Genomic DNA, 56442 nt, shown 5'->3' with positions numbered 1-56442 from the left:
CTCTGGCGTTTTCCGGCAGCGCAGCGTCTTGAAGGCTTGAGTCTGGCTGTTGGCCTCGCAATCGTGCGCGGTCTCGGCAAGCTCGGTGCGACTGGCTTGGCGCTCAAGTGGCCGAATGACATCTGGTTGAACGGTCGCAAGCTGGGCGGTGTTCTGGTCGAAGTGGCGCAGGGCGCGCGCGGTGAGTGGGCCACCGTTATCGGTATCGGTCTCAACCTGCGCGCACAACCTGAGTGGGTCGAGCAGATTGCGCAACCCTTTGCAGCGCTGGACGAGTTGTCGCAGCAGGCGCCAGATCGTGAAGCAGTGCTGGCGGCCATCCTGGAAGCCCTGTTGGAGGTGCTGACGCAGTTCAGCAGCCACGGCTTTGTGGCATTTGTCGATGGCTGGATGTCGTACCACGCCTTGCTGGGAGCGGATGTCTCAGTCGAGCAGCATGGCTTGAAGCGCTATGGGCGCTGCGGCGCTGTCGACGCGCTGGGGCGCCTGACGGTGGACACACCGGAAGGCGAGATGCATGTCTTCGGAGGCGAGGTCAGCCTGCGCGCGACCTGAGTCAAGACTCATGCATCTGTTTATCGACGCTGGCAATACGCGTATCAAGTACGCTGCCCATGACGGACAGCGTTGGTTGTTCCACCGCGTTACGACTGGCGATGCATTGGCGCTGGATTTGCCGACTGGCGTGAGCTTGCGCGGCGCGCTTGCGGCCAGCGTCGCGTCACCCGCTGTGAATGCAGCACTGGATGAGCAATGCAGCCAGCACGGCGTGTCGCTGGACTGGTTTCGCTCTTCGTCAGCGGCATGCGGCGTGCGCAATGCTTATGCTGATCCTTCACAGCTGGGCGTGGATCGCTGGGCGGCGGCATTGGCGGCCTGGAGCAGGGTGCAGGGGCCTTGCCTGGTGGTGAGCGCCGGGACGGCGACGACCATCGACCTCATCGAAGCGGATGCACAAGGCGGTGGATGTTTTGCGGGTGGTTGCATCTTGCCCGGCTTCGACATGATGCGTCGCGCGCTGGCCGAGGGCACGGCGCGTCTGCCGTTGGCTGAGGGGAGCTGGCAGCCCAAGCCGGACCGCACGCAGGACGCAATCTACAGTGGCTGCCTGAATGCGCAGCTGGGCGCCATCGAACGCATGCGTAGCCAGTTGCCGGCTGGATCGGCCGTCCTGCTCGCGGGAGGCGCGGCGCCTTTGCTGCGGCCGCAGATCTCGGCGCCTGTGATCGAGACGCCGGATCTGGTGCTGGAAGGGCTGCTGCGCGCAGTGGGCTGAGTGCTTACTGCTCTTCGTCGCGGGCTACGACGCGCTCTGCAGATTCCTTGAATACCCACGCAATGCCGAAGCCGGCCGAGTAGTTGTATTTGCGGCGGACCAGAGGGCTGTCGTCAAAGGTGGCGCCGTTGACCGAGCTGCCGCGCACGTAAGCACCCACCCATAGCTTGTCGAAGCGACGTGAGATGGCCGTCGTGAGCTGCCAGCCTCCGTAGCCGCCTCTGGCTTCATAGGCAGGGCGATTGGCCGTGGCGTACTGCTGGTCGACGCCATACAGGTACTGATGATATGTCTTGGTCGCGAAGTACAGGCCGGCCTGAGCGCCGAAGTTCCAGCCTTTACGTGGCGTGTGCGAGAAGTTGAGGGCGGAGGTAAAGACCTGACCGCGACTGCGGAAGTTGCTATTCACACCACCGAATTCCATGCCGATGACCTGTCGCACAGGCAGGCGGATATCGAGGCGGTTGGTGTCGGTGGGGCGACCGAAAATACGCACGATGCCTTGCGGACCGACTTCCAGTGCCGGATCGAGGTCGGGCATGCCTCGACGGGCCTCGTTCTTGTCGCTGTTAACCGGGACATTGCCGCTGAAGCTGAGCTCGAGATCGAGGCGGTCGCTGGCGTAGAGCTCCCCACGCACCCCACCACGGTCGGCCTTGATGATGTCGCCACGGTAATAGAAGTAGGGGAAGGGCAGGATGCCGCTGCTCTGGTGATCGGCGCCGCGATAATCGGGCAGGGTATAGAAGAAGCCACCGAGACCGAGCTCCCACTTGGGTACCGTACGCACGCCGTTCGTTTCTCCTTGAGGCGCTGTCTGGGCCTGCACGGCTCCGGCAGCGACGACAGGAAGGTAGGCGAGGGCAAGGCGCTTCAGCATGGGCGGCTTTCGTGAAAAGGAGCGGAGGTCGCATTCTCGCAGCAAAAGCCCTTCATGGCAGAGCCTCCGCTCGGCGGAACGCCCTTTCCGGAGCCGCTGCGGGCTTGGAACTCTGCGCGCCGCAAAGGATAATCCCGCCCCATGATCGGATTTCGCTTACTGCTTGGCGTCCTGCTGGCGTTCAACCTGGCCTGTCTGGCCATTGCGGCCCTGCCTTTGCTGGGCCGTGACCCGCTGTTCATGGGAACGACCGAGCCAGAGCGCATGCTCAACCAACTCGCACCGGAGCGTCTCAAGGTGTTGCACGCACAGTCCGACCCGCTGCCTGATGCGCCGCCCCCTGTTGCCGTTGCCTCTGCCGAAGCCAGTAGCGCGAGTCAGCCGGAAGCCTCCACACCCGCCGTCGAAGTTTCGGCGCCTGCTGCGTCGGTGGCTGCATCGGCACCGCAGCCTGCTGCAGCTCCCTTGGCAGCCAGTGCGCCCGGCGGTGTCGCTTGTGTGGCGTTCGGGCACATGACGGTGGCGCAGGCGCAGACGTTCGCCCAGCGTGTACGCAAGGTCGGTAGCGGGCTGAGCGTCCGCGAGGAGGCGCCCAAGCCTTCTTCGTTCTGGGTGAATATTCCGCCGCAGGGGGGCAAGGATGGCGCTGAGCGCCGCGCGGCCGAGCTCAAGGAAATCGGGCTTGAAGACTTTTTCATCGTCCAGGAAGTGGGTGAGAACCGCTTCGCCATTTCGCTGGGGCTGTTCAAGGCCGAGTCGCTGGCCGAGCGCCAGCTGGAGACCCTGCAGAAGCGTGGCGTGAAGGGCGCCAAGGTGTCCGCACGCATTAATCCCAACGGTGCGCGGGTCGAAATCTCGGGCAGCGGCGAGCTGGTCGAGCGCGCAACGGGCGAGGCGGCTGCCGAGGTCAAGGCGGCACAGCGCGAGGCCTGCGCGGGCTGAGTTGTGGGCGCTGATACATCGGCACACCCAGGGCCCAGGGTCATCGGCCTGACTGGCGGCATCGGCAGTGGCAAGAGTGCTGCAGCGGATTGCTTCGCCGAGCTGGGGGCAACGCTGGTGGATGCAGATGTCATCGCTCGTGCGCTGACTGCGCCGGGCGGTGCTGCAATCGAGCCCCTGCGGGCGGCTTTTGGAGACTGGGCGATCACGTCGGAAGGTGCGCTGGACCGCGCCGCCATGCGTGAGCGTGCGTTCGCCGATGCGACAGTCCGGCAGCAGCTTGAAGGCATTCTCCACCCCCTCATCCGCCAGCAATGCGAGCGCGAAATCGCTGCGGCAACAGGCCCTTATGTCTTGCTGGTCGTGCCTTTGCTGGTCGAAACGGGCGGCTGGATCGGGCGCTGTGAGCGCATCGTGGTCGTGGATTGCCCGGAGGATCTGCAGCGCGCACGTGTCATGCAGCGCAGCGGTCTAAGTGAGGCGCAAGTGCGCGCCATCATGGATAGTCAGGCAAGCCGTGCTCAGCGCCGCGCCGCAGCACACGAAATCATTGACAACGCTGGGGATTTTGATAGTTTGCGGGCACAGGTAGATGCGCTGCACCAGCGTTTCCTGCCAGACAGGGTCTGAACGAACCGGCCCTGACACTAAAACACGCTTCCACGCCGGCATGCAGTGATTACTTACGAATATCCGCTGAACGAGCGTATCCGGACTTTGCTGCGTCTGGAAGCTCTGTTCGACAAGGCGCTGCACTTCGCCACGGCGGATACAGGCTACGAGCATCACGCTGCCTTGATGGCGCTGTTCGAGATACTCGAAGTGGCCGGGCGTGCCGACCTGAAGGTCGACCTCGTGCAGGAACTCGAGCGCCAGCGCCAGACCCTGCATGCGTTCCGCGACAACCCCCAGATCTCCGAAGAGGCGCTGTCGGGCGCACTCTACGAGATCGAACAAGCCAGCATGTCCTTGCTTGCGATGACCGGCAAGATCGGGCACTACGTGCGCGAGAGCGAATGGTTGATGGCGGTGCGCTCGCGTGCGGCGATTCCCGGGGGGGTCTGCGAGTTCGACCTGCCGTCCTATCACCACTGGCTGAACCGCGATTCGGATCGTCGCCGCACTGATATCCGCAACTGGCTTTCGCCGATGTTCCCCATCCGCGATGGACTGAGCATCGTGCTGCGTCTGTTGCGTGAGAGCGGGCGCCCCGAGATGCAAGTCGCGCGCCGAGGCGGCTATCAGCTGATGATGGGAAATCGCGTCGCACAGATGGTCCGCGTCCGGCTGCCACGGGACAAATCCTGCGTGCCGGAAATCAGCGCCAACAAATACGCGTTCAATATCCGCTTCGTTCTCCCGGAGTTCACTGCGCGTCCGCAGGTCGTGGATTCCGACATCGAGTTCGAACTGACGTTCTGCAACCTCTGACGTATCGGCCCGTCCGGTTGCGGCCGGCCTCCCTGCACAAGCTATCGGCAAGCCTCGCCTCGATTGACGCCAACAGTGGATATTGTTGATGTGCGTCAATTTTTTTGCCGCATTTTTCGCTGCTGTGCGAAAATCCGCCCTCGTCAAAACCACGCTGGCGATAGTGCCAAGCGTGGCGAGAGAAATTACAGGACTGTTCATCTCGCAGCTCCGACGGGGGCGCGACCAGGGTGTTCAAGACATGAAAAAAGCAGCAGTGCGCGCAGTTCCCGCCGTATTGGCAGGGCTTCTGGCGGTGGCCCCAGCCCTCGCCCTCGACAGCCAGTACAACTTCCAGACCCCTGTCACGAAGGTGGCGGATGACATCCTGGGTCTCCACATGTCCATGTTCTGGATCTGTGTGGCGATCTTTGTCGCGGTGTTCGGCGTGATGTTCTATTCCATCTGGGCTCACCGCAAATCCAAGGGGGCCGTGGCCGCGACTTTCCATGAAAGCACCGCTGTCGAAATTGCCTGGACGATCATTCCGGTCATTATCCTGGTGGTCATGGCCTGGCCGGCCACCAAGCTGGTGCTGGCCCAGAAGGATACTTCGGCGCCTGATATCACGATCAAGGCCACCGGCTATCAGTGGAAGTGGAGCTACGACTACGTGCAGGGCGAAGGTCAGGGCATCAGCTTCTATTCGACGCTGTCCACGCCGCGTGCCCAGATCGACCGTGGCGAATGGAAGGGTGACAACTACCTGCTGGAAGTTGATAACCCGGTCTATGTCCCGGTTGGCAAGAAGGTGCGCGTTCTCCTGACCGCGCAGGACGTGATTCACGCCTGGTGGGTCCCGGCCTTTGGCGTCAAGCAGGATGCCATCCCTGGCGTCGTGCGCGACACCTGGTTCCGTGCCGAAAAGGAAGGCGTCTATCGTGGCAACTGCGTCGAGCTTTGCGGCAAGGATCACGGCTTCATGCCCATCGTTGTGCACGTCGTCTCGCCGGAAGCCTACGCCGCCTGGGTGGCCGGAAAGATGAAGCCCGCCGCAGCGCCAGCCGTTGCGGCCGCGAGCTGATTCCGGACATCACGAACAGACATCAACACACAGGATTCACAGGAGCCGTACATGAGTGCAGTCACTTCTGACGCCCACGGACACGATCACCACGATCACGACCACGATCACCACATGCCCACGGGCTGGCGCCGCTGGATGACAGCGACCAACCATAAGGACATCGGGACGCTGTACCTCATTTTCAGCTTCATCATGTTCCTGTCGGGGGGTGTGATGGCGCTGACGATCCGCGCCGAGCTCTTCCAGCCCGGTCTGCAGATCGTTCACCCCGAGTTCTTCAACCAACTCACCACCATGCACGGCCTCGTGATGGTGTTCGGCGCGATCATGCCGGCCTTCGTGGGTTTCGCGAACTGGATGTTGCCGCTGATGATCGGTGCGCCGGACATGGCCTTCGCCCGCATGAACAACTGGTCTTTCTGGTTGTTGCCGCCGGCAGCCATCCTGCTGGTGGGCTCGTTCTTCGTCCCCGGTGGCGCTTCGGCTGCAGGCTGGACGCTGTACGCGCCCCTGTCGCTGCAGATGGGCATGGGCATGGACATGGCGATCTTCGCGGTGCACATCATGGGCGCCTCATCGATCATGGGTGCGATCAACATCGTTGTGACCATCCTCAACATGCGCGCCCCCGGCATGACGTTGATGAAAATGCCGATGTTCGCCTGGACCTGGCTGATCACAGCCTACCTGCTGATCGCCGTGATGCCCGTGCTGGCCGGCGCCGTGACGATGCTTCTGACCGACCGTCACTTCGGCACGACTTTCTTCAACGCCGCCGGTGGTGGTGATCCCGTGCTGTACCAGCACGTGTTCTGGTTCTTCGGTCACCCTGAGGTCTACATCATGATCCTGCCGGCATTCGGTATCGTGTCGCAGATCATCCCGGCCTTCGCGCGCAAGCCGCTGTTCGGCTATGCATCGATGGTGTACGCCACGGCGTCGATCGCCATCCTGTCCTTCGTCGTGTGGGCGCACCACATGTTCACGACCGGCATGCCGGCGGTGGCGCAGCTGAGCTTCATGTACATGACCATGCTGATCGCCGTGCCGACAGGTGTGAAGGTGTTCAACTGGATCGCCACGATGTGGAAGGGCTCGATGACCTTCGAAACCCCGATGCTGTTCGCGGTGGGCTTCGTCTTCGTGTTCACCATGGGCGGCTTCACGGGCCTGATGCTTGCCATCGCGCCAGTGGATATCCAGTACCAGGACACCTACTTCGTGGTGGCGCACTTCCACTACGTGCTGGTGGCGGGCTCCTTGTTCGCACTGTTCGCCGGCACCTACTACTGGCTGCCGAAGTGGACGGGTCACATGTACGACGAGAAGCTTGGCAAGCGTCACTTCTGGTTCTCGATGATCTCGTTCAACATCACTTTCTTCCCGATGCACTTCCTGGGCCTGGCCGGCATGCCGCGTCGTATCCCGGACTACAACCAGTTCTTCACTGACTTCAACCAGATCGCCACGATCGGTGCATTCGGCTTTGGTCTGTCGCAAGTCTTCTTCCTGTACATCGTGCTGAAGACCTACCGTGGCGGCCCGAAGGCCGCAGACAAGCCTTGGGATGGCGCAGAAGGCCTGGAGTGGACCGTGCCGTCGCCAGCACCCTTCCACACCTTTGAAGTGCCGCCCAAGTTCGAGGCCCCGGCAGGTCACGGTCACTGATCAGTGGTTGAACGCAGCACATGAGTAATTCACAAAAGGGCCGCAACCTGCGGATGCTGTTGATCCTGGCGTCCATCGCTGCGGCCTTTTTTGCTGGTTTCATCGTCAAGACCTGGTTGTTCGGACGATGATCAGCGATAACCGCAGGCTGGCAATCAAGCTGGCGATTGCCGCGTGCGTGATGTTCGGGTTTGGTTTTGCGCTGGTGCCGTTCTATGAACAGATCTGTGAAGTCACGGGGCTGAACAATCTGCTCAAGCCGGATCGTGATGTCGTCAATACGCAGGTGGATACCTCGCGCTCGGTGATGTTGCAGTTCGATTCGAACGTTCAGGCGCTGGCGTGGCGATTCAAACCCTTGCAGACAAGTATTACGGTGCATCCGGGCCAGATGGTGCGGGTGGACTACGAAGTGGAAAACACGCTGGATCGTGCCGTGACCGGGCAGGCTGTACCGAGCTATACACCGGCATTGGCAGGGACTTTCGTGAAGAAGCTGGAGTGCTTCTGTTTTTCGAAGCAGACGCTGGGGCCGCGTGAGAAGCGGGTAATGCCGGTCGTGTTCACGCTGGATGCGGGACTCCCGGCCGATGTCACCGTTGTGACGCTGTCCTACACCTTCTTCGAGGTGCCCGGGACGCAGGGCTGAGGTGTGGCATGGTGGATGAGCAGCGGAGTCCGGGTTTTCTGGCGACTGTGAGTGCGGTGTTCGGTGCCTTCATCGGCATCCGCAAGCGGCGTGATTACGAACGGGATGCGGCGCAGTTCAAGCCGGCCCACCTGATTGTTGCGGGCATCATTGGCGGCGTGATTTTCGTCGTGTCGATGGTGATGTTCGCCAGATTTGTGGTGTCCCAGGCGGGTTGAGTCGCCCGGGGACTGAAGAGACAGGCAATAAATTGGAGAAGGCCAGCATGAGCAGCCATACCCTGGAGAAGTACTTCGTTCCGGAACCCTCCCTTTACCCGCTGATCGGTTCGCTGGCGCTGTTGCTGCTGGGATCGGGCGCGGCGTTCTGGGTGAACCATCTCGAATCGGGGCCGTACCTTGTGGCCGCCGGCTTTGCCGTGCTGATCTACATGCTGTTCGGCTGGTTCGGCGCGGTTGCCCGGGAGTCCGAGACGGGCAAGTACGGCGCGCAGGTCGACAAGGCCTTCCGCTGGAGCATGGGCTGGTTCATCTTCTCCGAGGTGATGTTCTTCGCGGCTTTCTTCGGCGCGCTGTTCTTCGTGCGTGGCGTCATCGTTCCGGATCTGGGCAGCGAAATGGGTCAGGTGTTCTGGCCGAACTTCAAGCCGGCGTGGCCGACGGCTGGCCCGCTGATCGAACTGCCTTTCCACATGACCTGGACCGGCAAGGCCGCACTGGGCCTCGCGCTGATGATCGCCGCAGGTGCGGCAGTAACCTATGCCCACAGGCCGCTGGAGCATGGCAAGCGCGGGCAGCTGCAACTGGTGCTCGTGCTGACCGTGGCACTTGTTGGCTTGTTCCTCGGTGCGATGAGCATCGACTGGTTGCCTGCCATCAACACGGCGCTGCTGCTGGCGTCGGCCGCTACCCTTACCTGGGCACACTGGGCGATCCGCAATGGTGATCGCAAGCAGTTCAACCTGTTCCTGTTCCTCACCATTGCGCTGGGCGTGGTCTTTCTGGGATGCCAGGTGCAGGAGTACATGCATGCTTACCACGAGGGCCTGAAGCTCTCGACCGGTATCTACGGCTCGACCTTCTTCATGATGACCGGCTTCCACGGCCTGCATGTCACGATCGGCGCGATCATGCTGACTGTGGTGCTGTTCCGCTCGCTGGCTGGCCACTTCAGCACTGAGCGCCACTTCGCCTTCGAGGCTGCGGCATGGTACTGGCACTTTGTCGACTATGTCTGGCTGCTGCTGTTCATCGTCGTCTACGTGCTGTAACAGATGGATCAGTGAAACAGGTGTCCTGATACCCAACCCATCCTGTAGATCAACAGGATCAGGCAAAAGAGCAACAGGGACAGCCCGATGCGCCAGGTCAAGGCGCGCACGGTGCGGTCACTGTTGCTCTTGTCTTTCACAAGGGCGACCATGCCGGTGCCCAGCGTGACGGCGATGGCGATCAGCATGGCGATGACTACCCAGCGCATTGACGACTCCCGATGGTGAAATGCAGCGCATTCTACGCTGAGGCGACATGGGCTCCGCTGTGAACGTGCGGCGCTGGATGCCTTTGGTGGCCGGTGTATTGCTGGCATTGGTCTGTGTGCGGTTGGGCATGTGGCAGCTTGATCGCGCGGCCTTCAAGCGCGAACTGCATGCGCGCATAACGGCCAACGAGGCAGTCCGTGCGGCCGAGAATGCTGCTTCCCTGGCGACCTGGCAGCGAGTGCAATTGCGTGGCAGCTGGGTCAGTGGCCAGACCGTGTTCCTCGACAACCGCAGCTACCAGCATCAGCCCGGTTACGAGGTGCTTTCCTTGCTGCAGCTCGACAATGCCGGTGGGTTGGTGATGGTCAATCGTGGTTGGGTCAAGGCGGGCGCGCAGCGCACGCAGCTACCCGATGTGGCGCAACCGGATGGTCTTGTAACCCTGATCGGGCGGGTACGCGAACCGGACCTGACGAGCTTTCGCCTCGATGACGGGCGCGATCCCGGCAAGATCTGGCAGCGCGCCGATCCGGGTCTGTTTGCCGGGCGACTGGGCAAGCCTGTGGCGCCCTACGTGATCCAGCAAGAAAGCGATGCGGCCGACGGTCTTGTGCGTGACTGGCCGCGCCACGAAAACGAAGCCTACAAGCACCAGGCCTATGCCTTGCAGTGGTTCGCCTTTGCCTGCCTGTCTGCAGGTCTGTCAGGCTGGTTTGCCTGGCGACGTCCGAGATCAAACCGATGAATCAGCCTTCCCGGCAGTCTTCCGATGCGGCCACTGCCGCCGCCAGCACGATCGATCTTGCTCAGCGCGCGAAGGGACGCCGAACCTTGCTGCTTTTGCTGGCCGTCAGCGCCGCGCCCGTGGTTGCTGCCCTCGTGATGTTCTATTTCGTGCGCTCCGACAAAGTGGCGGTCAGTGGTGAACTGATCAATCCGCCACAGGCTCTTGCGCTGGACACGGTAAAATTGCCCGGATCGGGCGTGCTGGCAGACAAGCTGCGCGGTAAATGGGTGATGGCTCTGCGTGCCGAGGCGCGCTGTGCCGAACCTTGCCGGCAGATGCTCTACTACATGCGCCAGGTGCGTACGTTGCAAGCCAAGGAAATGGACCGCGTGCAGAGGTTGTGGGTGGCAGAGGGTGATGCCACGCCTGAGGCCGCGTTGCTGGCCGACCACCCGGATCTGCTGGTGGTACGGGATGCCACACTCGCCGCTGCCCTCGGGCCGGCGGATCGCATCGTGCTGGTCGATCCGCGTGGTTTCCTGATGATGCGTTACGCCGCAGCGCCGGAAGCCAAGGGCATCGTGAAGGACCTGCAGAAACTGCTGAAATACACGCGCTGAGCCGCTCCCCGGCTGGGCCGTCTGACCGGGTTGAACCCAACACATGATTCGCAAACTCGCATTCTTCTCTCTATTGCTGGCCTTGTTTGTCGTCGTCCTTGGCGCTTACGTCCGCCTCAGCGACGCCGGGCTCGGCTGTCCCGACTGGCCCGGTTGCTATGGTCACCTGTCGCCGCATCACGCCAAGGAGAAGATCCTGGCTGCGCACGCGGCAGATACGGATGGCCCGGTGTCCATGCCCAAGGCCTGGAAGGAGATGGTCCATCGCTATCTGGCGAGTTTCCTCGGTCTGCTGATCCTCATCGTGGCCTGGTTGTCGCTGCGTCGCTGGCGTCGCGAAGGTGTGACGGCGGCGGCCCCGCTGCTGCTGGTTGGCATTGTGATCTTTCAGGGCATGCTGGGCATGTGGACCGTGACTTTGCTGCTCAAGCCTGCCATCGTGACCCTGCACTTGCTGGGGGGGCTCGCTGTGCTGGGCACGCTGACCTGGATCTGGATGCGTGAGTCGGGCGTGGCACGCCACGCGGCCGGTTTCAGCCTGTCACTCCTTGCGCGTGGTGCCTTGTTGCTGCTGGTGTTGCAGATCGCGCTGGGTGGCTGGGTCTCGACGAACTATGCTGCGCTGGCGTGCCCGGACTTCCCGACCTGTCAGAACAGCTGGCTACCTGGCATGGATTTCGAGAATGCGTTCCACGTGTTCCGCGAGCTGGGCCGCACGGCCGAGGGAGAAATCCTGCCGGCGGCGGCGATGACCGCCATCCACTGGGCGCATCGTGTGGGCGCCATCATCGTTGGTGCCTATCTGCTGATGTTCGCATGGCGGCTGATGCGCTATGAAGAGCTGCGTGGTCTGGCGCTCGGGCTGGCATTCGCGGTGCTCCTGCAGATTTCGCTGGGTATCTCCAATGTGGTGTTCAGCCTGCCGCTGGCGATAGCGGTGGCCCACAACGCGGTTGCCGCACTGCTGGTCATGCTGCTGGTGGGGATCAATTTCCGCTTGCGCGGGGTGCGTGCCGGAGCGCACATGGAAAGGATCTGGAATGAACGGCTCGCTGCTTGAGCAACCTGTGCAGCGTCTGCGCGCCTATCTCGCGCTGACCAAGCTGCGCGTCAATACGCTGATCGTTTTCTGCGCGATCATCGGCATGTTCCTCGCTGTGCCGACGGGGCTGCCGCCTGCGGGTCTTGTGCTGGCGGCTACGTTGGGTATCGCTTTCGTCGCTGGCGCTGCGGCCGCGATCAACTGTCTCATTGAACAGCAGATCGACGCCAAAATGGCGCGCACGCGCGCACGCCCCCTGCCGCGCGGCGAGCTGTCGACAGCCGAGACCCTGCTGTTCTCTGCCGTGCTGGGCGGGGCGGGGTTGTCGGTGCTGTACCACGCAGTCAACCCGCTCACCATGTGGCTGACCCTGGCGACCTTTGTCGGTTACGCCGTCATCTATACCCTGCTGCTCAAGCCCTACACGCCACAGAACATTGTCATTGGTGGCGCATCGGGCGCCATGCCGCCCGTGCTGGGTTGGGCGGCCATCACTGGCGATGTGTCGGCGGATGCCTGTTTGCTGTTCCTGATCATCTTCGCCTGGACCCCGCCGCATTTCTGGGCGCTGGCGCTTTATCGCACCAAGGAATATGCCGCCGCTGGCCTGCCCATGCTGCCCGTTACGCACGGTGCCGAGTTCACGCGCCTCCAGGTGCTGCTCTATACCTTCATCCTCACTGCGGTCACGTTGTTGCCTTTCGTAACGCAGATGTCGGGCTGGATCTACCTCGCCAGCGCCATCCTGCTGAACGCCGTGTTCATCGCCTATGCCTGGCGCCTGCTGCGCGAATACAGCGACGAACTGGCGAAGCGCACGTTCCGTTTCTCCATCCTGTATCTCTCGCTGATTTTCGCGGCCCTGCTGGTCGATCACTACCTGAAATGAGAGCCAGCCTTGCCGCCTTGCTCGTCGGTGTGACGCTTGTGCTAAGTGCGTGCGACAACAAGCCGCTGCAGTTCAACAGTACCGACATAACCGGGCAGGACTACGGCAAGGCGCTCAATCTGCCCGACGCCAGTGGCAAGCCGCGCAGCATGGCCGATTTCGCGGGCAAGGTCGTTGTCGTGTTCTTCGGTTACACGCAATGCCCGGACGCCTGCCCGACCAGTATGGCGTTGATGGCTGACGTGACCCAGCGCCTCGGCGAGGACGGCAAGCGTGTGCAGACCGTGTTCGTCACCGTGGATCCGGAGCGTGATACGTCCGAGCTGGTGGGCAAGTACGCGGCGGCATTCAATCCCGCTTTTGTGGCGCTGCGCGGTGATGAAGCGCAGACGCGCGCCGTGACCAAGGCTTTCAATGTTTTCTTCGAGAAGCGCGGCGACATTGCCAGTGGGCGTTACACCGTCGATCACACCGCAGCACTCTACGTCTTCGACACCAAGGGTCGCGCGCGTTTGTTCGTACGCTACGGAGAGACACCTGAACGCCTGACAGCAGACCTCTCCCTGTTGCTCCAAGGGCGCTGAGCGCTCGGAAAAATAGGCCAACCGCGCGGTTGGCCTATTTTCTTGCGGCGGCACTAACTCAGTTCTGATACGAGCACTTGTTCGGATTGCCGGCCGGATCCGAGCCGAATGCGGCAACGGTGCAGGCGATACTCTTGCCGACACCGACATACTGGGTCACCCACTTGCCCTTGCGGCCAAATGCGACCCAGCCTGTGCCGCTCGCGGGCTTGCAGCTTGCACCTTCATCGGAGCACTTCTTGAACCCTGTCGGGTAATCACCCGTGCCGGACAGGACGGGGGCGCTACCTGCGGATGCGCTGCTACTTGATGAGCTTGCAACACTCGATGATGCTGCGCTGCTGGCCTGCGACGATGTTGCGCTGGATGATGCCTTGCTGCTCGATTGCGACGACGCTACAGACGAGGCGGTGCTCGATGAAGAAGCACTACCCGCGCATGCCGCTGCTGTCAGTTGAGCGCCACCTTTGCCAACGCCTGCATACAGCGGCAGCTTGTCCTTGACGCACTGTGCGCTGACGGGCTCATACGTGTAGGTCAGCGTTTTCGGGAATGTAGCGGTGGTTGTCCACGCGTCAGCATTCTTTTCGCCGCTGCCGACCGAGCCCCAGGTGATGTTGTAGGTCTTGAAGTCAGCCGGTGACAGGATGTTGTTGTTGCGCAGATCCCACCAGCCGCAATTGCTCGTGTCGCTGCGGCAGGTTACGGGGTTCTTTGTGTTCTGGAGTTTGCCCTCCGAACTATTTCGCCACCAAGAACGATTGGCTTGGCGTCGCTTGTCTGGTTTTTCGAGTGGTCGTCAGGCGTCAATCGGCGTTTTTATTGTTTTTGCCAGAGACAAACGGCCTGGTTGGGGCGATAAAAAAGGCCGACAGGGTGTCGGCCTTGTGTGGTTCATTTCTGAATCGGGCTCAGTTGGCCGATAGCAAACCACGCATCTTCTGCATCGCCTTCACTTCGATCTGGCGGATGCGCTCGGCCGACACGCCATACTCGGCGGCCAGTTCGTGCAGGGTGGCCGCAAGCTCGCCATCTTCAATCAGCCAGCGGCGTTGCACGATGGCGCGGCTACGCTCGTCGAGGCTGGCCAGTGCGTTGCGCAAACCTTCGTCCTGCAGGCGCTCGTGTTGAGCCGTTGCCAGTTCTTCAGAAGGTTCTGGTGCCGAGTCGGCCAGCCAGGCGAGCGGGGCGATGCGGTGTTCGTCCTCGTCGTCGCCGGAGCCTTCCAGCGACACGTCGCCACCGGCGAAACGCGATTCCATCTCGAAGACCTCTTCGGTCTTCACGCCCAGCTTCTGCGCGATGTCGCTGGCCTCATCCTGGGTCAGGTTGTGCGGTGCCTCGCCGTTCTGGCTGCGCATGCTGCGCAGGTTGAAGAACAGCTTGCGCTGTGCCTTGGTCGTGGCGATCTTTACCAGACGCCAGTTGCGCAGAATGTATTCGTGGATTTCGGCCTTGATCCAGTGCATGGCAAAGGAAACGAGACGCACGCCACGATCCGGGTCGAAGCGCTTGACGGCCTTCATGAGGCCGACGTTGCCTTCCTGGATCAGGTCAGCGTGAGGCAGGCCGTAGCCGAGATAGTTACGGGCAATCGACACCACCAGACGGAGGTGCGACAGAACCAGCGCGCGTGCGGCTTCTAGATCGTTGTTCTGCTTCAGGCGACGCGCCAGCGACAGCTCCTGCTCTTCAGTGAGCATGGGGAAGCGATTGGCGGCTGAAATGTACTGGTCGATACTGCCCAGCGCATTCGGCATCGGGAAGGACAAAGCGTTTGTGGTCATGGTGTGAAGCCCTCTGCAACCGTTGACTGCAACATCACTGTGAGACGATTTTAGCACTCGCATGTATTGAGTGCTAACAAAGGGTCTAAGTTCCCGACACGCGCGTCATGGGTCAAGTGTGCACGCAAGGCGCTGATTTCAAATGGATCTCGCAATCCATAGCGCAGGTCTATCGGCATCATCGCAGCGGGCTTGAGTACCCCGAGGCCGGGCCGGCTGCTTCAGGGGCCCAGAAAAGCACGTGCCTCTTCGCGCCCCAAGGCGATAAGGCCCTCGATGAAAACCGGGTCGCGATCGAGTTTGGAAGCGTAGTCCAGTGAATCGCCGTTGTCGCCTTTGGCGTCCAGCACGATCTCCTGCCACACCACGGGTTTGAAGCCGCTGCTGTCGAGCACGCCTTGCTCCAGCCACTTGTTGACCTGCCGGATGAAGAACATTTCCTGCTCCAGCGCCAGATTGCCAGCCATCTCGTTCTGGCGGTCCGTGATGTCGGCCAGACGCTGCGGAATGCCCGAATGCTCGCGCGGGTTGATGCGCAACAGCCAGATCGCGTCCGGCTTTTCATCGAGGTCGCAGCCCGACAGCAGGTTGCGCACCGGCGGGTTTTGCGACAAAAGACCATCCCAGTAGGGCTGTCCGTCGACATCCACGGCGTTGTAGAGGTTCGGGACGGCCGTCGAGGCCAGGACTTCGATGGCACGCGGCGCGCGCTGCGGCCCGGCACGGAAGACGTGTGCCTGACCCGTCAGAACATTGGCGGCGCCGATCAGAAGCTTCGGGGTGTGCGGGCCCAGCATTGAGGGCAGGGTCTCGAAGGGTACGTACTTCTGCAGGAGCTCCAGAATGCGTTCCTGAGCCCAGCGCGACAGCACGTTGGGAGCACTTTCGACATGTGGCAGCACCTCGCGCAGGCGTTGTGACTGCACGGTGAAGAAGTTGTTGAACATGTCGCCGACCGAGTGGGCCGACATGTCGTGCCAGAAGTCGGTCAGTGCGCGGCGACCGATCTCGGGGCCGACGGGATGCGTCAGGCCCAGCCAGGCAATCAGTGCATTGATGGCGCCGCCCGAGGTGCCGGCCAGCGAGACGATGCGGTAGCGCTGGCCGTTGTAAGGCAACAGGCCTTCAGCGTCGATGCGTGACAGCAACTCGATCAGTACGCCGGCTCCGAAGGCGCAGTGGCTACCGCCGCCCTGACAGGCAATGGCGAGTTTGAGTGGTTCCATGGAGTCTCCCGGGGCGGGTGCAATGTACGTGCTTGCGCGTTACGCCAGCCATTATGGCGCGACTCTGTTGCGCTGCAAGAAAAGCGCCCCTATGGGTTTGTGCCCAGCGCTGGCGGGCTCAGTCGACCAGGCCATCCTGCACGTGGCGGCGCACCGAGATGGCCGCACCCAGCCAGCCCAGCAAGGCCGTGAAGGCCAACAGGCAGCCGGTCTGCAGTGCGTCCGGCCCTTGCAGGCTGAGCGTGACGCTGTAGGTGCGGGCCAGCGCTTCGATGGCGGGTGCCAGCAACCGCAGCAGCAGCGTCACCAGCCCCCAGGCCAGCAGACCACCCAGCAGGCCCTGCAGCAGGCCGAAGTAGAGGAAGGGCCGGCGCACCGCCGGGCGCGTGGCGCCGAGCAGCAACTTTACCGAGATCTCGTGCCGCAACGTGAGGATCTGCAGGCGCAAAGTGTTGAAGGTGACGATTACCAGCGCCGTGCCCAGCAGCAGTGCCAGCGTCAGGCTTGCGCTGCGTCCCAGCTGTACGATGGCAGCGAGACGTTCGACCCATTCGGCATCGAGCTGAACCAGCGCGGTTTCAGGCATGGCCGAAAGCTCTGCCTGCAGGGCTTTGAAGCTGGCAGGGCTGTCATCGCGCGGTTCGAGCACGAATGCATCGGGCAGGGGGTTGTCGAGCAGGGCACCCGTTACGTCACCGAAGCCCCCGCGTGCGGCCAGCTGCTGCAAGGCTTGATCGCGCGGTACGAAGCGTACGCGAGCGATCTGCGGGTTGTTGCGCAGCTTCTGTTCGACGGCGCGCGTCGCGTCGCCCGTGATTTCGTGCTTCAGGAACAGGCTGATCTCGGGCTCACCGGTCATGCCATGTGCCAGGCCAGCGAGGTTCTCGACGAGAGCCCAGCCCAGTGCCGGCAGGGTCAGTGCAATGGCTACCACGAGCGCCGACAGCAAGGCCGTCAGCGGCTTGCTGACGAGCCGGCGGATGGCTTGCTGAAGAGCGTCCAGATGTTCGCTCATTGCATCAGCTTTCCGTGGGCGAGCTCGATGCGTCGTGCGCCATAGGGCGAGTAGAGCGTGTCGTCGTGGGTGGCAAGGATCAGCGTGACGCCTGCGGCATGGAAGCTGCGAAACAGTGCTGCGATGTCACGTGCATACGCCGGGTCGAGGTGAGCGGTCGGCTCGTCGGCAATGAGGATGCTGGGCCGGTTGACGATGGCGCGCGCGATGGCAACGCGTTGTTGCTCGCCACCGGAGAGCGTCACCGGCAGGGCCTTCTCGAAGCCCGACAGGCCCACCTTTTCGAGCGCCACGCTGGCGCGTGTGATTGCCTCGCGCTTCGAGGTACGCGCGATCTCACCCGAGACCTGCAGCGGCAGCATGACATTGTCGAGCACGCTGCGATCCATCAGCAGGCGATGTTCCTGCATCACCAGGCCCAGGCTGCGGCGCAGGTAGGGGATCTGTGATTGGCGCATGCGGCCTACGTCGAGGCCATTGACCATCACGCGGCCACTGCTCGGTGATTCGAGTGCGGCGACGAGCTTTAGCAGGGTGCTCTTGCCGGCGCCCGAGTGGCCAGCGAGCACCAGCAGCTCACCGTGGCGGATATCCAGCGTGAGCTCGTCCAGTGCCGTGTGGCCACCGGGGTAGGTCTTACTGACGTGGTCGAACTGGATCATGAAAGAAAGGCTGGCGACAAGCCGGGCTCAAGGCGAGCGCGCATTGTAATGTGCCCGCCAAGACAAAGGGCCTGCACGGCAGGCCCTTGTCGCGTGGCGGATGGCTTTCTTACTTGAACTGCTTGTCCAGCCAGTCGTAAGCAGCGCTTTGGGTGTCGGCAACGAATTCGTGGGCACCAGGCAGCATGCGTGCGTCGAACTTGTTGTCGGCCTTCCAGGCCCCCCACACCTTGCGCATCTTGTCGTACGACGCGTTGACCGCGTCGACCGGGAACAGCGCGTCCTTCTCACCCGCGAAGAACAGCATCGGCTTGGGGGCGGCGAGGCTCGCCACATCGGGGAAGTCGAGGTAACGCAGCACGCCAGGGTGCAGCATGTTCCAGGCAGACGCCCCCTTGAGCTGGTTGTTGCCCGGCACCATCAGGCCTTGCGTGGTGGCCATCCAGTTCACCACGATACCCGCGGTTACGGCGTCCGACAGGGCAGCAACCTGCCAGGCGCGGAAAGCGCCCATCGAGAAACCGATGGCCGCGACGCGCTTCTTGTCGACTTCGGTCTGCGCGGCGAGGAATTCGGCTGCGCGCGCATCTTCGAGCGCCATGATGCCGGCCAGCGAAGTGCCCAGATTAAGGCTGTTGGCGGCGACGGCTTGCTGAATGTCGAAGGTCAGTGCAGCGCGGTCGCCCCAGCCCAGCGCGTCATGCGCCAGTACGACGTAGCCGCGCTTGGCGAGCTCGTCGCCGGGGAATTTCTCGCTGAAGAAGCGCTTTGCCCAGGCCTTCGACGATTCGAGCCGGGCGTCGTTGCCCCAGGTCTCGATCAGCTTTTCCTTGCCGATGTCGAACTTCGAGCCGTGGTCGTGCAGCATCAGCGCGGCGGGGAAGGGGCCTTTGCCCTTGGGCACCAGCATCAGGGCCTGGACGCGGCTGTCGGCCGTGAGGTTGAAGACGACTTTGCGGGCGACATAGCTGCCGCGATCCTGCTCGTCGAGCACGACGGCATTGAAAGGCGTCCTGTCAGGCAACTGCAGGGTCAGTTCCCACATCTTGTCGCGACCGGCCTTGCGCCAGGCGCTCAGATCCTTGATCTTGGGGTTCCAGGCCATGCGGAAGTCGAGTCGCGACTTCAGCGATTCGTAGAAAGCCGGCATGTTGTGCTGGATGCCGGTGGTCTGGAAGTCGGTGTCGGCAGCCGGGGCCGATGGGACAAGGCTCATGGCAAGCAGGCCACCGAGCAAGGCTTGGAACAGTTTGGGCATGGACGCGTCTCCGTTATCGTTGTTACCGGTCGCATGCTTTTACCATACCTCGACATCAGTTGGCTTGTCCGAACAGCGCGTGGACGAATTCACGGGCTTCAAAAGCCTGCAGATCCTCAATGCCTTCGCCGACGCCGATATAGCGCAGGGGCTTGGGGTGGGTACGGGCAATCGCGGCGATCACGCCCCCCTTGGCCGTCCCATCGAGCTTGGTGATGACGAGGCCTGTCACGCCGATGGCCGCATCAAAAGCCTTGAGCTGCGCGAGGGCGTTCTGGCCGATGTTGGCATCCAGCACCAGCAGCACTTCGTGCGGGCCGCTGGGTTCGGCCTTCTGGATGACGCGACGCACCTTGGCAATCTCTTCCATCAGGTTGAGCTGGGTCGGCAGGCGGCCCGCGGTATCGATGAGCACGATATCGATGCTGCGCGCCTTGGCCGCCGCAATGGCGTCGAAAGCCACGGCGGCCGGATCCCCACTCTCTTGCGCAATGACGGTCACGTCATTGCGGCGGCCCCATTCCATGAGCTGTTCGCGCGCCGCCGCGCGGAACGTATCACCGGCTGCCAGCAGCACGCTCTTGCCTTGCGATTGAAAGTGCCGAGCGAGCTTGCCGATTGAGGTGGTCTTGCCAGCGCCATTGACGCCCGCCAGCATGATGATGAAAGGTTTGTGGCCGCTGACGACCAGGGGCGCCTGCAGTGGCGCGAGCAGGTTGTGCAGCGCTTCGGCCAGCGCCTCTTGCAGCTGCTCGCCGCTTTCCAGCTTGTCGGTTTTCCAGCGGCGGCGCAGCTCGGTAAGCAGGGCCGTGGTAGCCTCCACGCCGCAATCGGCCATCAGCAGAGTGGTTTCCAGCTCTTCGAGCAGTTCCTCGTCGATCTTGCGACGCGAGAACAAGCCACTGATGGGGTCGCCCAGCGCTCCGAGCTGCTGGCGGGTGCGCGACAGGCCGGCCTTGAGTCGGCCGAACCAGCTGGAGGCAGGCGCTTCGCTGGCCGGTTCGGGCGCCTGCGCGTTCTGCTGGGCATTTTTCTGAGCGGCTTCGTCGCCACCGGATTTCTTGAAAAAACTGAACATGTGGATACTGCCTGGCGCCTCGCTGTCTGACGGGAAAGTCTATCAGATGGGCCCTGGCTCCCTGAGTGGGGCTCGGGTATGAGCCGTGTACGCATTGTGGGCGGCAGTCTTCGTTCGCGACTGATTGAGGTGCCGGACGCTATGGGTTTGCGACCGACGCCGGACCGCGTCCGCGAGACCCTGTTCAACTGGCTGGGGCAGGATCTGGAGGGCTGGCGTTGCCTGGACCTGTTCGCCGGCAGCGGTGCGCTGGGCTTCGAAGCCGCTTCGCGCGGGGCTGCCGAAGTCGTGATGCTGGAGTTTGCTCCCAAGGTACACGCCCACCTTGCCAAGGCGCTGCAGGGCCTGGGCGTAAAGAACGTTCGGCTACAGCGAGGCGATGCGCTAAAATTCCTTCAGGATCAGGCGATTGGAACTGGGGGTGCAGCTTTCGACCTCGTCATGCTTGATCCGCCTTACCGGATGGATTGGCTGAAACGTATCGAGCCCCTGCTGCCACGTCTGCTGGCACCCGGTGCGAGGGTGTATGTCGAGGCCGAATTTGCTGTCGAGTCGTTTGCCGGTTTGCAAAGGATCAAGGCCGGCAAGGCAGGGCAGGTGCACTATCAATTGTTTGCCGTGGAGCAGGCGTGAAGACTCATATCGCGGTGTATCCCGGGACTTTTGACCCGCTCACGCGTGGTCATGAAGACCTTGTGCGGCGGGCCGCCAGCCTTTTCGATCGGGTGATCGTCGGGGTGGCACAAAGCTCGGGCAAGCGGCCCTTGTTCTCGCTCGACGAACGTGTCGAACTGGCTACGAGCGTGCTGGCAGATTGCAGTAACGTGACTGTGCTAGGGTTTTCAGGTTTGCTGATGGATTTCATCCGCAGCCAGGGCGCGCGCGTGATCGTGCGGGGTCTGCGCGCGGTGTCGGATTTCGAGTACGAGTTCCAGATGGCGGGGATGAACCGCAAGCTGTATCCCGATGTCGAAACATTGTTCCTGACGCCCGGCGAGGAATACATGTTCGTCTCCGCTACGATGGTGCGCGAGATCGGATTGCTGGGCGGCGACGTGAGCACCTTTGTGCATCCACAGGTCGCCGAACGGATACGCCAGAAGGTTCTGGCGAGTCGTTGAATCTTGTTTTGAAAGGTTGTTGAAGACATGGCCCTGATGATTACGGACGAATGCATCAACTGCGACGTCTGCGAGCCGGAATGCCCCAACGAAGCGATTTCGCAGGGCGCCGAAATTTACGAAATCGACCCTAACAAATGCACCGAGTGCGTGGGGCACTACGATGAGCCGCAGTGCCAGCAGGTCTGCCCGGTCGATTGCATCCCGCTCAACCCGGAGATCGTCGAGAGCAAGGATCAGCTGATGCAGAAGTACTACAAACTGGTCGAAGCCAAGGCTTGACGCAGGTGGGAGGCAACAAAAAAGGCACCGCGAGGTGCCTTTTTTGTTGCCTGGATGCCTGGCGGTCCGGATTCAGGCTGCGACCGCGTCGTCCTCGGGGATGGCGTCGAGGCTGCCGCCCAGCGCGGTCTCGATGGAATGGCGGAGTCGCTCCAACTCATGGTGCTGGCGAGCCAGCGCTTCGTCAGCTTGCTTGAGCTCACCAATACGGTCTTCCAGTGTGCCGGTGGCTTCATGCACGCGTTTGACGCTTTCGAGGCGGCGTTTGAGCTGTAACTGGTATTCACGCACCTGTGTTTCCAGCGGCGACATCACCGCGCGTAGCCATTGCTCGATGTCGCGGTTGGCGACTTCGAAGGTGCGGCGCGCTTCGATGGCGATGGTGTCGAAGAAGCGCTGGGTGACCGTGCCTTTCCACTGAGTGATCATTGCGCTCATGGTGTTGAGCTGGTCGTCGAAGGCTTTTTCGAGACGCGCAATTTCGCGCTCGTAACGAACCGTCGAAAAGCTCGAAGGCGGGGCAAGCTTGAGGCCGTGTTCGACGGCGAAGCGTTTGTACATCGCCTCAAGCATCTCGGTGATTTCGTTGATCTCGTCGGACGACTTGCGCAAGTTGCTGCGCAGGTTGCCGAAGAACTGCAGCATGGCCTCACGCAGACCCTTGGAGAAGTTGGCATCGACCATCTTGGCGCGCGTGCGGCGGGTTTCGGTGCGCACGGTGTCCACGCCGATGTGCGAGAACAGCTTGTTCGACAGGCTGGTGAACACGCTGCGCACGGCATGGTACTTCTGCAGGCCGGTTTCGAACTCGTCGCGTTCGGCGCGCACCTTGCGCATCATGTATTCGATGACGCCCTGGTTCTTGCCACGCAGGTCTGACATTTCCTTGAGCTGTTCCTGCAGGCTGCGGCCACGGGCGTTGAGCAGCTCCGAGAGGCGGCGGACGATTTCGCCGGTTTCGAGCAAGGCGTTGTCGCGCGTGATTTCCTGGCGAGTGGGCAGCATCTGGCTGCTCAGTGCGGATTCCAGCTGGTTGATGCGGGAGCGTTCCAGCAGGGCCGAGTCCTGATGCACCTTGGCGTATAGCGCTTTCTGCGCTGAGACCGGGTAGACCTGATCGGTCGTGATGCCCAGCGTGTCCGCCACTGTCTGCACCTGTTTGCGGATTTCGCTTTCGATCTGCTCTTCGCTGCGCAGGCCATCCCACAAGCCGTCGATCTTGTTGAGCACAACCATGCGACCGCCCTTTTGCTTGCGGCCGATGTTGACGTGCTTCTCCCACACCTGCAGGTCGCTCTGCGTGACGCCAGTGTCGGCGGCCAGGAGGTAGAGCACTGCGTGGGCGTTGGGGATCATTGACAGGGTCAGCTCGGGCTCCGAGCCGATGGCGTTGAGACCCGGGGTGTCCACGATGACCAGCCCCTGTTCAAGCAGCGGGTGAGGGAACTGGATGATGGCATGGCGCCAGCAGGCGACTTCGATCATGCCGTTAGCGTCGGGGCGGGTGCCCTCGCGGCCAGTGTCGTCGACCGGAAAGCCGAGGCGCTCGGCTTCGTCGCGGGTCACCAGTTTGGTTTCCGAAACGCGCTTGAAGGCAGTTTGCAGGCTTTCGGCGCTCTGCACGTCGAAGGGTTCCAGCGTCCACTCGGAGGCCACGCGGCGCAACTCGGCGACGCTTTCCTGACGCGCACGCGTCTCGATGGGCAGCAGACGGATGCCGGGAGTGGCGCCGTTGTCCCAGGCGAGTTCGGTCGGGCACATTGTGGTGCGGCCAGCGCTGGAGGGCAGCACGCGGTTGCCGTACTGGGCGAAGAAGATGGCGTTGATCAACTCTGACTTGCCGCGCGAGAACTCGGCCACGAAGGCCACGACCAGCTTGTCCTCCTTGAGTCGTTCGAGCACATGAGCGAGGCGCATGTCGGCCTGGGCGTCGGACAGGTCGTTGTTGTCCATCCAGTTGCGCAGGCCTTGCACGACACCGGCGACTTCGCTGCGCCAGCGCGAGTACTCGGAAAACTGATCGATCAAGGTCATGAAACGGGCTCCGGAAAAGTCGGAAAATCAAATAATTCACAAGCATAGCCGGATTCGGCAAGGGCGCAATATCCCCGCAGGCCCGTTCCGCGCCGCACAAAGCCGCTGGTCGTCGTCGAGCCGGCCTCAGCGCCGCTGGCAGCGAGCGCAGTGGAAAGTGCTGCGCTGACCCATCACCAGTTTGCGAATGGCATGGCCGCAGACGCGGCAAGGCTCCCCGTCCCGTGCATAGACGAAGTAGTTTTGCTGGAAGTAGCCGGAGCGGCCATTGACGGCGACAAAATCGCGCAGGGTGCTGCCACCCGCAGCGAGGGCTTCCTGCAGGGTCTGGCGCACCTCATCGGCAAGTCTGATGCAGCGTTCGCGTGACAGCTTGCCGGCCGGCGTACGCGGGTCGATGCGGGCACGGAACAGGCTTTCCGAGGCGTAGATGTTGCCGACGCCGACTACGTGACTGGCGTCCATCAGCCACAGCTTGATGGGCGTTCTGGCGTTGCGCGTAGCGGCGTGCAGCCAGCCTCCATCGAACCCGTCTTCGAGCGGCTCCCGCCCCAGCTTGGCCAGCAGTGGGTGGTCAGCGACCGGTTCGGCCACCCACAGCACGGCGCCAAAGCGGCGCGGGTCGTGCAGGCGCAGCAGGCATTCGCCGAAGACGATGTCGACGTGGTCGTGTTTATCGGGCGTGGTCGTCGTCGGCAATACACGCAGGCTGCCCGACATGCCCAAGTGGATCAGCAGGCTGCCGCCTGCGAAGTCGAGCAACAGGTACTTGGCTCGTCGTCGCACGGCCCGCAAGGGCTGGCCGGTCAGTTGCTCGCCGAGATCTGCGGGCACCGGGTATCGAAGTTGTGGCTGGCGGACGGCAACCCCACTGACCGTCTGCGCCACGATGTGTTCGGCGATGCCCCGGCGGGTGGTTTCGACTTCGGGCAGTTCAGGCATCGGGCAGTGGAGGTGCTTGAGGGAAGCAGCATCCTACCGTGCGTCAGGCGCCAGCGTCGTCTTGCGTCGCGGACATAGCTGATACCATCTGCAGACAGGGTCGGCTGGCCGACCGCATTACGCCCGGAGTCCCCATGGCAGTTCCCGTCGGTGTTCGCCTCGCCGCGCTGGTCTTCAGTTGCTCGGCCTTCAGCCACATTGTCTGCGCGCAGGAAGCGCCCGCCCCCACCCGTTCGGTGTTGCAGGCGCCGTCGGGCGTCAATGGCGAACTGGTGGCCAATATCCTGCTCGCCGAGACGGCGGCTCAGCGTGGCCAGCCCGGGCTGGGGGCGTCGATCTACTTGTCGATGGCGCAGGTGACGCGTAACGCGGCGTTGGCCAAGCGTGCTCACGAACTGGCGCTGGGTGCAGGCCAACTGGAACTGAGTGCGCAGGCCGGCAAATTGTGGCTGGAGCTGGAGCCGAATGCGCCGGGTGCGACCCAGGCCTTCGTGCGTGCCGTCTCAGGGCAGACGGCCAAGCTGGAGGATGTTGAGGTCCAGCTGCGCAAACTCCTGGAATCCGAAACCATGCCGGTCGAGGCCTACATCGACATGCTGCCCGGCCTCTTGTCGCGTTATCCGGACAAGGCCGCCGTGCTCTCCATGATCGAGCGCCTGACGCGCCCCTATGGCCGCTATGCCGAAACCCACTATGCCGTGGCCCGGGCTGCGCTCGATGCGGGGGACTCAGTCAAGGCCGAGGCGGCTGCACAGCGCGCGCTGGATGTGCGTCCCGACTTTGAGGCCGCCGCACGACTGCGCGCACTGGCCGCGCCGGCCACACGCTGGACCGCGGCCATAGAGGAGCTGGGGCGCTTCGGCAAGCGCTATCCGCAAGCAAGGCAAGCACGCGAGCAGTACGCGCGCTGGCTGGTTTCGGTCAGGCGTGACGCAGAAGCGCTGGCCATCTATCGCGCCTTGTTCAACGATTCGCCGGATGACGAGCAACTTGCCAATCGCGCACTTGGCCAGTGGATGAAGCTGGACAAGACCGGTGACCCCGAGGCGCTGGTGCGCCGTTTGAAGGCGGAGAAGGCCGGCAATGCCGACACCTTGCGCCTGTTCATGTCGAGCATCCTGGAGCGCCAGGGCAAGTTTGACGAAGCCATGGCCGAGCTTGGTGCTATCGAGTCCGGTTCGGCCTACATGAATGCCGCCGTGCGCCGTGTACAGTTGCTCGCCATGCAAGGCAAGGGCGACGAAGCGCGAACCGTTGTCAGTGAGGCCGTGCGCCGCCAGCCGCAGAAGGCCTATCTGCTGGTGGTCTGGCAAGCCAACGCGATGTCGGCCGGCGGTCGTTCCAACGAGGCGCTGCAGATGCTGGAGAACTTCCTGAGCGAGCGCCCGGATGAGCATGACGTGTTGTTCGAGGCAGGCATGGTTGCCGAGAAACTGGGGCGTCATGAGGACATGGAGCGCTATCTGAAGCGTGCCATTGCGGTTCAGCCCGATGAGCCGCTGGCCTACAACGCCCTCGGTTATTCGCTTGCAGACCGCAACCTGCGTTTGCCCGAGGCCGAGCGCCTGCTCGTGCGCGCTGTCCGCTTGTCGCCGGAAAGTGCTGCCATCGTCGACAGCCTGGGCTGGTTGCGTTTCCGGCAGGGCAAGCTGGATGAAGCGATTCGTTTGCTGCGGCAGGCCAAAGAGATGATGGCCGATGCCGAGATCTCTGCACACCTGGGCGAAGCCTTGTGGAAAAACGGCCAGAAGGACGAGGCTCGCAAGGTGCTCAGCGAGGCCGAAAGCCTCGACCCTGAGAGCCCCACGCTCAAGGACGTGAGGCAGCGCCTGCTGCAATGAGGACTCCCTGCATGAATGTACTTTCCGCAGCGCGCACGCTTCTGCTTGGCCTGTGCGCCATTCTGCTGGCGGCTTGCGCCGGCCAGCCCTCCCGTCCGACTGATGTGCCGCCACGCCCGCCGCGCAGTGAGATCCAGAACTTCGCGCTGACGGCACGCGTCGCCATCACTCAGGCGCGGCGTGCCGAAACCATCCGTATGGCTTGGGAGCACACGCCGGCGCAGGACGCGATGGGCTTCGAGAACTCGTTAGGCATGATCGTCGCCGAGTTGCAGCGTGATGCGCAGGGCGCGCGCTGGCTCACTTCGGCTGGCGAGAAGTACGAATCTCGCAGTGCAGATGAACTCATGGCGCGGCTGACGGATCGCCCCGTGCCCATCCAGTCCCTTTCGTTGTGGGTTGTCGGCCGCCTCGGGCAGAACGGCATTGCAAAATTCGATGACAAGGGGCGCCTGCTCGAAGGACTGGACAGCGGCTGGACCATTCGCGTGCAGGAATACGAGGCCGACCGCCCCGACGCCTTGCCGCGCATTGTCGAGGCCGAGGTGCCGGGCCTGCGTATACGCCTGGTCATCGATTCCTGGCTGCTCTGAGCGAGGTTATGGACTCAGGCTTTGTCAGTTGTCTCGCGCCAGCGAAGATCAATCTGTTTCTGCACATTACCGGGCGCCGTGCTGACGGATACCACACGCTGCAAACGGCGTTCCGCATGCTGGATCACGGCGACCAGTTGCATTTCCGTGCGCGGCACGATGGTGAGATCCGACGCCTGACCGATGTGTCCGGGGTGCCGGCCGAGCAGGATCTCATCGTGCGCGCAGCCCGCCTGTTGCAGCTGCGCACGGAGTGCCGCTTGGGGGTAGATATCGGCATCGACAAGCGCTTGCCCATGGGGGGAGGCTTGGGAGGCGGCAGTTCTGATGCGGCGACCACGCTGTTGGCGCTCAATCACCTCTGGCAGCTTGGTGTGCCGCGTGCCCAGCTGCAGGAATGGGCGCTGGAGCTGGGGGCTGATGTGCCGTTTTTTGTCTTCGGTCGCACGGCGCTGGCAGAGGGGGTGGGCGAGGATCTGCAGCCGCTGGATCTGCCTCCGTCCGCGTATATCGTGGTCGAGCCACCGGTTTCAGTACCGACCGTGGAAATTTTTCGCGACAAGCATTTGACGAGAGACTCCAAAGCCACCATAATTACGGGCTTTCCAGCGGCTGAAGTGTTGCGGCGCATTGAGCAGGAGGCGCGCAACGACATGCAGCCGGTGGCATGCAGGTTGTATCCGGCCGTGCAGCGTGCGGTGGATGTTCTTGCAGCCCATGGCGCAGCGCGCATGAGTGGTTCTGGCGCGTGTGTTTTCCTTCCGGTGGAAGGTGCGGGCCGGGCAAGGCAGCTTGCGGAAGAATTGACTGTCACATTGGGTGAGGATTGGCGCGTCTGGAGCGCGCACTCGCTGGATGTGCATCCTTTGTACAACTGGGCCGGTTGATACGAAGGAAGCAGTAAAGAGTTTTGGGGAGTCGCCAAGTTGGCAAGGCACCGGATTTTGATTCCGGCATTCGAAGGTTCGAGTCCTTCTTCCCCAGCCAGATGATCGGGCAGGTCGCTCAAAGCGACCTGCCCGTGTGCTTTTCGGCGCCGCGTCAGCTGCGTTGTGCCGAAAATAGCGGGTTATTTGTTTGTCATTTCTGTCATGGGGTGCGCATGGCTTACGGCAGCTTGATGGTCTTTACCGGCAACGCCAATCCGAAACTGGCGGCTGACGTGGTCAAGCGTCTGGGCATCTCCATCGGATCGGCGACCGTGGGTCGTTTCTCCGATGGTGAGGTCGTCGTCGAGATTCTCGAAAACGTGCGTGGCAAGGATGTCTTCATCCTGCAGCCGACGTGCCAGCCGACCAATGACAATGTGATGGAGCTGATGATCATGGTTGACGCGCTCAAGCGCGCTTCGGCCGGGCGGATCACGGCAGCCATCCCGTATTTTGGTTACGCGCGCCAGGACCGTCGTCCTCGTTCGGCGCGTGTGCCGATTACGGCCAAGGTCGTGGCGAACATGCTGCAGGCTGTGGGTGTGCAGCGCGTGCTGACGGTTGACCTGCACGCTGACCAGATCCAGGGCTTTTTCGACATCCCGGTCGACAACATCTACGCCACGCCGCTGTTGCTGGATGCGCTGCGCAAGAATGAAGTGGCGGACAACCTTCTGGTGGTGTCGCCGGACGTCGGTGGTGTGGTGCGAGCACGTGCTGTCGCCAAGCATCTGGAGACCGATCTGGCCATCATCGACAAGCGCCGCCCCAAGGCCAACGTGTCGGAAGTAATGAACATCATCGGCGACGTGTCGGGCCGTACCTGCGTGATCGTCGATGACATCGTCGATACTGCCGGTACCCTGTGCAAGGCTGCGCAGGCACTGAAGGAACATGGTGCGAGCCGCGTGGTGGCGTATATCACGCACGCCGTGCTGTCGGGTGCTGCGGTCAGTCGCATTGCGGATTCCGATCTTGACCAGCTGGTCGTGACGGACACCATCCCGCTGCGTGACGATGCCAAGGCAACGGGCAAGATCAAGCAGGTGTCGATTGGCGCGCTGATGGCCGACACAATGTTGCGCATCAGCAACGAAGAGTCTGTTTCCTCGCTCTTCATGGATGAGTAATTGTTGTACCCCGGTGCGCCACACTTCGGTAGGCGCACCACCCCCCGAGGGGGTGACGGATTTTCCTTGGGACGGCCCGGCGGATAATCCGTGGGCCCTCTGGCAGGTTTCGGGATCGTGCTTCTGGCGTGATCCTTTTTGAGTGGTGGCGTCTGGTCGCGGGCGTTACCGAATTTTGGAGATTGTTATGAACTTTACTTTTGCAGCTACCAAGCGCGAGGCACAAGGTACGGGTGCGAGCCGCCGCCTCCGTCGCGCTGGCAGCGTCCCCGGCATCATCTACGGTAGTGGCAAGCCTGCTATCAACGTCACTCTGGATCACAACCAGATCTTCCACCTGCTGCGCAACGAGAAGTTCCACTCGTCCGTCGTGACGGCCGACGTGGAAGGCAGCAAGGAAGCCGTGATCCTGCGTTCGACCCAATGGCACCCGTTCCGTCAGCAAGTGCTGCACCTGGACTTCCAGCGCGTGGATGCCAACCAGAAGCTGCACACCAAGGTGCCCCTGCACTTCGTGAACGCCGACATTGCCCCGGGCGTCAAGCTCAGCGGCGGTATCGTGTCGCACGTGGCAACTGAAATCGACGTATCCTGCCTGCCGGCTGATCTGCCCGAGTTCATCGAAGTGGACCTGAAGGATCTGGCGCTGGGTCACTCGGTGCATGTGTCGCAACTCAAGCTGCCCAAGGGCGTTGAAGTCGTGCATCACGGCGAAGGCGATCCGGTCGTGGCCACCATCCTGCAAGTGCGTGGTGGCGGCGAAGCCGAGGCTGCAGCCCCTGCTGCCTGATGACGCAGGTAGCACCCAGGCTGATCGTCGGGCTCGGTAATCCCGGGCCCGAATACTCCGAAACCCGGCACAACGCCGGGTTTTGGTTTTGTGAGCGCCTCGCGGACAAGCTGGGTGCGCGCCTCAATCTCGAATCGAAGTATCACGGCTACGTCGGCAAGGTGGGCAACGTCTGGATCCTGCTACCGCAGACTTTCATGAACCGATCTGGCCAGTCAGTGCTGGCCCTGGCGCACTTTTTCCGCATCCTGCCCAACGAGATCCTCGTCGTGCACGATGAGCTGGATATCCCCCCCGGCCAGTTGCGCCTCAAGTACGGCGGTGGGCTGGGCGGTCACAACGGGCTGAAAGACATTTCGTCCCGACTCTCCACGCAAGACTATTGGCGTTTGCGCGTTGGCATCGGTCATCCCGGTGACAAGTCGCAAGTGGCAAACTTCGTCCTCAATCGCGCCCAGCGCGCCGAGCAGGAACTCATCGACGCATCCATCGATCGCGCGCTTGAGGCCTGGCCAAAGATGGCCGCCGGCGAATGGGAAGCGGCAACCCGGGTCATCAATGCGCGTCCCCCCGCGCCCAAGGAATCCTCAACATGAGTCTCAAGTGCGGCATCGTCGGCCTGCCCAACGTCGGCAAGTCCACCCTCTTCAACGCGCTCACCAAGGCCGGCATTGCGGCCGAGAACTACCCGTTCTGCACCATCGAGCCCAACGTTGGCATCGTCGAAGTGCCTGACCCGCGACTTGCGCAGCTCTCAGAGATCGTCAAACCGCAGAAGATCCAGCCCGCCATCGTCGAGTTCGTCGACATCGCGGGTCTCGTCGCGGGCGCTTCCAAGGGCGAAGGTCTGGGCAACCAGTTCCTCGCCAACATCCGCGAGACGGATGCCATCGTCAACGTCGTGCGCTGCTTTGACGACGAAAACGTCGTGCACGTTTCGGGCCGCGTCGACCCCATCGCCGACATCGAAACCATCGTCACCGAACTCGCGCTGGCTGACATGTCTGCCGTCGAAAAAGCCATTGTGCGCGATGGCAAGAAGGCCAAGTCCGGTGACAAGGATGCTCAGAAGCTGGTCGCTGTGCTGGAAAAGCTGCTGCCGCACCTCAACGAAGGCCAGCCCGCACGCACCATGGGGCTGTCAGACGACGAGAAGCTCCTCATCAAGCCGCTGTGCCTGATGACCATCAAGCCCGCCATGTACGTCGGCAACGTGCTCGAAGACGGCTTCGAGAACAACGCCTACCTCGATCGCTTGCGCGAACACGCGGCAAAAGAAGGCGCGCCCGTCGTGGCCGTCTGCGCCAAGATCGAGCAGGAGCTCGCTGACCTCGACGATGAAGACAAGCTCGCCTTCCTCGCCGACCTCGGCCTTGAAGAACCCGGCCTCAACCGCCTGATCCGCGCCGGCTACGATCTGCTCGGTCTGCAGACCTACTTCACGGCTGGCGTGAAGGAAGTGCGCGCCTGGACCATCCACAAGGGCGACACCGCACCGCAGGCGGCTGGCGTGATCCACACCGACTTCGAACGCGGCTTCATCCGCGCACAGACGATTGCCTTCGAGGACTTCATCCAGTTCAAGGGTGAAACCGGCGCCAAGGAAGCCGGCAAGATGCGCTCCGAAGGCAAGGAGTACGTGGTCAAGGATGGCGACGTGTTGAACTTCCTGTTCAACGTCTGATCCCGAGCGCTTATCAGCAAAACGGCCGCCCTTGAGGCGGCCGTTTTGTTTTGATGTGAGCGAAGGATCAGGCAGCCCTGGTTTGTTTCCACACACTGAACGCAAGCCGCGCCAGCGCCGCTGCGCCCGCAATCAGCGCCACCCAGACAAGTGCTGTGCGCCAGCGTTGCTGCTTCTCGGCGGGGGCGGGCGCGGTGAGGCGCTCTGCACCGCCAAGGGTTTCTGTCGCGCCGATGATGGCGTGCGGCAAGGTGTCGATGTCGTCGGCCTTCTTGCCGGTCTGCAGGGTGTCGAGCGGCAGGCTGGCGTCGGTTGCCGCGCGGCTGCCCCAGGCAAGCAGCCAGGGGCCACTGCCGCGTGCATTGAAGACAAGTTCCAGTGCGCTGCGCTCTGCCTGCACCGCGGGGGCAAGGCTGCCCCAGCCGGGGCCGACGGGGACGAGGCGCAGTTCACGCGCCACCACGGTGGGGCCCTGGATGGCGGCGGACCGGCGCTCACCTTGCGGGCCGGCGAGGCGGTAGGCCACGCTGCTGGCCCAGGGAAGCCATGCTGATTTTTCGTCGGCACGCGTTTCGATGCGCAATGGCAGCACGCTGTTGGGCTCCATGGGCAGGATGCGCAGCGCGCTGAACTGCACGGCGGCGGGCAGCTGATAGAGCGCGCTGCCGTCGCCGTTCTGGCCGCCACGCAGCGGCGACGCAGCGATGCTCACGGGCGGCGCAGGGGTGCGTTCGGTAGCGAGTTGCGCTGTCACTTCGCGCAAGCCCGGGGCTTCGCCCTGATCGAAGCGCAAGCGCCAGTACGGGAAGTCCGCCGCGTACCCGAATGGAATGTCGGCTTGCACAAAGCGCTGAGAGCCGTTCTGCAGATCCATCACCGGTTGATCCTGTGCGACAGGTGTCCAGTATTTGAGGTCGTGACTGCCTTCGACGCTGACGCGCTGTTGCCAGTTGCCGCTGGCTTCCCACTCCAGATGCAGGCTGGTGAGGGAAGGGGGCGGGCCGTCTTTCGTGATGTGCGCGGTGAGCAGGTATTCGGCGGCGGTCGTCTTGCTGCCCGCTTGCGCGACTTGCAGCCTGACACCGGGGGTGACCAATTCGACGCGCGGCGTGTCGCTCTGTGCCGGCTGGCTGACGAGCTTGAAACTTCGCAGGCTGATGCTGCGCGCAGCGCTCTCTCTGCCCGGCGGCTGCACAAGCGCGAAAGGCAGTGCTTCGGCTTGTCCGTTGAAGACGCGCAGGTCGCGCAGATCGGGGTAGGCCGTGCTGGTGTAAAGATCGGGCGGCAGCGTGATGCGATAGAAAGGCGCATTGCCTTCGACGCGCAGCACGCGGCCAGTGGCGAAATCTGCCGGCTGAAGTGCGGTGGCGGCGTGCGTCAGTACAGGCAGCAGGCTGAGAGCGAGCAGTGCAGCGGCGTGGCGTGCGGCGCGGGTCATGCGGAGTCTCCTTGCGGGGGCGCGTCGTCAGTTGTGCGCCTGGGCGGCAGCGGGGCGAAATAGCCGATGGCGAGGATCAGCAGCGCGACGCCGATGAAGGCGATCGCGCGTGCCAGGCCGCCACCGTGGGCGCTATCGACGAGGAAGAGTTTGACGATGACGATGCCGAGCAGGGCGGCACCCGCCATCCACACGGCGCGGCTGTGACGCCTCACGGCAAGCAGCATGGTGGCGAGTGCGGCAAGCGTCCAGATCAGGGCAAAACTGGTCTGCACGAGGCGCGAGTCCCACAGCGCTTGCCACTGCCAGCGCAGGTCACCAATCTCCGCGAGTGTGCGCAACAGCAGGCCATTGGCCCACCAGATGCCGATCGCGTAGAGCACGAGGCGCAGCGCGGGCAAAGAACGACCGAGCAGCTGGCTGCATTGCTGGCGCCACACTTCGAGCATCAGCAGGGCGAACAGTGCGGCTTCTTCCAGCGGGTTGAGCAGTGGAATGTAGGGCGTCTCTGGCATCTGTGCATCGAGCAGGTTGCCGATGAGCAGCAGGAACAGTGCGATGGGCAAGACGGGCAGCAGGCCACCGAGCCAGTAGCTCATTGCATGAGTGCTCAAGGGCCAGATGCCGCGACGGGTGAGTGCGCGCAGCAGCAGGATGGCGATGCCACTGAAGACCAGGAAGCACGCAAAGCGCCACTCGGTCATGCCCCAGGGCAACTGTTCCATTTGCCAACCGAGCTCGACGAAACACAGACCCAGCAGGCCCCAGGTGAGGCCGGCGTGCAGCGCAACGCTCGCGCGCGGGTGGAGCAGGGTGGCGGGCTGTTCGGCGCGACGCAGCAGATACCAGCCCAAGCCCAGCGCCAGGGGCCAGGCGAGCGCCCACCCGTGCACGGCCAGCGCGTGTTCGTCGTGCAGGGTCTGCAGTACGAGGATTAATGCGGACACGGGCCACAGTACCCAGCTCGCATGCCGCAGCAACGGCCACTGGCTGCGTTCGCCCGCGCGCTGCCACAACCATGCGCTGACCGCCGTGCAGGCAAGTGCGGCCATGCGCGCTTCGGGCCCATCGAGCAGGCGGTCTGCGCCATCTGCAATGCCCAGCAACCAGAACGCCACACCGCCGATGAGCAGGGCGGGGGAGAGCAGACGCTCATCGCTGCGTGCTGCTGCGTCGGCGGTGGCACGCCAGAGGTGGCCGCCTGCGATCCAGCACAGCGCGAGTGTGAAGGCGATGAGCAGGAAGCTGGTCGCGTCCAGCAGACCATCGAATGCAATGCCGCCCGAGATGGCAGCCAGCACCAGCAACGCGGTGCCGCTCCAGCTGATGCGGGGTTGCTGCTGCAAGCGGCCGGCCCACAGCACGCCGAGGCCTTCCAGCGCCCAGGCCAGCGCGGTCCAGCGCGCAGAGAGGGCGAGCGGAATCGCCAGCGTCACGAAGCCCGCACCCACGGCCAGCAGGCTCATCGCCATGCGGCGACCCGTCTCGGGCCAGCGGCGCACCAGCCACGCCGCCAGCGGCAGGTAGAGCGCGGCAAAGCCCAGTGCAGAGAAGGCCGGGCCATACTGCCACTGCTTCGTGATCGCGTACTGGATGCCGAAACCTACGAGCGGCGTGCCGAAGACGAGCGTGCCGTCGATGAGGCCTGCGCCACGTGTTTTCGACTCCGGGTGCCGCAAGGCGAAGCGCATCGCCAGCAGTCCGAAAATGACGAGGTTGAGCAGCAGGAAGAACTGGCTGCTTGCGTAGTGCTCGGGCGAGTAGTGATCCGCGCCCCACAGCAGCGCAACGCCGAAGCTGAAGAAGAAACCGACGAGGTTGAGCGGCCGCCATTGCTGCCACAGGCTCACGGCGAGAATGCCCAGTGACAGCAGCGCGTAGTAAGAGAACAGCGCAATGTGACTGCCACCCCCTGTCGACAGCAGCACCGGCGCCAGATAGCCACCCGTACTGGCGAGCACCGCGAGGCTCTGCGCGCGTTGCAAAACGGCCAGCGCCACGCTGGCGGCGCAGATGACGATCAGCAATGCGAGGCTCAGGCCATGCGGCAGCAGGTCATACAGGCGGAAGGCCGCAAAGCTCGTCAGGTACAGCGCGCCGACGGCGCCCCCTTGCAGCACAAGTCCATACAGCGGCGCTTTGTCGCGCAAACGCCAGCCCAGCGACAGCAGGCCGATGGCGAGCCCCGCCGCGCCCGCGAGTCGCAGCTCGATGGGCAGCATGTCGCGTTCGGCAGCGTACTTGAAAAGAAAGGCCAGGCCGAAGAAGAGCAACAGCACACCGAGCTTGGCAATGGGGTTGCCGCGCAGGAACCATGACACCAGGCCGGACAGCGGGTTGGGGGCGGGTGGTTCGGCGGGTGGGCGCGGCGTGGCGACAGTGTCGATGGGCTGTGCTGGCGGCGGCACTTCGTCTGCGGGAGGCGGCTCGTCGATGGACACGGAGGCTTCGAGCGACGCAGGCGGTGCAGCTGTGCTGACCGCTTCGCTGAAGGGGGGCGCCGATTGCTCGATTGGCGCAGGCGCGGAGATCGGTGGCGTACTGACCGCGGGAGGTGGGGCTGAGGGCTCGCCAATGCCTTCCAGCTTCTGGATGCGTTTGAGCAGGAACTGCATGCCCTCTTCGAGCACCGCGAATTCGCGCTCGACGCGGCGGCTGCGCTGCCAGGTGACGATCAGCAGGAGGGGCAGCACCACAAGGTAGCCCACAGCCAGCAATGCGCCGATGACGAACAGGTCTCCCCCCACGCTCACCTCCGCAAATCTTGTTGTGGGGGGATCTTACCCGAGCGCCTATGCCCGAAGGTCTGACATTTTATGTCTTGACATTTTATGTCGGGGTTCCTAATCTGGACTCACGTCGCATCGACGCGACGTGCCAGAGCAGCGCGGCGATAGCCGCTGCACATCAGGAAAGAGGTAATCAGTCGCGCCATGAAAACTTTGCAAGAGCAACTGCGTGGCCTGGAGTTGATGACAAGCGATGCGCTGGGTGGGCTCGGGGTGCATTTGCAACCCATTCCGGGCGAGGTGGAGGTGATCCAGGTGAGCATTGAGCAGCGTGATGCCCTGCCCATCTACGTCACTTGCTCGGACAGTCAGATTCTCTGCATGTGTTACCTGTGGGAGGAATCTGACCTGTTGCCCGAGCGGCGCACCGAGCTGCTGGAGACCTTGCTGGATCTGAACCCGTCTGTCCCGCTGTCGTCGTTCGGGCGGGTTGGTAATCACTACGTATTGCTTGGAGCACTGGCGCGTAACGCACGCGCCGAAGATGTTGCGCATGACGTGGCAACACTGAGCGACAACGCGCTGGATGCGCTGGACGCCATGTCCGAATTCCTGCAATAGGCGGAGGCAAACATGTCTGTACTCAAGAAACTGGTGACCCTGATGCGCGGCAGCGTTCGCGAGATCGGCGAGAGCGTGGTGGATGCCAACGCCACGCGCATCTACGAGCAGGAAATTGTCGACGCCAAGCACAACGTGGCGCAGGCGCGCGGTGATCTGACGGGCGTGATGGCCAAGGAAATGCAGAGCGCACGCGAGATCGAGCGCTTGCGTGGCGAAGTTGCGCGTTATGAGGGCCTCGCACTGGAAGCGCTCAACAAGCAACAGGAAGGCTTGGCAGAGGAAGTTGCCGGCCGCGTGGCCGAGCTTGAAAAAGAGCTTGATGAACAGACCAGATCGCATGCGACCTATGCAGTTCAGGTGGTGCGTCTCAAGGAGTTGATCAAGGGTGCAGAGGCCAAGATCCGCGAGCACGAGCGTCAGATCGTCATGGCCAAGACGACCGAGAGCGTATATCGCGCTACGCGTTCGATTGCCGACAGCATCGATGGCACGGGCTCGAAGCTGGTCAGTGCCAAAGAGTCGCTGGAGCGCATCCGGCAACGTCACGAAGACCTTGCTGACCGCATGACGGCGGCAGAGCAGCTGGAGAATGAAGTGGGCAGCAAGGCGCTGGAAGCCAAGCTGGCTGCGGCGGGTATCGGCGAAGGAGCGGATCGGCGTGCTGCCATCATGGCCAGGATCCGCTCACGTCAGGCGGGCTCAACGGCGGGGGCGGATGTGCCGCCGGCAGCACAAGGCGAGCCGGGTAGCGCATGAGCGTCACGCGCAAGCCGGCACGCTGGCAAAGTTCGGATGAGGCCATCCGTGCTGTGCAGGTAGCGTTCGACGTGGAGGAGGCCGTGCTGTCGGCAATTCGACGTGCGGCCTTCGACAGCAACCTGTCTACCTCGGATCAGATTCGCGAGATTCTGGGGCTGTCGGTGTCCAGTCGCCCGAAGCGACCGCGACTGACGGTGTCGCTGGCCCAGGGAGATTACGAGTTGTTGGGCGAGCGCTATGGTCTGCCACCGGACGACAGGTTGGCGATCAAGGAGCGTGTCACGCGCGAGCTGATTGCATTTGCCGGTAATGCATTCAGGAAAGCTGCAGGACAAAAGGGCTGATCAGCAGAAACGCAATCAGCCGATGGGAGAATCCGGCGAGAACGTCATCCAGGCATCGCGCCTGAGGAAAGACGTGCCGGATTGAAGTAATGCAAATGTTTCGGGGGAGTCATGAGCAGTTTTCTGGAAGTCGCCTTCAGCTATCCCACCGCGATACTGAGTGCATTGCTACTGGTAGTGATTTTCTACTGGCTGCTTGCGCTGATTGGTCTCGTTGACTTCGAGTCCAGCAGCCTGGATATCGATGTCGACACCGACGCACACCTCGATGGCGACGCTGGCGATATCAGCGTGCTGGCCAGCTACGTCGTGGCCATGGGGCTGAACGGAGTGCCGTTTTCCATCGTTGTCAGTCTGCTGATCCTGATCTCATGGACGGTGACGGCACTTTTCTCCGAGTGGATTCTTCCGTGGGTGCCGACCATGCTGTTCAAGGCACTGGTTGGCACGGCCGCCATGATCGCTGCGGTGGGTGTCGCCATTGTCATGACGGCACGCATCGTCAAACCCATGCGCAAGCTCTTCGTCACGCACAGTGCGACAAGCAATGCCTCGATTGTCGGGCAGACCTGCCTGGTGCTGACGCAGACTGTTGACGAGCGTTTTGGTCGCGCCGAGGTCAGCACGAATGGCGCATCCATCAACATTCGCGTGTGGGCCACGACGCCGAACACGCTGGGCAAGGGTGCCGTGGCACGCATCCTTGAGTATGACCCCCAAGCCAGCCGCTACCTGATCGTCGCCGAGTAGCGGCGGACAAATCAGCATCCAGCATCACAAACAAACTTTCATTTCTTCAGAGGAATATCCATGGAGCCGATCTATATCGCCGCTGGCCTGCTTGCCTTCTTCATCCTGGGTGTCTTTGCGATGTTCGCAAAGTTCTATCACAAGGTGGAACAGGGCTACGCCATGATCGTGAACACGCTTCGTGCCGAGCCTGACGTTACCTTCACCGGGCGTATGGTCTATCCCATCATCCACAAGTCCGAGATGATGGATATCGCCATCAAGACCATCGAGATTGATCGCTCCGGCAATGAGGGCCTGATCTGCCAGGACAACATCCGGGCCGACATCAAGGTGAAGTTCTTCGTGCGGGTCAACAAGACCTCCGAAGACGTGCTGAAGGTCGCACAGGGGATCGGCTGCCAGCGTGCGTCGAGTCAGGAGACGCTGGAAGAACTCTTTTCGTCCAAGTTCTCCGAGGCGCTCAAGACGGTTGGCAAAGCGATGGACTTTGTCGAGCTGTACCAGGCGCGCGACAAGTTCCGCGACGAGATCATCCGCCAGATTGGCGATGACCTGTCGGGCTACGTGCTGGAAGACGCCGCAATTGATTACCTCGAGCAAACACCGCTGTCCAAGCTTGATCCGCACAACATTCTTGACGCACAGGGCATCAAGAAGATCACCGAGCTGACTGCAACCGAGAGCGTGCGGACTAACGAACTGCGCCGTAACGAAGAGATGCAGATCAAGAAGAAGGACGTAGAAACCCGTGAAGCCATGCTTGAGCTGGAGCGCCAGCAAGCCGACGCCGAAGCAAAGCAGGCGCGTGAGATTGCCAACGTACGTGCGCGCGAAAAAGCCGAGGCAGACAAGGTAGCTGCAGAAGAACACACCAAGGCCGAACTGGCGCGCCTGCAGTCCGAGCAGTTGTTGTCGGTGCAGCAGGAGAACGTACTGAGAGAAAAGGAAGTCGCCGAGAACAACCGCAAGCGTGCCGTCGCCATCGAGGAAGAAAAGGTCACACGCGCCCGTGAGCTGGAAATCGTCGATCGCCAGAAAGAAGTGACACTGCAGGAAATCGAGAAGGACAAGGCCGTCGAGATCCAGAAAAAGGCGATTGCCGACGTGGTGCGCGAGCGCATCGTGGTCGAGCGCACCGTGGCCGAGCAGGAAGAGGCGATCAAGGAGCTGCGTGTTGTCGCTGAGGCCGACCGTAACAAGAAGGCCGTTGTGATTACCGCCGAGGGCAAGGCGGAAGAAAAGCTCGTGCTGGAGGTCAAGGAGGCGGAGGCCGAAGAGCGCCGTGCGCGCTACAAGGCAACCGAGGAGATCACGCTGGCCGACGCCAAGTTGAAAGTCGCCGAGAAAGAAGCTGAATCGAAGAAGCGCGAGGCCGAGGGCGTCGAAGCCATGACGGCTGCACCGGGCCTCGCGACCGCCAAGGTCATGCTGGTCACGGCAGATGCCAAGGAGAAGCAAGGGATGGTCGACGCCAAGGTGAAGATCGCCGAAGCAGAAGCGGTCAGCAAGTACGGCCTTGCAGAAGCCGATGCCTTGCGTGCGCGCATGGACGCCGAAGCAGAGGGCAAGGAAAAACTGGGTCTGGCCGAAGTGCATGTCCGCAGTGCAGATGCCGACGCCACGGTCAAGTCCGGTCAGGCAGACGCACAGGTAATTGAGGCGCGCTTCCAGGCTGAGGCCAAGGGCCTGCGTGAGAAGTTCGATGCAATGAAGGCCATGAGCCAGGATACGCGCGAACACGAGGAGTTCCGCATGCAGCTTGAGCGTGCCCACACCGAGACCATGGCCGGTATCGAAGCGCAGACGGGCATCGCCAAGGAACAGGCCGAAGTGCTGGGCGCTGCGCTGTCTCACGCCAAGATCGACATCGTGGGCGGACAGGGCGACTACTTCGACAGCTTTGTGCGTGCGCTTTCTATCGGCAAGGGTATCGACGGAGCAATTGCGAAAAGCGACACGCTCAAGATTGGCCTCAAGGATCACCTGACTGGCGAGCGAGACATGGTGGGAGACGTGCGTGACCTGATCGGCGCACTGGGAAGTTCGGCGGGGGAGTTGCAGAACCTCAGCGTTGCAGCTCTGCTGACCAAAGTGGCACGGGACGGCAATGAAAGCCAGAAGGCTGCACTGCAGACCCTGATTGATGGTTTCCGCAAGTAAGCAGGAGAGCAGGACGTGACCGAGAGCCGTGATTACCTTGAGATCGCATTTCGCTCCATCGAGTGTTTCAGCAACGACGGAAAGTTACGCATCGACGAATTGCAGAAGCTGGTCGATGTGGCGCTGCGCGATGGCGGGGTGGATGCCAACGAAAAGCGCGTGCTGCGTAACATCATGCGTCGCCTCAAGACCGATGAGCTGACACCGGAGATGCTTGCCCGGATCGAGGCCGTTCGCGCAGCGACGGGCATCTGATGGGTACCCGTACTTTCTGTAACTGTCAGGCCCAGGCCGAGCTTAGCCGCGCAGAACTGGCGCCGGGTTTGCCGGTCCAGCAATGCGAGGCCTGCGGTGGCGTGTTGCTGGGCATGCCCGACTATCGTCTGTGGCGAGAGCGTGCGGTCTCCACGGACGTGGCTGGACAGGACGCCTTCGAAGTCAGCGATAGCGCAGCGGCGCGAGCCTGCCCAGGCTGCACGCGTCTGATGCAGCGATATCGCGTTGGTGTGACGCCGGACTTCCGTGTCGATCATTGCCCTTCCTGCCAACTCGTCTGGCTGGACAAGGGCGAGTGGCAAGGGCTGGCGCAAGCTGGTTTGGCGACGCGGCTGAGCGAGGTTGTCAGCGTCGCCTGGCAGCGGCGCGTGCAGAGCGATGAGTTGCGTGCGCGGCGTGAAGCCGGTTTGCGCAGCAAGCATGGCGATGCATGCATTGACGAGCTCAAACGCGTACGCGAATGGCTGGACGCCCAGCCAAAACGTGAAGAACTGATCGCGCTGTTGCGCGCGGGCTGGTAATCGCCTTCATCTGATGAAGGCGCCGGATACTCATGATGGCGACGATGGACGACACTTCACAAACGCAGATTGCCGCTAGCCAGACCGAGGCCATGGTGGCCGACAGTGGCAGCTACGAGCTGCTCAGGAAACGACTGGCGGATCAGGGCGATGCCCTGCTGGCACAGGCCAATGCACTCAACGATGCCCGTGTGGCGGCATTCGGCAAGTCCGATCAGGCGTTGATATTGCGTACCCGCGCACGCACAGAGAACAACTGTGTGGCACGTGACATCGTGCGTATCGGAGATCAGTTGCTGTTCGGTTACAACGTCACACTGGGGCTGCGACGGGAAACCACGGTCAGTGACGTGTTTGCGCTCTATCGACTGGGAGCAGGTGATGGTGTCGATGAGCTGGAGAGCGTGTCGTTTGCCGGCAGTTTTCTGGAAGACACGCGCTTCGTGTCGGACTTTCGCGAGCTGTATGCCTATTACAAGCAGGCTCAGCTGATCCAGCTGCGTGTCACGCAGGAGAAGTTGCTCGCAGCATTCCGTATCGGCGCGCAGGTCAGCGATGTGCGCGTCTTCCGCTGGAGCATCGCTCCGGACGGGCTGGTCAGCTATGTCGACAATCGTGGCGAGCGCGACATGGCGCTACCGCCCACACATGATTTCGAGTGGACGCTCACGAAGCGTGAAGATCACGTTGGCGGCAAGCACCCGCACGTGAACATTCTTGACACGGTGTTCGTCGAGACGGTCAACGGCGACCTGACGGTCAAGATCGAGAACAACAGTGAAACCGGTCTGGGTATCTACTCCGAGCCGGTCGAGGATCGCAACCAGTCGCTGGCCGACGCCGAGATTGCTTACGCAAGGCTTGGGTCACTGATCTTGCTGCGCGTCAGGCCCTACCGCGAGCAGGTCGAACGCTTTCTCGTCTACAACGTGCGCACCCAGAAGGTGCTGCGCATTGATGCCATCGGCAAGGCATGTGTGCAGCTGCCCGAGGATCACGGCATCATTTTCCCCGGTGGTTACTACCTGCAGTCGGGCGAATCAAAGCGCTTTGACATGCCGGGCGACGTGGTTGACAGTCTGCGCTTCAAGCGCGTCATCCGGTCTCCGAATGGCGAAGACGTCCTGTACGTCTTCTACGCCCCGGGGCCAGGGCACTACGGCCTGTTTACCTACAACCTCATCAACAAGACGCTTGCTACGCCCATCGTGGCGAATGGTTATGCGCGTTTCCCGGATGGTCGTGTGCTGGTTTTCATGGCCGAGAGTGGAGAGCCTGCGCGCATGCATCCCATGCAACTCTGGCAGACCCCTTTTGCTACCGAGGAGCATGCCGCAGCCGCGCCGAGGGCGCAGGGCTTTTTCGGTCGCGTGGGGAATGCAGAGCTGGTGCGTGGCATATCGGAGTTGATGGCGATTGCCCGTGCCTTGCGCGAGCAGACGCCGACACGCACGGCTTACGAAGACCTGATCCGGCAATGCGTGCGGGTGCAGGACGCCTATTTCTGGCTGGATGCCGAAGAGGCGGGCGGTTTGCTTGCGGGCCTCAAACGCATTGCAGACGGGGCACGTCAGACGCTCGATGAGTTCGAAAAGGTCGACAGCATCCGCCGCGATACTGTGCGCGCACTCACACAGGCACAGGGCGAGCAGCGCGTGCTGATGACCGATGTGGCCAGCATGCTGTGGCAGAAGCCGGATGACTTTGTGCGTGCCCTGGGCCGTTTGCGCGAACAGCGCGGCAAACTGCTTGGCCTGCGTGAATTGCGATATGTCGATCTGAATGTCATTGACGGATTGGACGTGGAGCTGGCGACTGAACAGGGGCGCGTTGGCGAGCGCGCTGTTCAGTTTCTCGCCGGAGACTCGGCCTTCAACGGCTACCGCGACACACTGGCGAAGCTCGCCAGTCAGTTGCCTTCAGCTGCCACCACGAGCGACATCGATCGTGCCCTGACAACACTGGATGACACTGCAGCAGCCCTCGACCTGCTGACCGAGCAGCTAGGTAGCCTGCCCGGTGGTGATGCCGTGGTGCGCACACGCATTCTTGACCAGATCGGGTCAGTCTATGCCGATGCCAACCGCTTGCGTGCCGAGGCGCGCAGGGCGCGCAAGGGGCTTGGTGCCAGCGAGTCTGCGGCAGAGTTCGGCGCACAGTTCAAGCTCTTCGGACAAGCCGTCGAGAATGCGCTGGATTTCTCTGACTCGCCAGAAAAGTGCGACGACGCGCTGACCCGTTTGCTCGCGCAGCTGGAAGAGCTCGAGGGGCGCTTCATCGAGCAGGATGGTTTCGTCGCCGATATTGCAGCCAAACGCGAGGCGGTCTACGAAGCCATGACCGCGCGCAAGCAGAGTTTGCTTGAAGCGCGGCAACGTCGCAGTCAGGCGCTGGTCGATGCAGCCGAACGCATACTGGAAGGTGTGCAGCGTCGCGTCGCGCAGCTGGCGGACATGCCGTCTGTGCAGAGCTATTTCGCCGGCGATCCGTTGCTGGGCAAGTTGCGCAAGCTGATCGAGGATCTGCGTGGCATTGATGCTTCAGTCGCGGCAGATGAACTGGATACGCGACTCAAGACCGCGCGTGATCAGGCTTTGCGCGCAGTGCGCGATCGCTCCGATCTGGTCAGTGATGGCGGTAATACGCTGCGGCTGGGCAAGCATGCCTTCACGGTCAGCCGTCAGGCGCTGGACGTCACCCTCGCGCCGCGCGAAGGGGCGCTTTTCTATCACCTTACCGGTACCGACTATTTTTCCCCGGTGCAGGACGAACGCCTCACGGCGCTCAAGCCTTACTGGAACCTGAGTCTGGTTTCCGAAACCGACATGCTTTACCGCGCGGAGTATCTGGCGGGGTGCCTGCTTGCTTCGGTGCTGGAAGGTAATGGTCCTTTGGCCTGGGATGAGTTGTTGCTGCTTTGTACGGAAGGTGATGCGACATCCCGTCTGGCCGAGCTGGTGCGGAGTTTCGCCGCAGCACGTTACCAGGAAGGCTATCAGAAGGGCGTGCACGATAGCGACGCGCTGCGCATCCTGCAGCAGCTTGTCGGCATGCAGGCCGAGGCGGGTCTGCTGGCCTTTGGCGCGACAGAGCGCGCCTGGGCGCAGCTCTTCTGGTACCACGGCTGCCTCGACGCGGACCGTGACACTTATCTGCGTGGCGCACGTGCCGCTGAGCAGATGCGCAGTCTGTTCGGTGCGCGTCACAGCTTCGAGCGTCTGGTTGCCAGCATTGCAACGACGATGGCGGCGTTTGTACAGCACTTCGGCTTGCAAGGCGGACTTGAGGTTGCAGCAGAGGAAGCCTTGCGTACGCGCGCAGCGGAGTACCTCGTCACGCAACTGGCCAGTGAGCGCGGCGCCGAGGGTTGGGTGATCTCGGGCGCCGGTGAAGACCTGGCGGCGGAGTTGTCGCGTCAGCTCGATCGCGCTGGCAAGCTGGCTGCCTGGCAACACGATCTTGCCAATGCACAACCAGCAGAGCGATGGGCATTGGCCTGCGAGTGGCTGCGCGCTTTTGACGCCGCACAGCCGAAATCAGCAGCTGCCTGGATTGCTGATGCCGCGCTGAAGCTGGCGCTGCCAGCGCAGCGTGTGCGGGTGAACGCCAGCCTGGACCGCAGCGTTAGCGCTCTGCTGGGTGAACACCCGCGTATTGTTGATGGCACGTTGGCACTGAATCTCAATGATTTCTGGCAGCGCCATGTCGCACACGAGCGCGGTATCGTGCCCGCATTCAACCAGCTGCAGGCCCTGCGCCAGGATCTGATTGCGGCCGAGAAGTCGCGTCTGCGCCTGGCGCAGTTCCAGGCCAGGCCACTGGCGACCTTTGTGCGCAATCGGCTCATCGACGAGGTGTACCTGCCGATTGTCGGTGACAACCTTGCCAAGCAGCTGGGCACGGCGGGCGAGGGCAGCCGAACGGACCGCATGGGCATGTTGCTGCTTATATCGCCGCCGGGTTATGGCAAGACGACATTGATGGAATACGTCGCCGACCGTCTGGGTCTGGTGTTCGTGCGCATCAACTGCCCGGTACTGGGGCACGACGTGACCGGCCTTGACCCGGCCAGCGCGGCACATGCAGCGGCGCGGCAGGAGCTCGAGAAGCTCAACCTTGGTCTGGCCATGGGCAGCAATGTGATGCTGTATCTGGATGACATTCAGCACACCAGTCCTGAGTTCCTGCAGAAGTTCATCGCCCTCGCTGACGGTACGCGCCGCATCGAAGGTGTGTGGAATGGTGAGCCACGTACCTACGACATGCGCGGCAAGCGTTTTGCTGTGGTGATGGCTGGTAATCCCTACACGGAGTCGGGTGATGTGTTCCGCATTCCGGACATGCTTGCCAACCGCGCCGATATCTACAACCTGGGTGACATGCTGTCCGGCCGCGAGGCGGTGTTCGCGCTGTCCTACATCGAGAATGCGATCACGGCGAACCCGGTGCTGCAGCCCATGGCTTCTCGGGATCCCAAAGACATCCATCGTCTCGTTCGACTGGCTGAGGGCGAGGAAATCCCGAGCAGCGAGTTCTCGCATGCCTACAGCGCGCAGGAGCTGGAAGAGCTGACGGGTCTGATGAAACGTCTGTTTCGCGCGCGTGACGTGTTGCTGAAAGTGAATGCCAGCTACATCGCCTCGGCGGCGCAGCAGGAGGAATACCGTACGGAGCCGCCATTCAAACTCCAGGGCAGTTACCGCAACATGAGCAAGCTGGCGGTTCGCATCACTGCGCTGATGCACGACGAAGAGCTCGATGCCCTGTTGCGCGACCACTATCGCGGCGAGGCGCAGACGCTGACCACGGGTGCCGAGGAGAACCTCCTCAAGCTCGCTCATCTGCTGGGTTCGCCGGATGAGGCCGAGCGTGCGCGCTGGCAGGCAATCTGCGACGAGTTCTCACGGCTCAAGAAGCTCGGCGGCAGCGATGATGGCAGTGAGCGCATCGCCAACACGGTGCTGGATCTGGCGCGAGCAGTCGATGGTTTGAGGCGCGACACGCGGCTGGACGAGAGTTTGCGTCAGGGGCTGGCCACTCTGGCTGAGACGCTCAACGGAGTGAAGCCGGAAATCCGTATCAGCAACAGTGCGCCCGATGTGGCGGGTATCGAGGCAGCGATCAAGGGCATGACCGAGGCCTATGACCGCGTGTTGTTGCCGCTTGTGACAGCCACGTACCACAAGATGAAGCTGGACCACACTCTGTGGGATGAGATGAAGCGCATGTCCGGTTACGTCGAGAAGCTTGAGAAGTCGCTGGAGTCTGGTGTTGCGCGCAACGTGGCACGCAGCAAACCGTCGGCGGAAGGCAAATGAGGCGCAAGGCATGAGGCAGGCGGCACAATCTCCCGAGCTGGCCCTGCTCGAAGCGAGCATCGCAGACGACAGACTCAGTGACGAAGAGCGTCGCTCCCTGACGGCGCTGCTGAGCGAGGCACTGCCGCTGGAAGAGTGCCTGCGCCGGGCGCGCAATCGCGCCTTCGATATCGTGCAGGCACGTCTTGGTGCCGGGGACGACGCGAGTACCTTGCTGCGCTGGCTGGAGGGTGTGATGCGCGCAATCGATGCTGCGCGAGAGCCTGCGGCCGCAGTGCGCAGCGAAGCGTTCTTCAGTCCCGGGGAGGCTTGCCTGCAGACCATCCTCAGCCAGCTTCGTCTGGCCAGGCAGAGTATTGATGTCTGTGTCTTCACCATTTCGGACGACCGCATCTCCGATGCCCTGCTGGCAGCTTATCAACGGGGCGTGTCGTTGCGGATCATTACGGATGACGACAAGGCATCAGATGAGGGCAGCGATGTCGCGCGGCTCAGGGAGTCGGGCATCGCGGTGCGGGTGGATCGTACGCCCGCCCACATGCACCACAAGTTCGCCATCATCGATCAACGGGTTCTGCTCAACGGCAGTTACAACTGGACACGCAGCGCGGCGCGCCTCAATGAGGAGAATCTTGTGCTGAGCACGGATGCCCGGCTGCTGTCGGCGTTCAGCCAGCAGTTCTCAAACCTGTGGCGTGATCTGGCATAGCGGTTCCTCGCCTGGCATGCGCAGCTTGCGCCACAAGGTCGTGCGGCTGATGCCCAGCTGCTTCGCGGCCGCCTGCAGGTTGCCGCCGCAGGCCTGCAGCACGGCGTTGAGGTGGGCGCGTTCGTTGCGTGCGCGGGTGCTGGCGAGGTCGTGACTGGGGAGTGGTTCCTCAGAGCGCGCGAACAGTTCGGGCAGCAGCAGTCGCAGCACTTCGTCGCTGGCCTCGTCGGACAGGTCGCTTGCGACGGCTTGCAGGCGTTCGACCATGTTCTCCAGTTCGCGCACGTTGCCGGGCCAGGCGTAGGTCGCGCAGGCGGTCAGAAACTGTTGTCGCAGCGCGGTGGGCAGGGGCGTGCCCGTGCGGCGTTGTGCGAGGTGGGTGATGAGCTGCGGCAGGTCTTCGCGGCGGCTGCGCAAGGGTGGCACCTGCAGGGCGAGGCCGTTGATGCGGTAGAAGAGGTCCTGCCTGAAGTGCCCGGCGCGGATCTGCTCGGGCAGTTTGCGGTGTGTGGCGGCGATGATGCGCACATCGATGGGGATGGGTTCGCGGCCGCCGACGCGCAGCACTTCACGCTCTTGCAGCACGCGCAGCAGGCGCACCTGCAGGGCGGCGGACATGTCGCCGATCTCGTCGAGGAAGACCGTGCCGCGATGTGCTGTCTCGAAGAGGCCGGCCTTGCCACCACGCAGGGCACCGGTGAAGGCACCTTCTTCGTAGCCGAAGAGTTCGGATTCGAGCAGGGTCTCGGGCATGGCTGCGCAGTTGATGGCGACAAAGGCCTCTTTGCTGCGCGGACTGAGCTGGTGGATGCCTTGTGCAATGAGCTCCTTGCCGGTGCCGGACTCGCCTTCGATCAGCACTGACAGGTCGAGTGTGGCGAAGCGCGCGGCGAGAGCGCGCAGCGACTGCATGGGGTGTGAGTTGCCGACCAGGTCGGCAAGGCTGTGCCGCGCGCGTGCGGCCTGGTTGCGTGCATGGCGTTGCAGGTCGCGCCCGGCGCGCTCGACACTGCTAGCTGCCTGCACGGTCAGTACGGCGCCCGTACGCACACCGCCTTCGTCGAGCGGGATGAGGTTGCCGATCATGCGCTGTGTGCCGAGCGTGAACACGCGGCGCCGGGCGGCAGGGGCGCCGGGCTTGAGCACGCTGGCGATGTCGAGATCGGGCAGCAGCGGCGCGACGGGGCGTTGCAGCAGCTCGCTTTCAGGCAGGGCCAGCAGTTCGCTCATGGCGCGGTTGGCGAGCCAGATGCGTTGCGTGCTGTCGAAAGCGAGCACGCCGTCGTGCAACTGGCTGATGATGTCGGCAAGCTGCTGGCGGCGCGCCTGCTCGACGGCACGCACGCGTGCGGCAGCCAGTGCTTCGTCGAGCGCGCGCCGCGCCGCCTCGGGTGTGTAGAGAAAGACGCAGGGCAGGCCCAGCGCCTCGGCCGCTTCGCTGACGAGGCTGGGGCCGATGAACACGTCGACGCCCTCGGCCTGCATGCGCTGCACGAGGCTGCGCGCATGGCCTGCGTCGTCGTAGCGCGCGAGTTGCAGGTCGACGCGCAGCCATTGACTCAGTTCGCCGAGTTCGCTGCTGACGGTTTCGAAGGTGATGAGGCCGATCCTGGGTGGCGAGCATTTCGACAGGCGCGCGGCCTGCACAAGGGCGGCCATGATGTCGAAGCCGCTGACCTGCACGAGGGCTACCGGGTAGTCGAGCTGACGGCGCAACAGTGCGCCGTTGGCGCCGGCGCTGATGAATCCATCGACCGCGCCGCGTTCGATGAGCGCTTGCGCTTGCGCGAGGGCGTCGCTGAAGCGGCGGTTCTCGATGACGAGTTCGACCTGGTCGTCGAGTGCTTGTGCCGCTTCGGCGACGAGCTGGGCCAGGCGCGGGAAGGCGAGGACGCAGAGGCGGGGTCGGTTGGAGGCCATGTTTCATATTAGAAACAGTTGTTGCTTACGTGAAACTTAAATCGCTGGCATGCGCTGACACAGCCGACCGCTGACGCAACGCGCGGCAGCGCACAAACCCTTGCATGGCGCGGCCTTGCGCAGGGCTGTGCGCGTTGCCTACGGACATTCCCGCATGCGGCGGGCGTGTGGCATGGCGGTTGCGCTTGCAAAGCAACCCTCACAAGGAAGCGCCATGAGCCAGACACGCCTCACCCCCGGACAGCAATTCCGCGCCGCGCTCGCCGTGGAGCGCCCCTTGCAGATTCCTGGCGCGATCAACGCCAATCACGCCTTGCTCGCACAGCACGCCGGTTATCGCGCGCTCTATCTTTCGGGTGGCGGTGTCGCGGCGGGGTCGCTGGGGCTACCCGATCTGGGTATCAGTGGTCTGGAGGATGTGCTCATTGATGTGCGCCGCATCACCGATGTGTGTGACCTGCCGTTGCTGGTGGATGTGGATACCGGCTTCGGCGCCTCGGCTTTCAACGTGGCACGCACGACGAAGAGCCTCATCAAGGCCGGCGCCGCCGCGATGCACATCGAAGATCAGGTGGGTGCGAAGCGTTGTGGCCATCGCCCGAACAAGGAGATCGTCAGCAAGCAGGAGATGGTCGACCGCATCAAGGCAGCCGTCGATGCGCGAACCGACGACAGCTTTTTCATCATGGCGCGCACCGATGCGCTGGCTGTCGAAGGCATGGAGGCCGCGATCGAGCGCGCCGTCGCCTGTGTCGAAGCCGGCGCCGACGGCATCTTTCCGGAGGCCATGATCGAGCTGCCGCAGTACGCGCGCTTTGTCGATGCCGTGCGCGTGCCGGTGCTCGCCAACATTACCGAGTTCGGTGCCACGCCGTTGTTCACACGCGACGAGCTGGCATCTGCAGGTGTGGCCATCGCGCTCTACCCGTTGTCGGCCTTCCGCGCCATGAACAAGGCAGCACAGACCGTTTACGACGTGTTGCGTCGCGAAGGCACGCAGCAGCCGGTCGTGCCGTTGATGCAGACGCGCAAGGAGCTCTACGACGCGATTGGCTATTGGGACTACGAGGCGAAGCTTGATGCGCTCTTTGCCAAGGGAAAGTCCTGATGCGGATTGTCAGCGTCACGTCATGAATCGCGAACCATGATGAAGATGGCATCGCGCAGCCCCAGCCTCAGCCCCGACACCTGTACTTCAACCAGCACGCAGCACCCCGCAAACCCAGGAGACTTTCGATGAACGCCAACCCTCTTGCAGAAGCCGCCACATCGAGCGCGCCCAAGGTGAAGAAGTCCGTCGCGCTGTCCGGCGTGGTGGCCGGCAATACGGCCTTGTGCACGGTCGGCCGAACGGGCAATGATCTGCACTATCGTGGCTACGACATTCTCGATGTGGCGGAGGCGACCGAGTTCGAAGAGCTCGCCTTCCTGCTCATCCACGGCAAGCTGCCGACCACGGCAGAGCTCGCGGCCTACAAGAACAAGCTCATGATGCTGCGTGGCCTGCCTTCGTCAGTGCGCACGGTGCTCGAACAGCTGCCGGCCTCCACCCACCCGATGGATGTGATGCGCACAGGCGTGTCGACGCTGGGATGCCTGTTGCCTGAGAAAGACGATCACCATGCCTCGGGCGCGCGCGACATCGCCGATCGCCTGCTCGCCAGCCTCGGTTCGATGCTGCTCTACTGGTATCACTTCAGTCACTCCGGCCGTCGCGTTGAGACAGAGAACGACGAAGACACCATTGCCGGTCACTTCCTGCACCTTCTGCATGGGCGCACGCCCAGCGGCTTGTGGAAGCGCTCGATGCACACCTCGCTGAACCTCTATGCCGAGCATGAGTTCAACGCCTCGACTTTCACCGCACGCGTGATTGCGGGCACGGGCTCCGATCTGTATTCCTGCGTGGCCGGCGCTATCGGCGCGCTGCGTGGCCCGAAGCACGGCGGTGCCAACGAGGTGGCTTTCGAGATCCAGAAGCGCTTCGATACGCCCGACGAGGCCGAGGCCGAGATCCGTCGCCGCATCGAGAACAAGGAAGTGGTGATCGGCTTCGGTCATCCGGTCTATACCGTGTCCGATCCGCGCAACAAGGTCATCAAGGAAGTTGCGCGCCGTCTGTCCATTGCCTCGCATGACATGAAGATGTTCAACATTGCCGAGCGTATCGAGTCGACGATGTGGGACGCCAAGAAGATGTTCCCCAACCTCGACTGGTTCAGCGCGGTGAGCTACCACATGATGGGCGTGCCTACCGCCATGTTCACGCCGCTCTTCGTGATCGCGCGCACCACGGGTTGGGCCGCGCACGTGATCGAGCAGCGCCTCGACAACAAGATCATCCGTCCCGGCGCGAACTACATCGGGCCTGAAAACCTCAAGTTCGTGCCCATCGAAGAGCGGCGTTGATCGCAGGGTGCGCACTGCGCACTGTTGTCACGAATTGTCCATCTCCATGGTGCGCGGTGCGCACCCTACGCAGGAAAAAACCATGTCCGCACACATCTCGAACATCCGCCCCGAACCCGATCAGGTGCTCGTCGACATCGTCGATTACGTGATGAACTATCAGGTCCAGAGTTCGCTCGCCTACGAGACGGCACGTAACTGTCTCATCGACACGCTGGGGTGCGGTCTCGAAGCGCTGGAGTATCCGGCCTGTACCAAGCTGCTCGGGCCCGTGGTGCCGGGGACGGTGGTGCCGAACGGCGCGAAGGTGCCGGGTACGCAGTTCCAGCTCGACCCGATCCAGGCCGCGTTCAACATCGGCACCATGATCCGCTGGCTCGATTTCAACGACACCTGGCTCGCAGCAGAGTGGGGGCATCCGTCCGACAACCTCGGTGGCATTCTCGCCACGGCCGACTGGCTCAGCCGCAATGCCATCGCTGCGGGCAAGAAGCCGCTGACCATGCGCGACGTGCTGACCGGTATGATCAAGGCGCATGAGATCCAGGGCTGCATTGCGCTGGAAAACAGCTTCAACAAGGTGGGGCTTGACCACGTGGTGCTGGTCAAGGTTGCTTCCACTGCGGTGGTTGCACAGATGCTGGGGCTGACGCGCGACGAAATCATCAACGCCGTTTCGCTCGCCTGGGTCGATGGACAAAGCTTGCGCACCTATCGCCATGCGCCGAACACCGGTTCGCGCAAGAGCTGGGCGGCGGGCGATGCCACCAGCCGCGCCGTGCGCCTGGCGCTCATCGCGAAGACCGGCGAGATGGGCTACCCCTCGGTGCTGAGTGCGAAGACCTGGGGCTTCTACGACGTATTGTTCCGCGGCCAGCCGTTCAAGTTCCAGCGCCCGTATGGCAGCTACGTGATGGAGAACGTGCTGTTCAAGATCAGCTTCCCGGCCGAGTTCCACAGCCAGACAGCGGTGGAGGCGGCGATGACGATTCACGGTGCGCTCAGGCAGCGTGGCAAGACGGCTGCGGACATCCGCCGCATCACGATCCGCACGCACGAGGCCTGCATCCGCATCATCGACAAGAAGGGCCCGCTCAACAACCCGGCCGACCGCGATCACTGCGTGCAGTACATGGTGGCTGTGCCCATCCTGTTCGGTCGCCTCACGGCGGGTGACTACGAGGACAGCATTGCGCACGACCCGCGCATCGATGAGTTGCGCGAGAAGATGGTCTGCGTCGAAGACCCGCAATTCACGAAGGATTACCACGACCCCGAGAAGCGCAGCATCGCCAATGCGCTGACGGTGGAGTTCAACGATGGCAGCAAGCTCGACGAGATCGACGTCGAGTATCCCATCGGCCACAAGCGTCGTCGCAAGGATGGCATTCCGTTGCTGGAGGCCAAGTTCCGCACCAACCTCGCACGCCAGTTTCCGAAGAAGCAACAGGACGCGATTCTGGCGGTGTCGCTGGATCAGGCAAAGCTGGAGGCGATGGCGGTGAATGAGTATGTGGATCTGTATGTGATTTGATTTCGGCCCGCTCGTTGCCGTTCCCTCTCCCCGGGGAGAGGGTGCCCCGTCAGGGGCGGGAGAGGTGGGATGCACAGCTAGCCCCTCTCCCGCCGCACAGCGGCACCCTCCCCCGAGGGGGAGGGAACAGCAGCGGTCGGAGACCCAAGAAAAAGGGATGCCCCTGGCAAGGCCCACAGAAGGAGACAAGCATGAAAGCCATCCATAGCTTGAGTGAATTCCACCAGTGGTCGATCAACGACCGCGAAGGTTTCTGGGGCGAGCAGGCCAGCCTGATCTACTGGAACAAGCCCTTCACCAAGGTGCTCGACTACAGCAGGCCACCCTTCGCGCGCTGGTTCGTCGGCGGTGAAACCAACCTCTGCTACAACTGCATCGACCGACATCTCGCCACGCAGGCAGACAAGCCCGCGTTGATCCATGTGTCGACCGAGACGAACTCCGAACGCATCCTGAGCTTCCGCGAGTTGCACAAGGAGGTGATGCGCATGGCAGCGATTATGCAGCAGCTTGGCGTGTCGCGCGGTGACCGGGTGTTGCTCTACATGCCGATGATTCCCGAAGCGGCGATTGCCATGTATGCCTGCGCGCGCATCGGTGCGATCCACTCGGTAGTGTTCGGTGGCTTCGCTGCGCTGAGCCTTGCCAGCCGCATTGAAGACGCGGCACCCAAGCTGATCATTTCCGCCGATGCTGGCTCACGCGGTGGCAAGGTCGTGCCCTACAAGCCGGCGCTGGACGAAGCCATCGAGCGCAGCGAACACAAGCCCGCGCATGTGTTGATGGTCGACCGCAAGCTCACTCCGTTCGCGCGCGTCGAGGGGCGTGATGTCGATTACGCCGCACTGCGTCTGCAGCACATCAACGCCGAAGTGCCGGTCACCTGGCTGGAATCCAATGAAGTGAGCTATACGCTCTACACCTCGGGCACCACGGGCAAGCCGAAAGGCGTGCAGCGCGATGTGGGTGGTTATGCCGTGGCGCTCGCCGCGTCGATGAAATACATCTACTGCGGCAAGCCGGGCGAGACCTATTTCTCCAGCAGCGACATCGGCTGGGTGGTGGGGCACAGCTACATCATCTATGGCCCCTTGCTCGCTGGCATGGCGACCTTGATGTACGAAGGCCTGCCGATCTGCCCTGATGCGGGCATCCTCTGGCAGCTTGTCGAGCGCTTCAAGGTGACCGTGATGTTCTCGGCGCCGACGGCGATCCGTGTGCTCAAGAAGCAGGATCCGGCCTGGCTCACGAAGTACGACACGTCCAGCCTGCGCGCCCTGTTCCTCGCCGGCGAGCCGCTCGACGAGCCGACAGCCAGGTGGATCAGCGAAGGACTTGGCCGACCCATCATCGACAACTACTGGCAGACCGAAACCGGCTGGCCCATCCTCACCGTTGCGCACGGCATCGAGAAAACGCCCCGCAAGTTCGGCAGCCCCGGCATGCCCATGTACGGCTATGACGTACGCCTGCTCGATATCGAGACGGGCGAGGAGGTCGGCACCAACCAGAAAGGCGTCGTGGCCATCGTGCCGCCGCTGCCGCCCGGCTGCCTGCAGACCGTGTGGGGAGACGACAAGCGCTTCGTCAGCACATACTTCACGGCCGTGCCCGGCAAGCAGGTGTACTCGACTTTTGACTGGGGCATCCGCGACGACGATGGTTACACCTTCATCCTCGGTCGCACGGATGACGTCATCAATGTGGCGGGGCATCGACTCGGCACGCGCGAGATCGAAGAGTCAGTGAGCAGCCACGCGGCGGTCGCCGAATGCGCCGTCGTCGGCATGGCCGATCAGCTCAAGGGACAGGTGGCAGTCGCGTTTGCTGTGCTGCGCGATGCTTCCAGAGGCGAGAGCAAGGCCCAGCGCGAGGCACTGGAGAAAGACATCCTCGCTCTGGTCGACAAGCAGCTTGGCGCGGTGGCCCGCCCGGCGCGCGTACATATCGTGGGCGCGCTGCCCAAGACGCGATCCGGCAAGGTGCTGCGGCGTGCCATACAGGCGCTCTGCGAGGGGCGCGATCCGGGGGATCTCACGACCATCGAAGACCCGCAGGTGCTGCGCCTGATCGCAGCGAGCCTGCAGGGCTGATCCTTGCCCGGTACCGAGCAAACGGATTGCCTGCTACCTGCGCTCGCTGGCGCCGACGCACACGCGTCGGGCATACACGCCTGAAAAGCTGTCGAATGCTGCGCGATATTCGACGGGCGCCCCATTTTGTACTCCGTCAATCCCGCGAGCCCGGCCACTTATCGTTCTGACGCTCAGGCTTGCGCAGCGCAGTAACAGTATGCGAGCCTCCGCAGCTAAGCTTTGGCTAAACCAAAGCAATAGATCTGTGCCGTGCAGCGATCACGGGACGCGGGATTTCAGGAGGTCGTGAGGATGGATATGTTCCGCATCGTTTTCTGCGGGGAGCTGATGGATGGCTTCCAGGCGCAGGACGTGCGCAAGGCTGCGCAGATGCGTTTCAAACTGACTGATGCGCAGATTGAGCGCATGTTCTCGGGTGAGCGTGCTGTTCTCAAGAAAGCCGTTGGTCCGGAGGCGGCTCAGCCTTACATCACCGAGCTGGCTCGCATGGGCATGCAAGGGCGCATGGAGCCTTTGCATGCGCTTGCCGTGGATGGCAACCCCGATATTCGTTTCAAGGTCGTTTTCTGGGGCAAGACGCTCGCGGGCTTCTCGCGTGATCAGGTCATGCGCTCCGTACCCCGCCGCTTGCCACTGGATGCCACGCAAGTCGTACGTTTGTTTGCGGGCGGCAAAGCGGTGCTGAAGCGCGCTGTGACTGCTGAAGTGGGTGCGCGCTACATTGCAGAACTGGCGCGCATCGGCATGCAGGTTGAGCTGGAGATCGAGCAGGACTCGCTGAACCAGGCCATGCGCAGCATGACGGCCAGTCAGGTTCTTGCCGAAGACCAGAGCTACAGCAGCTTCATGCAGACGCAGATCGATCTGCAGCAGGTCGGCAATCCGCTGGCCACCGACATCATGGGGGCGGCTGCTCAGCGCGAGGCTGATCTTGTGCCCCCGCCGATTCCCCCCAAGACCTTTGCTCCGACGCAATCGGCGAAGCCGGTGTCGAAGGCGCCTGAGCGCTCCGAGCGACTGGCATCGGACATCGAGGCTGCGTACGCGGCTGAGCTGGGGCAGGAGACCGTCGCCGCGCCCGCCAGGCCGGAAACGCGCTGCCCCCAATGCGGACACCGCCAGAGCACCGGTGCGCATTGTGCGGCGTGTGGTTGCCAGTTGCCGCGCCGGGAGCCGGTGGCTTCACCGGCATTCACTGCGGAAATGACCCGTTCAATGCGTGACGA

The 56442-nt window shown here is 62.7% G+C and carries 54 protein-coding genes, 1 tRNA gene and 1 pseudogene (2 of these 56 only partly in view); 42 read left to right on the top strand and 14 right to left on the bottom strand.

Annotated features, from left to right (window positions below):
- Both ABEA02_RS15870 and ABEA02_RS15865 read left to right on the top strand, forming a co-directional pair.
- Window positions 1-555 carry the 3' portion of a biotin--[acetyl-CoA-carboxylase] ligase gene (locus ABEA02_RS15870; protein ID WP_345534073.1) on the top strand. Its footprint begins 246 nt before the window's first position, so the window shows 555 of its 801 coding nt (coding positions 247-801); the start codon falls outside the window, past its left edge; it ends in the stop codon at window positions 553-555.
- 10 nt (window positions 556-565) lie between these two features.
- Window positions 566-1276 (top strand): type III pantothenate kinase, encoded by a 711-nt coding sequence (locus ABEA02_RS15865; protein ID WP_345534072.1) that lies wholly within the window; start codon window positions 566-568, stop codon window positions 1274-1276.
- A gap of 4 nt (window positions 1277-1280) precedes the next feature.
- On the opposite strand, the gene ABEA02_RS15860 is transcribed toward ABEA02_RS15865, so the two are convergent.
- Entirely contained in the window at window positions 1281-2156 is an 876-nt protein-coding gene (locus ABEA02_RS15860; RefSeq protein WP_345534071.1) for a MipA/OmpV family protein, read from the bottom strand.
- Window positions 2157-2297: 141 nt separating this feature from the next.
- Here ABEA02_RS15860 and ABEA02_RS15855 point away from each other — a divergent pair, with 141 nt between their 5' ends.
- The 9 genes from ABEA02_RS15855 to ABEA02_RS15815 all read left to right on the top strand — a co-directional run bounded on the left by ABEA02_RS15855 (window position 2298) and on the right by ABEA02_RS15815 (window position 9182).
- Window positions 2298-3098, top strand: a complete 801-nt coding sequence (locus tag ABEA02_RS15855; RefSeq protein WP_345534070.1) for an SPOR domain-containing protein — start codon at window positions 2298-2300, stop codon at window positions 3096-3098.
- 3 nt (window positions 3099-3101) lie between these two features.
- Window positions 3102-3728 (top strand): dephospho-CoA kinase, encoded by a 627-nt coding sequence (coaE, locus tag ABEA02_RS15850; protein WP_345534069.1) that lies wholly within the window; start codon window positions 3102-3104, stop codon window positions 3726-3728.
- 45 nt (window positions 3729-3773) lie between these two features.
- Window positions 3774-4529, top strand: coding sequence for a cell division protein ZapD (zapD, locus tag ABEA02_RS15845; RefSeq protein WP_345534068.1), 756 nt, complete (start codon window positions 3774-3776; stop codon window positions 4527-4529).
- A gap of 241 nt (window positions 4530-4770) precedes the next feature.
- On the top strand, window positions 4771-5592 hold the full coding sequence (gene coxB, locus ABEA02_RS15840) for a cytochrome c oxidase subunit II (protein WP_345534067.1): 822 nt from the start codon (window positions 4771-4773) through the stop codon (window positions 5590-5592).
- Window positions 5593-5643: 51 nt separating this feature from the next.
- Window positions 5644-7263 (top strand): cytochrome c oxidase subunit I, encoded by a 1620-nt coding sequence (ctaD, locus tag ABEA02_RS15835; RefSeq protein ID WP_345534066.1) that lies wholly within the window; start codon window positions 5644-5646, stop codon window positions 7261-7263.
- A 20-nt stretch (window positions 7264-7283) separates the two neighbouring features.
- Window positions 7284-7394 (top strand): cytochrome oxidase small assembly protein, encoded by a 111-nt coding sequence (locus tag ABEA02_RS15830; protein WP_345534065.1) that lies wholly within the window; start codon window positions 7284-7286, stop codon window positions 7392-7394.
- Complete coding sequence (locus ABEA02_RS15825) at window positions 7391-7912, top strand: cytochrome c oxidase assembly protein (protein WP_345534064.1); 522 nt, start codon at window positions 7391-7393, stop codon at window positions 7910-7912. Before ABEA02_RS15830 ends, ABEA02_RS15825 begins: the two co-directional genes overlap by 4 nt.
- An 8-nt stretch (window positions 7913-7920) precedes the next feature.
- Window positions 7921-8130: a DUF2970 domain-containing protein gene (locus ABEA02_RS15820; protein ID WP_345534063.1), complete on the top strand. Its 210-nt coding sequence runs from the start codon at window positions 7921-7923 to the stop codon at window positions 8128-8130.
- A 47-nt stretch (window positions 8131-8177) separates the two neighbouring features.
- Entirely contained in the window at window positions 8178-9182 is a 1005-nt protein-coding gene (locus ABEA02_RS15815; RefSeq protein WP_345534062.1) for a cytochrome c oxidase subunit 3, read from the top strand.
- Between the two features lie 8 nt (window positions 9183-9190).
- On the opposite strand, the gene ABEA02_RS15810 is transcribed toward ABEA02_RS15815, so the two are convergent.
- Window positions 9191-9391 carry a twin transmembrane helix small protein gene (locus ABEA02_RS15810; protein WP_345534061.1) on the bottom strand — a complete coding sequence of 67 codons (201 nt, stop codon included), beginning with the start codon at window positions 9389-9391 and terminating at the stop codon, window positions 9191-9193.
- Between the two features lie 47 nt (window positions 9392-9438).
- Here ABEA02_RS15810 and ABEA02_RS15805 point away from each other — a divergent pair, with 47 nt between their 5' ends.
- The 6 genes from ABEA02_RS15805 to ABEA02_RS15780 all read left to right on the top strand — a co-directional run bounded on the left by ABEA02_RS15805 (window position 9439) and on the right by ABEA02_RS15780 (window position 13712).
- Complete coding sequence (locus tag ABEA02_RS15805) at window positions 9439-10137, top strand: SURF1 family protein (protein ID WP_345534060.1); 699 nt, start codon at window positions 9439-9441, stop codon at window positions 10135-10137.
- A complete protein-coding gene (locus ABEA02_RS15800) occupies window positions 10134-10739 on the top strand; it encodes a hypothetical protein (RefSeq protein WP_345534059.1) in 606 nt (201 codons plus the stop codon). The genes ABEA02_RS15805 and ABEA02_RS15800 overlap by 4 nt, the downstream gene beginning before the upstream one ends.
- Window positions 10740-10782: 43 nt before the next feature.
- The gene (locus ABEA02_RS15795; RefSeq protein ID WP_345534058.1) at window positions 10783-11799 is read left to right on the top strand and encodes a COX15/CtaA family protein; all 1017 of its coding nucleotides are present in this window, start codon (window positions 10783-10785) and stop codon (window positions 11797-11799) included.
- On the top strand, window positions 11780-12670 hold the full coding sequence (gene cyoE, locus ABEA02_RS15790; protein WP_345534057.1) for a heme o synthase: 891 nt from the start codon (window positions 11780-11782) through the stop codon (window positions 12668-12670). The genes ABEA02_RS15795 and cyoE overlap by 20 nt, the downstream gene beginning before the upstream one ends.
- A complete protein-coding gene (locus tag ABEA02_RS15785) occupies window positions 12667-13254 on the top strand; it encodes an SCO family protein (RefSeq protein WP_345534056.1) in 588 nt (195 codons plus the stop codon). The genes cyoE and ABEA02_RS15785 overlap by 4 nt, the downstream gene beginning before the upstream one ends.
- 263 nt (window positions 13255-13517) lie before the next feature.
- Entirely contained in the window at window positions 13518-13712 is a 195-nt protein-coding gene (locus tag ABEA02_RS15780; protein WP_345534055.1) for a hypothetical protein, read from the top strand.
- Between the two features lie 20 nt (window positions 13713-13732).
- On the opposite strand, the pseudogene ABEA02_RS20190 reads toward ABEA02_RS15780, so the two are convergent.
- The 7 genes and pseudogenes from ABEA02_RS20190 to ftsY all read right to left on the bottom strand — a co-directional run.
- Window positions 13733-13972, bottom strand: a pseudogene (locus ABEA02_RS20190) (pectate lyase family protein); the annotation flags it as partial.
- A gap of 193 nt (window positions 13973-14165) precedes the next feature.
- Window positions 14166-15041, bottom strand: a complete 876-nt coding sequence (rpoH, locus tag ABEA02_RS15775; RefSeq protein ID WP_345534054.1) for an RNA polymerase sigma factor RpoH — start codon at window positions 15039-15041, stop codon at window positions 14166-14168.
- 221 nt (window positions 15042-15262) lie between these two features.
- The gene (locus ABEA02_RS15770) at window positions 15263-16267 is read right to left on the bottom strand and encodes a patatin-like phospholipase family protein (protein WP_345534053.1); all 1005 of its coding nucleotides are present in this window, start codon (window positions 16265-16267) and stop codon (window positions 15263-15265) included.
- Window positions 16268-16385: 118 nt separating this feature from the next.
- Window positions 16386-17282, bottom strand: coding sequence for a permease-like cell division protein FtsX (gene ftsX / locus ABEA02_RS15765; RefSeq protein WP_345534052.1), 897 nt, complete (start codon window positions 17280-17282; stop codon window positions 16386-16388).
- Window positions 17279-17944, bottom strand: coding sequence for a cell division ATP-binding protein FtsE (locus tag ABEA02_RS15760; protein WP_345534051.1), 666 nt, complete (start codon window positions 17942-17944; stop codon window positions 17279-17281). The genes ftsX and ABEA02_RS15760 overlap by 4 nt, the downstream gene beginning before the upstream one ends.
- Before the next feature lie 109 nt (window positions 17945-18053).
- Complete coding sequence (locus ABEA02_RS15755; RefSeq protein WP_345534050.1) at window positions 18054-19202, bottom strand: dienelactone hydrolase family protein; 1149 nt, start codon at window positions 19200-19202, stop codon at window positions 18054-18056.
- A gap of 55 nt (window positions 19203-19257) precedes the next feature.
- Complete coding sequence (gene ftsY / locus ABEA02_RS15750; protein ID WP_345534049.1) at window positions 19258-20280, bottom strand: signal recognition particle-docking protein FtsY; 1023 nt, start codon at window positions 20278-20280, stop codon at window positions 19258-19260.
- Between the two features lie 78 nt (window positions 20281-20358).
- Between ftsY and rsmD the strand changes: the two genes are divergently transcribed.
- From rsmD to ABEA02_RS15735, 3 genes are read left to right on the top strand one after another with little or no spacing between them, the layout of a single operon-like run.
- Window positions 20359-20913 (top strand): 16S rRNA (guanine(966)-N(2))-methyltransferase RsmD, encoded by a 555-nt coding sequence (gene rsmD / locus ABEA02_RS15745; protein WP_345534048.1) that lies wholly within the window; start codon window positions 20359-20361, stop codon window positions 20911-20913.
- Window positions 20910-21401, top strand: a complete 492-nt coding sequence (gene coaD / locus ABEA02_RS15740) for a pantetheine-phosphate adenylyltransferase (RefSeq protein ID WP_345534047.1) — start codon at window positions 20910-20912, stop codon at window positions 21399-21401. The genes rsmD and coaD overlap by 4 nt, the downstream gene beginning before the upstream one ends.
- 27 nt (window positions 21402-21428) lie before the next feature.
- Entirely contained in the window at window positions 21429-21683 is a 255-nt protein-coding gene (locus ABEA02_RS15735; RefSeq protein WP_345534046.1) for a YfhL family 4Fe-4S dicluster ferredoxin, read from the top strand.
- A 72-nt stretch (window positions 21684-21755) separates the two neighbouring features.
- Here ABEA02_RS15735 and ABEA02_RS15730 read toward each other — a convergent pair whose 3' ends face one another.
- Both ABEA02_RS15730 and mutM read right to left on the bottom strand, forming a co-directional pair.
- Window positions 21756-23717 carry a dynamin family protein gene (locus ABEA02_RS15730; RefSeq protein WP_345534045.1) on the bottom strand — a complete coding sequence of 654 codons (1962 nt, stop codon included), beginning with the start codon at window positions 23715-23717 and terminating at the stop codon, window positions 21756-21758.
- A 126-nt stretch (window positions 23718-23843) separates the two neighbouring features.
- A complete protein-coding gene (gene mutM, locus ABEA02_RS15725; protein ID WP_345534044.1) occupies window positions 23844-24659 on the bottom strand; it encodes a bifunctional DNA-formamidopyrimidine glycosylase/DNA-(apurinic or apyrimidinic site) lyase in 816 nt (271 codons plus the stop codon).
- A 134-nt stretch (window positions 24660-24793) separates the two neighbouring features.
- Between mutM and ABEA02_RS15720 the strand changes: the two genes are divergently transcribed.
- The 8 genes from ABEA02_RS15720 (at window position 24794) to ychF (ending at window position 31626) form a co-directional block, all read left to right on the top strand.
- The gene (locus tag ABEA02_RS15720) at window positions 24794-26500 is read left to right on the top strand and encodes a tetratricopeptide repeat protein (RefSeq protein ID WP_345534043.1); all 1707 of its coding nucleotides are present in this window, start codon (window positions 24794-24796) and stop codon (window positions 26498-26500) included.
- An 11-nt stretch (window positions 26501-26511) separates the two neighbouring features.
- The gene (locus tag ABEA02_RS15715; RefSeq protein ID WP_345534042.1) at window positions 26512-27093 is read left to right on the top strand and encodes a lipoprotein insertase outer membrane protein LolB; all 582 of its coding nucleotides are present in this window, start codon (window positions 26512-26514) and stop codon (window positions 27091-27093) included.
- A gap of 8 nt (window positions 27094-27101) precedes the next feature.
- Complete coding sequence (gene ispE / locus ABEA02_RS15710) at window positions 27102-27980, top strand: 4-(cytidine 5'-diphospho)-2-C-methyl-D-erythritol kinase (protein WP_345534041.1); 879 nt, start codon at window positions 27102-27104, stop codon at window positions 27978-27980.
- A 24-nt stretch (window positions 27981-28004) separates the two neighbouring features.
- Window positions 28005-28080, top strand: a tRNA-Gln gene (locus ABEA02_RS15705).
- Between the two features lie 115 nt (window positions 28081-28195).
- Window positions 28196-29152 (top strand): ribose-phosphate pyrophosphokinase, encoded by a 957-nt coding sequence (locus ABEA02_RS15700; protein WP_345534040.1) that lies wholly within the window; start codon window positions 28196-28198, stop codon window positions 29150-29152.
- 187 nt (window positions 29153-29339) lie between these two features.
- The gene (locus tag ABEA02_RS15695) at window positions 29340-29942 is read left to right on the top strand and encodes a 50S ribosomal protein L25/general stress protein Ctc (RefSeq protein WP_345534039.1); all 603 of its coding nucleotides are present in this window, start codon (window positions 29340-29342) and stop codon (window positions 29940-29942) included.
- Window positions 29942-30538 carry an aminoacyl-tRNA hydrolase gene (pth, locus tag ABEA02_RS15690; protein WP_345534038.1) on the top strand — a complete coding sequence of 199 codons (597 nt, stop codon included), beginning with the start codon at window positions 29942-29944 and terminating at the stop codon, window positions 30536-30538. Before ABEA02_RS15695 ends, pth begins: the two co-directional genes overlap by 1 nt.
- Window positions 30535-31626, top strand: coding sequence for a redox-regulated ATPase YchF (ychF, locus tag ABEA02_RS15685; protein WP_345534037.1), 1092 nt, complete (start codon window positions 30535-30537; stop codon window positions 31624-31626). Before pth ends, ychF begins: the two co-directional genes overlap by 4 nt.
- A 67-nt stretch (window positions 31627-31693) precedes the next feature.
- Here the strand turns inward: ychF and ABEA02_RS15680 are convergent, their stop codons facing one another.
- Both ABEA02_RS15680 and ABEA02_RS15675 read right to left on the bottom strand, forming a co-directional pair.
- Entirely contained in the window at window positions 31694-33064 is a 1371-nt protein-coding gene (locus ABEA02_RS15680; RefSeq protein WP_345534036.1) for a DUF3999 family protein, read from the bottom strand.
- Window positions 33061-35811: a DUF2339 domain-containing protein gene (locus ABEA02_RS15675; RefSeq protein ID WP_345534035.1), complete on the bottom strand. Its 2751-nt coding sequence runs from the start codon at window positions 35809-35811 to the stop codon at window positions 33061-33063. Before ABEA02_RS15675 ends, ABEA02_RS15680 begins: the two co-directional genes overlap by 4 nt.
- 186 nt (window positions 35812-35997) lie before the next feature.
- Between ABEA02_RS15675 and ABEA02_RS15670 the strand changes: the two genes are divergently transcribed.
- The 9 genes from ABEA02_RS15670 to ABEA02_RS15630 all read left to right on the top strand — a co-directional run bounded on the left by ABEA02_RS15670 (window position 35998) and on the right by ABEA02_RS15630 (window position 47257).
- The gene (locus ABEA02_RS15670; RefSeq protein ID WP_345534034.1) at window positions 35998-36414 is read left to right on the top strand and encodes a YjfI family protein; all 417 of its coding nucleotides are present in this window, start codon (window positions 35998-36000) and stop codon (window positions 36412-36414) included.
- A gap of 12 nt (window positions 36415-36426) precedes the next feature.
- Window positions 36427-37173 carry a PspA/IM30 family protein gene (locus tag ABEA02_RS15665; RefSeq protein ID WP_345534033.1) on the top strand — a complete coding sequence of 249 codons (747 nt, stop codon included), beginning with the start codon at window positions 36427-36429 and terminating at the stop codon, window positions 37171-37173.
- Complete coding sequence (locus tag ABEA02_RS15660) at window positions 37170-37520, top strand: hypothetical protein (RefSeq protein ID WP_345534032.1); 351 nt, start codon at window positions 37170-37172, stop codon at window positions 37518-37520. The genes ABEA02_RS15665 and ABEA02_RS15660 overlap by 4 nt, the downstream gene beginning before the upstream one ends.
- A 111-nt stretch (window positions 37521-37631) precedes the next feature.
- Entirely contained in the window at window positions 37632-38270 is a 639-nt protein-coding gene (locus ABEA02_RS15655; RefSeq protein ID WP_345534031.1) for a hypothetical protein, read from the top strand.
- A 60-nt stretch (window positions 38271-38330) separates the two neighbouring features.
- Entirely contained in the window at window positions 38331-40433 is a 2103-nt protein-coding gene (locus ABEA02_RS15650; protein WP_345534030.1) for a flotillin family protein, read from the top strand.
- A 15-nt stretch (window positions 40434-40448) separates the two neighbouring features.
- Window positions 40449-40688 carry a hypothetical protein gene (locus ABEA02_RS15645; RefSeq protein ID WP_345534029.1) on the top strand — a complete coding sequence of 80 codons (240 nt, stop codon included), beginning with the start codon at window positions 40449-40451 and terminating at the stop codon, window positions 40686-40688.
- The gene (locus tag ABEA02_RS15640; protein ID WP_345534028.1) at window positions 40688-41230 is read left to right on the top strand and encodes a TFIIB-type zinc ribbon-containing protein; all 543 of its coding nucleotides are present in this window, start codon (window positions 40688-40690) and stop codon (window positions 41228-41230) included. Before ABEA02_RS15645 ends, ABEA02_RS15640 begins: the two co-directional genes overlap by 1 nt.
- A 44-nt stretch (window positions 41231-41274) precedes the next feature.
- The gene (locus ABEA02_RS15635) at window positions 41275-46548 is read left to right on the top strand and encodes a DNA repair ATPase (protein ID WP_345534027.1); all 5274 of its coding nucleotides are present in this window, start codon (window positions 41275-41277) and stop codon (window positions 46546-46548) included.
- Window positions 46549-46558: 10 nt separating this feature from the next.
- Window positions 46559-47257 carry a phospholipase D-like domain-containing protein gene (locus tag ABEA02_RS15630; protein ID WP_345534026.1) on the top strand — a complete coding sequence of 233 codons (699 nt, stop codon included), beginning with the start codon at window positions 46559-46561 and terminating at the stop codon, window positions 47255-47257.
- On the opposite strand, the gene prpR is transcribed toward ABEA02_RS15630, so the two are convergent.
- Complete coding sequence (prpR, locus tag ABEA02_RS15625; RefSeq protein ID WP_345534025.1) at window positions 47231-49177, bottom strand: propionate catabolism operon regulatory protein PrpR; 1947 nt, start codon at window positions 49175-49177, stop codon at window positions 47231-47233. The genes ABEA02_RS15630 and prpR overlap by 27 nt on opposite strands.
- Window positions 49178-49391: 214 nt before the next feature.
- Between prpR and prpB the strand changes: the two genes are divergently transcribed.
- From prpB to ABEA02_RS15600, 5 genes are all read left to right on the top strand, one after another.
- Window positions 49392-50285: a methylisocitrate lyase gene (prpB, locus tag ABEA02_RS15620; RefSeq protein WP_345534024.1), complete on the top strand. Its 894-nt coding sequence runs from the start codon at window positions 49392-49394 to the stop codon at window positions 50283-50285.
- A gap of 128 nt (window positions 50286-50413) precedes the next feature.
- On the top strand, window positions 50414-51586 hold the full coding sequence (gene prpC, locus ABEA02_RS15615; protein WP_345534023.1) for a bifunctional 2-methylcitrate synthase/citrate synthase: 1173 nt from the start codon (window positions 50414-50416) through the stop codon (window positions 51584-51586).
- Between the two features lie 82 nt (window positions 51587-51668).
- Window positions 51669-53120: a bifunctional 2-methylcitrate dehydratase/aconitate hydratase gene (locus tag ABEA02_RS15610; RefSeq protein WP_345534022.1), complete on the top strand. Its 1452-nt coding sequence runs from the start codon at window positions 51669-51671 to the stop codon at window positions 53118-53120.
- Between the two features lie 200 nt (window positions 53121-53320).
- Window positions 53321-55213, top strand: coding sequence for a propionate--CoA ligase (locus ABEA02_RS15605; RefSeq protein ID WP_425584686.1), 1893 nt, complete (start codon window positions 53321-53323; stop codon window positions 55211-55213).
- Between the two features lie 294 nt (window positions 55214-55507).
- Window positions 55508-56442, top strand: partial view of a flagellar biosynthesis protein FlhF gene (locus ABEA02_RS15600; protein WP_345534020.1) — the 5' portion only. It continues 172 nt past the right edge of the window; 935 of the gene's 1107 nt are visible here — the first part of the coding sequence; its start codon is at window positions 55508-55510; the stop codon falls past the right edge of the window.

This window comes from Viridibacterium curvum, from assembly GCF_039544165.1.
Lineage (GTDB): Bacteria > Pseudomonadota > Gammaproteobacteria > Burkholderiales > Rhodocyclaceae > Viridibacterium > Viridibacterium curvum.
This window is presented reverse-complemented; position numbering and strand designations above follow the sequence as displayed.

Bases quoted from the DNA above. Each gene is read 5' to 3' on its own strand.
- ABEA02_RS15865 (WP_345534072.1), top strand. From the start codon at position 566: ATGCATCTGTTTATCGACGCTGGCAATACGCGTATCAAGTACGCTGCC.
- ABEA02_RS15860 (WP_345534071.1), bottom strand. From the start codon at position 2,156: ATGCTGAAGCGCCTTGCCCTCGCCTACCTTCCTGTCGTCGCTGCCGGA.
- ABEA02_RS15855 (WP_345534070.1), top strand. From the start codon at position 2,298: ATGATCGGATTTCGCTTACTGCTTGGCGTCCTGCTGGCGTTCAACCTG.
- coxB (WP_345534067.1), top strand. From the start codon at position 4,771: ATGAAAAAAGCAGCAGTGCGCGCAGTTCCCGCCGTATTGGCAGGGCTT.
- ctaD (WP_345534066.1), top strand. From the start codon at position 5,644: ATGAGTGCAGTCACTTCTGACGCCCACGGACACGATCACCACGATCAC.
- ABEA02_RS15830 (WP_345534065.1), top strand. From the start codon at position 7,284: ATGAGTAATTCACAAAAGGGCCGCAACCTGCGGATGCTGTTGATCCTG.
- ABEA02_RS15825 (WP_345534064.1), top strand. From the start codon at position 7,391: ATGATCAGCGATAACCGCAGGCTGGCAATCAAGCTGGCGATTGCCGCG.
- ABEA02_RS15820 (WP_345534063.1), top strand. From the start codon at position 7,921: ATGGTGGATGAGCAGCGGAGTCCGGGTTTTCTGGCGACTGTGAGTGCG.
- ABEA02_RS15815 (WP_345534062.1), top strand. From the start codon at position 8,178: ATGAGCAGCCATACCCTGGAGAAGTACTTCGTTCCGGAACCCTCCCTT.
- ABEA02_RS15810 (WP_345534061.1), bottom strand. From the start codon at position 9,391: ATGCGCTGGGTAGTCATCGCCATGCTGATCGCCATCGCCGTCACGCTG.
- ABEA02_RS15805 (WP_345534060.1), top strand. From the start codon at position 9,439: ATGGGCTCCGCTGTGAACGTGCGGCGCTGGATGCCTTTGGTGGCCGGT.
- ABEA02_RS15800 (WP_345534059.1), top strand. From the start codon at position 10,134: ATGAATCAGCCTTCCCGGCAGTCTTCCGATGCGGCCACTGCCGCCGCC.
- ABEA02_RS15795 (WP_345534058.1), top strand. From the start codon at position 10,783: ATGATTCGCAAACTCGCATTCTTCTCTCTATTGCTGGCCTTGTTTGTC.
- cyoE (WP_345534057.1), top strand. From the start codon at position 11,780: ATGAACGGCTCGCTGCTTGAGCAACCTGTGCAGCGTCTGCGCGCCTAT.
- ABEA02_RS15785 (WP_345534056.1), top strand. From the start codon at position 12,667: ATGAGAGCCAGCCTTGCCGCCTTGCTCGTCGGTGTGACGCTTGTGCTA.
- rpoH (WP_345534054.1), bottom strand. From the start codon at position 15,041: ATGACCACAAACGCTTTGTCCTTCCCGATGCCGAATGCGCTGGGCAGT.
- ABEA02_RS15770 (WP_345534053.1), bottom strand. From the start codon at position 16,267: ATGGAACCACTCAAACTCGCCATTGCCTGTCAGGGCGGCGGTAGCCAC.
- ftsX (WP_345534052.1), bottom strand. From the start codon at position 17,282: ATGAGCGAACATCTGGACGCTCTTCAGCAAGCCATCCGCCGGCTCGTC.
- ABEA02_RS15760 (WP_345534051.1), bottom strand. From the start codon at position 17,944: ATGATCCAGTTCGACCACGTCAGTAAGACCTACCCCGGTGGCCACACG.
- ABEA02_RS15755 (WP_345534050.1), bottom strand. From the start codon at position 19,202: ATGCCCAAACTGTTCCAAGCCTTGCTCGGTGGCCTGCTTGCCATGAGC.
- ftsY (WP_345534049.1), bottom strand. From the start codon at position 20,280: ATGTTCAGTTTTTTCAAGAAATCCGGTGGCGACGAAGCCGCTCAGAAA.
- rsmD (WP_345534048.1), top strand. From the start codon at position 20,359: ATGAGCCGTGTACGCATTGTGGGCGGCAGTCTTCGTTCGCGACTGATT.
- ABEA02_RS15735 (WP_345534046.1), top strand. From the start codon at position 21,429: ATGGCCCTGATGATTACGGACGAATGCATCAACTGCGACGTCTGCGAG.
- ABEA02_RS15730 (WP_345534045.1), bottom strand. From the start codon at position 23,717: ATGACCTTGATCGATCAGTTTTCCGAGTACTCGCGCTGGCGCAGCGAA.
- mutM (WP_345534044.1), bottom strand. From the start codon at position 24,659: ATGCCTGAACTGCCCGAAGTCGAAACCACCCGCCGGGGCATCGCCGAA.
- ABEA02_RS15720 (WP_345534043.1), top strand. From the start codon at position 24,794: ATGGCAGTTCCCGTCGGTGTTCGCCTCGCCGCGCTGGTCTTCAGTTGC.
- ABEA02_RS15715 (WP_345534042.1), top strand. From the start codon at position 26,512: ATGAATGTACTTTCCGCAGCGCGCACGCTTCTGCTTGGCCTGTGCGCC.
- ispE (WP_345534041.1), top strand. From the start codon at position 27,102: ATGGACTCAGGCTTTGTCAGTTGTCTCGCGCCAGCGAAGATCAATCTG.
- ABEA02_RS15700 (WP_345534040.1), top strand. From the start codon at position 28,196: ATGGCTTACGGCAGCTTGATGGTCTTTACCGGCAACGCCAATCCGAAA.
- ABEA02_RS15695 (WP_345534039.1), top strand. From the start codon at position 29,340: ATGAACTTTACTTTTGCAGCTACCAAGCGCGAGGCACAAGGTACGGGT.
- pth (WP_345534038.1), top strand. From the start codon at position 29,942: ATGACGCAGGTAGCACCCAGGCTGATCGTCGGGCTCGGTAATCCCGGG.
- ychF (WP_345534037.1), top strand. From the start codon at position 30,535: ATGAGTCTCAAGTGCGGCATCGTCGGCCTGCCCAACGTCGGCAAGTCC.
- ABEA02_RS15680 (WP_345534036.1), bottom strand. From the start codon at position 33,064: ATGACCCGCGCCGCACGCCACGCCGCTGCACTGCTCGCTCTCAGCCTG.
- ABEA02_RS15670 (WP_345534034.1), top strand. From the start codon at position 35,998: ATGAAAACTTTGCAAGAGCAACTGCGTGGCCTGGAGTTGATGACAAGC.
- ABEA02_RS15665 (WP_345534033.1), top strand. From the start codon at position 36,427: ATGTCTGTACTCAAGAAACTGGTGACCCTGATGCGCGGCAGCGTTCGC.
- ABEA02_RS15660 (WP_345534032.1), top strand. From the start codon at position 37,170: ATGAGCGTCACGCGCAAGCCGGCACGCTGGCAAAGTTCGGATGAGGCC.
- ABEA02_RS15655 (WP_345534031.1), top strand. From the start codon at position 37,632: ATGAGCAGTTTTCTGGAAGTCGCCTTCAGCTATCCCACCGCGATACTG.
- ABEA02_RS15650 (WP_345534030.1), top strand. From the start codon at position 38,331: ATGGAGCCGATCTATATCGCCGCTGGCCTGCTTGCCTTCTTCATCCTG.
- ABEA02_RS15640 (WP_345534028.1), top strand. From the start codon at position 40,688: ATGGGTACCCGTACTTTCTGTAACTGTCAGGCCCAGGCCGAGCTTAGC.
- ABEA02_RS15635 (WP_345534027.1), top strand. From the start codon at position 41,275: ATGGACGACACTTCACAAACGCAGATTGCCGCTAGCCAGACCGAGGCC.
- ABEA02_RS15630 (WP_345534026.1), top strand. From the start codon at position 46,559: ATGAGGCAGGCGGCACAATCTCCCGAGCTGGCCCTGCTCGAAGCGAGC.
- prpR (WP_345534025.1), bottom strand. From the start codon at position 49,177: ATGGCCTCCAACCGACCCCGCCTCTGCGTCCTCGCCTTCCCGCGCCTG.
- prpB (WP_345534024.1), top strand. From the start codon at position 49,392: ATGAGCCAGACACGCCTCACCCCCGGACAGCAATTCCGCGCCGCGCTC.
- prpC (WP_345534023.1), top strand. From the start codon at position 50,414: ATGAACGCCAACCCTCTTGCAGAAGCCGCCACATCGAGCGCGCCCAAG.
- ABEA02_RS15610 (WP_345534022.1), top strand. From the start codon at position 51,669: ATGTCCGCACACATCTCGAACATCCGCCCCGAACCCGATCAGGTGCTC.